This is a genomic window from Dysgonomonas sp. Marseille-P4361 (genome assembly GCF_900343125.1).
In the GTDB taxonomy this organism is placed as follows: Bacteria; Bacteroidota; Bacteroidia; order Bacteroidales; family Dysgonomonadaceae; genus Dysgonomonas.
This window is the reverse complement of record NZ_OPYL01000001.1, coordinates 57,672-115,342: the sequence shown is the minus strand read 5'-3', so window position 1 is coordinate 115,342 and position 57,671 is coordinate 57,672. Positions and strand designations below refer to the sequence as shown.

The window sequence follows — 57,671 nt, the reverse complement described above, 5'->3', positions numbered from 1 at the left end:
AGAGACAGAAAAGTATCTGGATTTTTATAAAATATACTCGGAGCAAATGCTTAAAGAAACTTCAAATAAGGAATAAAAACAAAGAACTAATTATATCTGAATCATGTCTGAGAACAATATGAATCCGGAAGAATCGAAGAAAAGTCTCAATTTCATAGAGGCTATAGTAGAAAACGACCTGAGCGAAGGGAAAAATGATAGCCGCGTCCAGACTCGTTTTCCTCCTGAACCAAATGGATATTTACACATTGGTCATGCTAAAGCTATTTGTATCGATTTTGGTATTGCACAGCAATATGGAGGAACATGTAATCTACGATTCGACGATACGAACCCTGTAAAAGAAGAGGTAGAATATGTAGATTCTATTATGGATGACATCAAATGGTTGGGGTATAATTGGGAGAATGTATATTATGCATCTGACTACTTCCCTCAATTATGGGACTTTGCCGTTCAACTGATAAAAGAGGGGAAAGCTTATATTGATGAGCAATCGGCAGAAGAGATTGCTAAGCAAAAAGGTACACCTACTCAACCAGGACAAAATAGCCCATATCGCGATCGACCAATTGGAGAAAGTCTCGAATTGTTCCAAAAGATGAACGAAGGTGTTTTGGAAGAAGGTAGCATGGTGTTGCGTGCCAAAATAGATATGGCAGCATCGAACATGCACTTCCGTGACCCGATTATTTATCGTATCATTAAGAGACCACACCATAGAACAGGAACTAAATGGAACACTTATCCGATGTATGATTTTGCTCATGGACAATGCGACTACTTCGAAGGGGTGACTCATTCTCTTTGTACATTAGAGTTTGTGCCTCACCGTCCTCTTTACGACTGGTTTATAGAGCAATTGGCGACAGACGATTACCGTCCGCATCAATATGAATTCAATAAACTGCAATTTACGTATACATTGTTAAGTAAACGTAACTTGAGAGCTATGGTTGAAGAAAATATTCTTACGGGATGGGACGACCCACGTATGCCTACATTAAGAGGTCTTCGTAGAAGAGGATATACGCCGGAATCAATCCGTATATTGATGGATAAAATCGGTTATACAAAATATGATGGTGTAAACGACATCGGTTTGTTTGAGTATGCTATTAGAGAAGATCTGAATAAAAAAGCAACTCGTGTGTCTGCAGTGCTTGATCCTGTTAAGTTGGTAATAACAAATTACCCTGAAGGAAAGACAGAGATAATGTCAGCTCAAAATAATCCTGAAGATGAAAATTCTGGAAATCATGATATTGTTTTCTCTCGCGAATTGTATATTGAGAGAGACGACTTTATGGAAGATGCACCTAAGAAATATTTCCGTTTAACTCCGGGACGTGAGGTTCGTCTTAAAAATGCTTATATCGTAAACTGTACCGGATGTAAAAAAGATGCAGAAGGTAATGTAGTTGAGGTTTATGCCGAATATGACCCAATGACCAAAAGCGGTATGCCAGAAAGTGGGCGCAAAGTAAAAGGAACTATTCACTGGGTGTCGACAGAAGGTTGCTTCGATGCTGAAGTTCGCTTGTATGATCGTTTGTTTATGGTCGAAAATCCGGCAGACGATGAGCGAGATTTCAGGGAGCTTTTAAATCCGGATTCGTTGAAAGTGCTTAAAGGTTGTAAAATGGAATCTTATCTGAAAGAAGCTAAAGTAGGAGATAAATTCCAGTTTCAGCGTATTGGTTATTTCTGTGTAGATCAGGATTCTACAGACGACAATATGGTTTTTAATAGAACGGTATCGTTGAAAGACTCGTGGTCGAAAGAAAAAGGTAAATAAATTTTTATTTCATATATATAGTTGCGTTCTTCGCTTTATTGATTTTTGTATCAAAGCGAAGGACGCAATGTGTTTTTATAGATCTTATTCGGATGAAGTTGAGAACTTAAATATAAAGTTCGATTTGTAGACATGAATATTAGCCCGATGGCTGAAGCATTAGTTTTATTTTCTCTAACCATTACTCGATGGGTTGATGATGTTGACTCTTAAAATAGTACCTTTGTAATCTGTTTGTTAAAAGTCATAGATAAATGTCAGAAAAGGATATAACAGTTATTGTAAAAAAATATAGAGAAGCAAAGGAGCAAGGAAGATCGCCCTACTTCGATGCTGATGAATTCTGTGATTTAGCAGACTATTTCGATTCGTTGGATGATCTTGATACAGCGAAAGAAATCATAGATGAGGGTTTAGCTATTCATCCTCACAACTTGCCTTTGGTGGTAAAGAAAGCGAAACTGGCTGTCTATGATGATGACTATGATAGAGCGTTAAGTCTGTTGGCTCCGATCACTGAGTATGACTTCGATTTGTATCTGTTGAAGATCGAATGTCATTTGCAATTAGGAGAGTATCCTGAGGCTTATTCGTTATCTAAAGAGCTTCTCGAAAAAGAAGATCAGGAATCTTTGGATAATTCGCTTGCTGAGTTAGGTTTCTTGCATGTGGAGGCTGATTGCCACAAAGAAGCAATAGCTTTTTTAGAAGAAAGCCTGAAGTACAATGCTGATAATATGGATGTTTTATCTGATTTAGCCTATTCCTACGAAATGGCAGGTAATTTTGATAAAGCAATTGAGACCACAAATAAAATTCTCGATATAGAGCCATATTCTTATGAAGCATGGATTAATCTGGGAAAATTGTATACCCTGCAAGAACAGTACGAAAATGCAATAGATGCTTTTGATTTTGCGCTGACAATTAACGAGTCTGACCCAATTATACTGAAACTGAAAGCTCATTGTATGTCTTTAGTGGGCAGAACTAACGAAGCAATTGAGATATTCAAGGAGTTGATTTGGGTAACTCCGGAGGACACAACAATCTTTTTCTTGTTGGCAGAATGCTATCAGACGTTGGAAATGTATGATGAAGCCTTATCTTATTTAGATAAATACAAAAGGATAGAAGGTGAAACAGAAGAATTCTTGGCAAAAGAGGCTTATCTCTATCTCCGAAAAGGAGATATTCGTAAGGCAGCGTCTATGACCGAAAGCGGATTGTTGGTAGATCCTTATTCTATCGATTTTAATATTATAGCCGGTGAAATAGCTTTTAAGGAGGGCGACTATGATAAATCGGAAGAGCATTTGCTAAATGCCTATTCCGAGAATAAAGATAATTTTCGCCTGATAGACCTCTTGGCTATAATTAGTATTAAAAAAGAAAACTATAGAGAAGCTGCAGCATATACAGAAGAGTTGTTGAGGTTAGATCCTCATAATCTGGAAGTAAAACAGCGTTTGGCTTTGTTGTATTTCGAGGTAGATGATAAAGAACGATATAATGAAATATTAGATCAGTTTTCGGATGAAGAATTACATGCCTTGTTCGAATTGATTTATATTCCCGAATCGCCTAGTTACTTTAATCGTGAAATGCTCGTTTCTTACTTAAATAAAGCAAGAGAAACACGCACCTTGTTTAAAAATTTAAAGTATTAATCAGTAGTAATATTAACAAAGCTACGTCAAACAAAAAAAGAGTATCTTTGTTATACTCTAAAAAAGAACTGAACGAATAGTTTACTCTCTTTTTTTAATTTATTTATAAAGAAACTCTTCAATATAAATCGACTAAAATGAATTATTTCAACTATAAAAGACGATTGTCGTCAGAGACCAGAATCGGAGATATTCCGCTAGGAGGTACGAATCCTATACGTATTCAGTCGATGACTAACACAAATACAAACGATACCGAAGCTAGTGCAGAGCAAGTAATCAGAATAGTTGAGGCAGGTGCGGACTATGTGCGCCTAACGGCTCAAGGTGTTCGCGAAGCTGAAAATCTTAGAAATATAAAAGAGGTGGTTCGTAGCAAAGGTTACAAAACTCCTCTGATTGCAGATATACACTTCAATCCTCGTGCAGCAGAAGCGGCAGCTCGTATTGTAGAGAAAGTGCGAATCAATCCGGGGAACTTTGTTGACCGTGTAAAAACTTTCGAAAATTTTGAATATACCGATGAGGAATATGCTCTGGAAATTGAAAAGATCAGAGCAAAGCTTATCCCATTGCTAAATATATGTAAAGAGCATAAAACAGCTATTCGTATAGGTGTAAATCATGGCTCTCTTTCGGATCGTATTATGAGCAGATATGGCGATACGCCGGAAGGGATGGTAGAATCTTGTATGGAGTTTTTGCGAATTTGTGTTGAGGAAGGTTTTTCCGATATCGTAATATCGATGAAAACTTCCAATACGGTTGTCATGTCTCAGGCTGTTCGTTTGCTCGTACAATGTATGGACAAAGAAGGCTTGAGTTTTCCTCTTCACCTGGGAGTGACAGAGGCTGGAGACGGTGAAGATGGTCGTATAAAATCGGCAGTAGGTATAGGTTCTCTTCTGGCTGATGGACTAGGAGATACAATTCGTGTTTCGTTGAGTGAAGATCCTGAGTATGAAATTCCGGTTGCACGAAAACTAGTTGCTTATATTAAAGAAAGAGAAAATCATCCGGAGATTGTAGCAGAAGCATATGCCGGATATTCTCCATTTGATACAAGTCGCAGAGAAACTTATGCGGTAGAAAACATTGGCGGCGAAAATCAACCGACTGTTATATCTGATCGTTCGAATGGAAATTTTGAACTGAACAGCCATTTCCTACCCGACTATATTTATGTAGGAAAAGAACTTCCTTTAGCTGCTCCAAGAGCGATTCCTTCTATTATAGATGTAGAAGGTTGGAAGAACGGTAAAAACACATATCCTTTATTTACTAGTGTAAATTATAAAGAAATAAAAGGAAATGCTGCTACAATAAAATTCTTAAGACTCTCTTATGCGGAATTGACAGAAGAGGTTCTTTCTTTGCTTAAAGAAGATACTACGATTGTGGTAATTCTTACTACTAGCCACGTGAATGGTGTAGGTGAGCAGCGTGCATTTATACATACCCTGATGAATAACAACTGTAAAACTCCGGTTGTGTTTAACCGTGGATACAAAGAAAATGAAACAGAAGATTTACAGATAAAAGCCGCAGCCGACTTTGGAACATTGTTTCTTGATGGTTTTGGTAATGGTATAATGCTTCAAAACGAAGGAAGTATAGCGTTGAAGAGTATTGACGCTTATATGTTTGGTATCTTGCAGGCATCGCGTGTGAGAACAAGCAAGACCGAATATATTTCTTGTCCTAGCTGCGGACGCACCTTGTTTGATCTTCAGACTACAGTCGCTTTGGTGAAAGAAGCTACTTCGCACTTGAAACACCTTAAGATTGGCGTGATGGGCTGTATTGTCAATGGTCCTGGAGAGATGGCCGATGCAGACTATGGATACGTAGGAGCCGAAAAGGGGAAGATTTCTTTGTATAAAAAGAAAAATCTGATAGAGAAGAATATTCCATCGGGCGAAGCTGTACAAAGGCTGGTTCAATTGATAAAAGATAATGGAGATTGGGTAGAGCCTGATAATAACTAGAAAGAGACGATATTTGATATAATGAAGCAGAGTACAGATAAAACTGTATTCTGCTTCTTTTTTTGAAACGAAAAATCTTATCTTTAACAGATGAGATCTCCTAATGGTAGGTTTTCGGAATAAAAGTAAACGATATGAGAGAAGAAAAAGACTTATTGTTGGCTGTGTTGATTGATGCCGACAATGTACCATATTCGAATATAAAAGGGATGTTGGATGAAATTGCCAAGTTTGGCAATCCAACGATCAAACGTATTTATGGAGACTGGACGAAGCCAACTGTTTCGGGCTGGAAAAAACCTTTGCTTGAACATGCTATAACACCTATTCAACAGTATAGTTATACCACAGGAAAAAATGCGACAGACTCAGCAATGATTATCGATGCCATGGATATTCTTCATGATGGAAAAGTGGGTGGGTTTTGTTTGGTTTCCAGCGATAGTGATTTTACGCGACTAGCCGTTCGCCTGCGAGAGTCAGGGATGTTTGTTATGGGGCTAGGGGAGAAGAAAACGCCCGAACCTTTTATCGTAGCTTGTGATAAGTTTATTTATATAGAAATATTGGAAGCAGAAGATGATAATTCACAAGAACAGGAAGTATCAACATCTGGGGAAAAGAAGAAAAACCCCAATATTGAGACCGTTAATAGAAAACTGATCCGTTTGTTGAAAGCTACTATTGAGGATGTTGCTGATGATGATGGATGGGCGTATCTTGGAGAGGTAGGAAATTTAATTATGAAAAAGCGTCCCGATTTTGATCCTCGTATCTATGGATTTCCTAAACTGACACCATTGATAAAGGCTCAAAAAAAGTTTTTTGAAATAGATGAACGAGATGTAGATAAGAAAGGACATGCTAAGTTAGTTTATGTAAGAGTAAAGGAATAAAAGTGTTTTTACTATATATTACCTTGTTCTTCTCTTTTGGTTTAAAGGGTTGTAGTGAAAGAGTAAATAAATTGTGTCATTTTAACATAAAGTGTTATAATACTGTAAATCTGTTTGGTGAGAGGGATGTCATTCCCTCTTTTTAGCTCATTTTTTGTATCTTAGTGATCTACACAGTTGTAATTCACTAAAATACTAACTAAAAAAGATGAGTAACCATTTAAAATTTTACACTTTACACAATTATCGTACTATCCCTCAAATATCTTCAGTCAGTGATGACTTAATCAGGGATGTAGAGATAGTCGGAAGAGTGCTTCCTTTCAAAACCAATAATTATGTTATAGATGAACTGATCGATTGGAGTAATGTAGAAAATGATCCTATTTTTACATTAAATTTCCCTCGCAAAGGAATGCTGGAGAAAAAGCATTACGGTACGATAGAGAAATTGATTGATAGAGATGCGAGCAAAGAAGAAATAGATGCGAAGGTTCAAGAAATACGCCTTACCTTAAATCCTAATCCTGCGGGACAAGAGCATAATGTCCCTTATCTGGGGGAAATCAAATTAAAAGGGATTCAGCATAAATATCCGGAGACTGTTCTGTTTTTCCCTAGTCAGGGTCAGACATGTCATGCTTATTGTACCTTCTGTTTTAGATGGCCTCAGTTCTCAGGTATGAACGAACTGAAATTTGCTATGAAAGAGACTGATTTGTTGCTCAAATATCTTCGTCTTCATACAGAAGTTACCGATATTCTCTTTACGGGAGGAGATCCTATGGTGATGAGCGCCGCTACTTTAGAAGCATATATCAGACCATTGCTTGCTCCGGAGTTTAGTCATATCCACTCTATTCGTATTGGTACAAAATCATTGGCATATTGGCCATATAGATATCTGACAGATAAAGATAGTGATGATATTATCCGCTTGTTTGAAGATGTAATGAAGGCAGGCAAAAACTTATCAATACAGGCTCACTTCAATCACCCGGTAGAATTGTCTACAAAAGCTGTAGAGCAAGCGATTGGTCGTATTCGTTCGACAGGTGCGCAGATTCGGGTGCAATCGCCGCTACTTCGTCATATAAATGATAAGCCGGAACTATGGGCCGAAAAATGGCGTAAGGAAGTCGATTTAGGGTGTATTCCTTATTATATGTTTATCGCACGCGATACCGGGGCGAAACACTATTTTGAACTCCCTTTGGATAAATGCTGGCAGATATTTCGTCGAGCATATAGCAAAGTGAGTGGTCTTTGTCGTACGGTTAGAGGGCCTAGTATGAGCGACGATGCGGGTAAAATACAAGTGTTGGGAGTGCAGGAAATACGAGGCGAGAAAGTCTATGTTCTTCGATTTATTCAAGGGCGTAATCCTAAATGGGTAGATGTTCCTTTCTTTGCCGAATATGATCCTAAAGCAACTTGGTTTAATCAACTGAAGCCTGCATTTGGAGAAGAAAAATTCTTCTTTGAAGAACAGAAGAGTAAACTGAAAGTAACAAAGCCATTCTTATTTGAGTAGAATAAAGCATTTTTTTAAATAAAAAAGGGTTATCTCCGAAGAGGTAACCCTTTTTAGGTATATAAACTAATTTTAATTTTCCTCCCGAAAATTATTTTTGAGCAAAGAATAATGAGCTTTCTACTGATTGACGGAAGTCAAGAACTCCATCATTGTTAAGTTGAACTTTCTTTTCTTCACCATTAGGAAGATGTACGATAGCATCGTTATTTTCTCCCATTGTGATTAATTTAGTCGTTGTTCCGTTTGCTACAGCACTCCAAGTGTTAGCATCTTTATCATACACAAGGTTAACTTGTTTTCCTTCTTCGTTAAGGATTTTATATCCATCCTCTAAAGTTTCTACAGTGAAAATTCCGTTTTCTCCTTGTACTTTCTTTACGATACCAGCTTGTACAGGGTTGTCTCCAGTCCAGAATTCGATAGAGTTAATAACTAAGATGTCTGCAAGCATACATATTTCGTACACAGGTACTATCCATAGTGCAAGGAATACTACTTCGTTAACAAATTTGCTATCAATAGTTTGGTTCCAGGCTAAAACCTTCTTCGAAAGATTGAATGAACCTATACATGAGCTGAATAACATTGTGCTGGCAAGAGCGATTGCTGCTACTGTGATAAATCTTTTTTTCATAAGTTTTCGTTTGTGACTGATTATACAATTTTTACAAAGATAAAATAAAATTGTAATTACAACTTTCTATCGCGATTTATTTTTGTTTCGAGGATGGTGGGTAATGATTTCTTCTCTCAGATAAGTCATATCCATATGTGTATATATTTCTGTTGTTGTAATTTTTTCGTGTCCGAGCATTAGCTGAATAGCACGTATGTTGGCTCCACCTTCTAGTAGGTGAGTAGCAAACGAATGACGGAAGGTATGAGGACTGATCGTTTTTTTTATCTGAGCCTTTTCTGTATATTCTTTTATAAAATGAAAAACCATGATGCGTGAGATTGCGGTTCCTCTATTGCTCAGGAAGAGTATATCTTCAGAGCCCTTCTTTGCTTTCTGTTGATTGCGGTAATATAAGTAGTTATTTATTTCTTGTATTGCCGTCTCTGAAATAGGAACAAGCCGTTGTTTGCTCCCTTTTCCTTCGACCTTGATAAAACCTTCATCCAAAAATAATCCTGAAAATTTGAGGGATGTCAGCTCTGATATTCTTAGTCCGCAACTATACAGCACTTCTATAATGGTCCTGTTTCGTTGTCCTTCTTTGGTTGATACGTCGATTTGGCTTAAGATACTTTTGATCTCCTCTAATGATAATACTGTAGGTAACTTCAAACCGATCTTCGGAGTTTCGAGCAATTCAGTAGGGTCAGTTTGAATATAGCCGTCTAAAATGAGAAAATTGTAGAATGATTTTATTCCCGATATAATGCGTGCAACCGAGCGAGGGTTTATTCCTAGGTCGTATAGCTGAGCAATGAACTGCTGTAAATGATCTAGAGTAACATTTTCTATGGTCAGCTGTTCTTTTTCCAGAAAGGTCGATAGTTTAGCCAGATCGGTCATGTATGCATCAATCGAATTCTCGGACAATGCCTTCTCTAAGAGTAAATAATTGTTATATTTATGAATGATATTGCTATCTTTTGCCATTTCGAATGTGGTATTATACGTACAAATATATATCTTTGTCAAGTGAGTTAAGTCAAATTATTAGCTTAATATTATTTAAGTTATGAAATTTATCAAGTCCATATTCAGGTATCTGACAACTAGGTATACGAAAATTCAGCTATTGATAATTCTGATAATTATCATGTTTAGCTTTTTTGTGACAGAGAGTAATATCTTTGCTCGCTTTAGTTATGATGCAAAGATAATAGAGCTGAACGGACAGATTGATCACTATCGTAACAAAACGATTGAAGATAAACAAAAGTTAGAAGAATTGCAGTCGGATAAAGATAGAATAGAGAAGTTTGCACGTGAAAACTATCTGATGAAAAAAGAAAACGAAGACGTTTTCATTCTAGAATAATTATACCCCTCAATGAAATTAAGTCCCGAAGTAAAAAATATTTTTTTTCAAATATCAGCAATCTTAATTTTGATTGCTGCAGTTGTCTTTAATTTCGAGCCAGCTATAGCTAAGTATATTATGGTAGCAGGAGTGGCAGGCTTTGGAGCAACTATATTTACGACTCCTTACCCTGGTAAAAGTTTAAGAGGAAAACGACTGTTCAATATTCAGGTGCTTGCCGTTATCCTGATGGCTGTGGCTACTTACCTGATGTTTGTTGATATGAACGGTTGGGTTGTCCTGCTTTTAATCTCAGCTTTGTTAACACTCTATTGTTCTGTAATGCTTCCTCGTATTTATAAAGAGGAGCAGGAAGAAGATAAAAGTTAATTCCCGTTCAAACTATGCAAACAAAGCTGCTTTATGTTCTTCTTTTGTCTTTGGTGTTTTGTTCTATACAAGCACAGGACCTGAATAAGATAGCAGAGGAAATTGAAGCTGAAGGAAAGTCTCTTTTCCGCCTCGAGTTGGCAGCGTGGTATGGTTCCGAAATTTTCAGGGAAAATTATAATGGAGAAAGGACGATTGGAGGTTATTTCTCATATATAGATGCAGATACACCCAAATGCTTGTTTTTTTCAAAAGACGAGAAACCTAAAGTAATAGGAGTAGTTTCTTTTGGCGATATTAAAATAGTAGAAACCGCTACAATTGATTTTAAAGTGCGTGACTTTAAGAAGGAAGAGAAAGCTTTATATACTATTAGGCAAAAAGCTTTGGAGGAAGTGCGCCAAGATACGTTGTTCAAAAATTACACAAACTCAAGTTTAAATCTTATTCCCGTAATAGAAAAAGACATTCGTCGGGTATATGCTCTGACCGCACCTAAAGTTTCAGGAGTGGTTCTTTTTGGGAATGATTATCTGTTGGAGTTTAATAAAGAAGAAGAGTTAGTTAATGTTCGGGAAATTCATAAAAGCTTGATCCCTGTCGATTTTGGGGAAGAAGGGGATTCCATAACTTTTCATAACCATGCCTCTGAAATAGAACCATTCATAACCCCTTCGGATATTTGTACTTTGTTGTTGTATGCTAAGTTTGCTGGATGGAAACGGCACTTCGTAGCTTCAAAAGAGTATGTAAGCATTTGGGATTGTGAGAAAGAGAGTTTACGAATTGTAACAAGAGAACAGTTTGATAATATGAAAGATGAGGAGTTGTAATAGCTTTTCGAGAATAGAGGCTATTGTATGTTGAAAGTTTTCTCTACCTTTGTCTTTGTTAAAATAGAATGCCATGTCAGAAAATCCATCATTCAAAGTTCGTTTTGGAATTATTGGTACAAATTTTATTACTGAGAAAATACTCAATGCTGCAAAGTTAGAGCCGCGCTTTGAGTTGACTGCGGTTTATTCTCGAACTCAAGAAAGAGCAGACTCTTTTGCTCAAAAATTTAATATCCCCTATACTTTTACGTCTTTAGAAGAAATGGCCGCAAGTCCATTGATTGATGCGGTATATATTGCGTCGCCAAATTCTTTGCATGCAGCGCAAAGTATTCTGTTTATGAATCAAGGTAAACATGTCTTGTGTGAAAAGCCTTTCGCTTCCAATGCAAGGGAGGTACATGCTATGATTGATGCAGCGAAGAAAAATAGTGTAACACTGATGGAGGCTATGAAGCCTACTCTGACTCCTAATTTTTTGACAATAAAAAAACATGTCGAAGAGTTTAGTGTTGTTCGCAGGTACTTTTCTTGTTATTGTCAATATTCATCGCGTTACGATAATCTGAAGAATGGAATTGTAGAAAATGCATTTAAATTAGAGCTGTCCAATGGCGCAGCGATGGATTTGGGTGTATATACTATATATCCTATGGTTGTGCTGTTTGGTCGTCCCCAAAAAATAGATGCCTCAGGTATTCTTCTCTCTACGGGTGTTGATGGACAAGGAGCTGTGAATTTTGAGTATGAAGGAATGAATGCAACAGTTCTTTATTCTAAAATTGCAGATTCTGCTTTGCCAACTGAAATTCAAGCAGAGGGGGTTACTTTGATGGCGGACAGAATCAATATAATAAACAAGGTAACGGTTCGTCAGAGAGGAGCTAATGTGGAAATGGATGTTAGTACACCTCATAATTCTGATGAGTATTATTTCGAGATAGAAGAATTTATATCTTTGATTCAAGAAGGAAAAAAGGAATCGGAAATAAATAGTCTTGAAAACTCTCTGATAACAATTGAAATTATAGATGAAATAAGACGACAACTTGGAGTTGTATATCCGGCAGATAGTATTGTTTAATCGATATTATTATGCAGAAAACTTGTCGATTCGTTATTTTTTCTAAAAAAGCATGTAAATGGTCAAAGAAGCATATCTTTCAGATGATTGTTATTTAGCTATTTTTGTTTAAATTTGTTGACTTAGAGTTTCTTTTTTTTACTTTTTAACGATAAACTATTATATATTACTTAAATTATCCTTAGCTTTATGAGCGCTTTAAAGAAGTATTGCTGCCATGGAAGATAAAATTGCTTTTTATTTTATTTTAACTTGTTGATTTCTAGTGGATTCTATGTCTATTGGGAGCTATTCTTTAGTATGGGTAAATGTGAAGTTGTAAAATGAACATCAAGATAAAAATTCACCAATAAATCTAAAAAAAAATTATTAACCAAAAAACAAAAAAAACTTATGGCGTCAGACATTTCTAGAAGAAAGTTTCTTTCGACAGGTGCTAAAGCTGCTATTGGATTAACGATTATCCCAAGTACAGTTTTAGGTAAAAACTTTGGACATGTTGCTCCAAGTGACAAGCTGAATATTGCAGCTGTTGGTATTGGAGGTATGGGACATGCTAACATTAAGCAAGTAGAAAAAACAGAAAACATCGTAGCTCTTTGTGATGTAGACTGGAAATATGCAAAAGGAGTATTCGATCGTTTCCCAAATGCAAAAAAATATTGGGATTATCGTAAGATGTATGAAGAAATGGGTAAAGATATCGATGCTGTTATTGTTGCTACAGCTGACCATACTCATGCTATCATCTCTGCAGATGCAATGACAATGGGTAAACATGTTTACTGTCAAAAACCATTGACTCACTCTGTTTACGAATCTCGTCTACTTACAAAATTAGCTGCAAAACACAAAGTGGCTACTTCTATGGGTAACCAAGGTTCTTCTGGTGAAGGAGTTAATCAAGTTTGCGAATGGATATGGAATGGTGAAATCGGTGAAATTACTAAAGTAGAAGCATTTACTGACCGTCCTATCTGGCCTCAAGGATTGAATGCACCAGAGAAAGTAGAGAAAGTTCCTAAAACATTAAATTGGGACTTGTTTACAGGACCTGCTAAAATGAATGCATATAACTCAATATATCACCCATGGAACTGGCGTGGTTGGTGGGATTATGGTACAGGTGCATTAGGTGATATGGCTTGCCACATCCTTCACCCTGTATTTAAAGGCTTGAAATTAGGTTATCCTACAAAAGTACAAGGTTCTTCTACTTTGTTGTTAGAAGCTTGTGCTCCTCAAGCTCAACATGTAAGATTGATTTTCCCAGCTCGCGAAAATATGCCTAAAGTTGCTATGCCAGAGGTAGAAGTGCATTGGTATGATGGTGGGTTGAAACCTGATTTCCCTGCTGGATGGCCAGAAGGTAAAAATATGAATGATTCGGGTGGTGCTGTGATATTCCACGGAACAAAAGATACTCTTATCTGTGGTTGTTACGGAGTTAACCCATGGTTGCTTTCAGGACGTAAACCAAATGCACCTAAAGTATGCCGTCGTGTAGAAACTTCTCACGAAATGGACTGGGTACGTGCTTGTAAAGAAAGCCCTGCAAACCGTGTAATGACTGCTTCTGACTTTAGTGAAGCTGGTCCATTCAACGAAATGGTTGTTATGGGAGTGCTAGCAGTGCGCCTACAGAATCTTAATAAAGAGCTTCTTTGGGATGGTGAAAATATGAAATTCACTAATATCGGAGCAAGTGAAGAAATTAAGATAATTCAAAAAGACAACTTTAGTATTGTTGATGGTGACCCTAAATTTGAAACAATTTGGTCAGATCCTTACAATGCTCAAGCATTTGCTGACGAATTGATCAAGCATAATTACAGAGCAGGATGGAAACTACCTGATATGCCAAGATAATTTTAGGAATTAATTACATATAAATAATATTTCAAATGAAAAAGTTAATTTATGGACTTAGTTGCTTGATCGCTACAGGGCTTGTTGCTTGTGGAGGTGGAGCTAAAACTTCTGATAATAAAGAAACAGCAGATTCAACTACAACTAAATCAGAATCAAAAGTGCCAGAATATAGAGTAGTAGATAAGCCTCAGGCAGACCTTTCAAAATTTGCTAAAGATAAAGATGGTTATATCGTAATCTTTGATGGTAAAACATTTGAAGGATGGAGAGGTTATGGAAAAGATCAAGTTCCTGGAAAATGGACAATCGATGCAGCTGAAAAAGCTATTAAATTTAATGGTGCTGGAGGCGGAGAAGCTCAAGACGGAGATGGTGGCGATATTATTTTCGCACACAAATTCAAAAACTTTGAGTTGGAAATGGAATGGAAAGTATCTAAAGGAGGTAACTCTGGTATTTTCTATTTAGCTCAAGAAATTGAAGCTAAAGATCCAAATACAGGAGAGTGGAGAATGGAACCTATCTATATTTCAGCTCCTGAGTGCCAAGTTTTGGATAATGAAAATCACCCTGATGCAAAAATGGGAGTAGATGGAAATAGAAAGTCTTCTTCTTTGTATGATATGATTCCTGCTAAACCTCAAAATGCTAAGCCTTTTGGAGAGTGGAATAAAATCAAAATCATGGTGTATAAAGGAACTGTTCTTCATACTCAAAATGATGAGAATGTAGTAGAATATCACTTGTGGACTCAACAATGGACTGATATGCTTCAAGCAAGCAAATTTAGTGCAGAAAAATGGCCTTTGGCGTTCGAATTGTTGAACAACTGTGGTGGTGCTAACAGAGAAGGTGTTATCGGTCTTCAAGATCATGGAGATGATGTTTGGTTCCGTAATATCCGCGTGAAAGTACTAGACTAATTAACTATTAAATAATTACGATGTCAAATCCATATAAGAACTAGTTTCTTTATGGATTTGACTTGTATATAAATCTATTCAATTATGAAAATAACTACATTCTTTGTTACAATGCTATTAGTGTTAGCGTCGTGTACGCCAACTACTAAAACAGAAACTGCAGCACCGGTAAAAAAAGATATCGCCTTGCAGTTATATTCTCTTAGAGATGACATCTCTAAAGATTATGCAGGAGTTATTAAAAAAGTAGGTGAAATGGGCTATACTGCGGTTGAGGCTGCAAACTACGCTGATGGTAAATTTTACGGAAGAACGCCGGAAGAATTTAAAGCAGATGTTGAAGCTGCAGGTATGAGAGTTCTTTCTTCTCATGTAGGAAAAGAACTTACAGAGGCAGAAGTAGCTTCGAAAAACTTTACAGAAGCTTTGAAATGGTGGGACGAATGTATTGCTGCGCACAAGGCTGCTGGAATGGAATACATTGTAACTCCATGGATGAATGTGCCTAAATCTCTTGCAGATCTACAAACATATTGTGAATACTACAATGAGATTGGTAAGAGATGTAAAGAAGCTGGTATGAAATATGGATATCATAACCATGCACACGAATTCCAAAAAGTGGAAGATAAAGTGATGCTGGAATATATGATAGAAAATACTAATCCGGAATATGTTTTCTTCGAACTTGATGTATATTGGGTAGTTAGAGGACAAGAGAGTCCTGTGGATTTCCTAAATAAATATCCAGGTCGCTTCTTATTGTTGCATATCAAAGACAACAAAGAGCTAGGTCAAAGTGGAATGGTTGGTTTTGATGCAATCTTCAAAAATACAGATGTTCCGGGAGTTGAAAACCTAGTAGTTGAAGTTGAAAAATACAACTTTGCTCCAGTTGAAAGTGTACAGAAAAGTTTAGATTATTTACTTGCTTGTCCATTAGTAAAGGAGTCATATAAAAAATAAATATTAAAAAGGTCTTGAGTATTCAAGACCTTTTTTTTCTTCTTATTAGATGTTCATTTAAATTATCTTAAGTAAAAAGATGTGGATTATCTTAGTATCTATTTTCGGAATAGGGATTAATGTAATATCTTTGACAGGTAAATGAACGCTTAAAATAACTGAACAACATGAATACACTATTATTTTTAGGAAATCTTGGTACCGGGGAGATTATTATTATCGCAATAATTGTATTATTACTTTTTGGAGGTCGTAAAATTCCAGAATTGATGAAAGGTCTTGGTAAGGGTATTAAAAACTTCAAAGAAGGCGTTAAAGGAATTGAAGACGACATAGAAGGAAAAGACGACGAAACTAAGAAAGATTGAGATAGGAAAATCTTATGGGGAATGTGAATGAAGAAATGACCTTTTGGGATCATTTAGAGGACTTAAGGTGGACCCTGATAAGGTCCATCATTGCGCTTTTTGTTTTCGCTATAGTAGGGTTTATTTTTATGCCCTATATTTACGATAGTATGATAATGGGGCCTACAAGGGCCGATTTCTTTTTGTATCAATATTTATGTAAGGTGACATCGGCTATACCTTTTATGCCCGATTTTTGTGACGATACATTTCATATAAAGATTATAAATTATAATCTAATGTCACAATTCTTTAGGCATATGACAACCTCGTTTTGGTTGGCTTTGATTTTGACGTTTCCCTACCTTATATTTGAAATCTGGAGATTTGTTAGGCCTGCGCTGTATGATTCTGAGAAGAAAAGTATTCGTTGGGTCTTTCTTTTTGGAACGATCATGTTTTTTATTGGTTGTTCGGTCGGGTACTCGTTGGTGTTCCCAATGACATTTAGGTTCCTTGCTACTTATCAGCTGAGTGAGATGATTGAGAATACGATCTCTCTCGATTCGTACATGGATACATTTTTAACTTTGATATTTATAATGGGGGTTGTATTTGAGTTGCCATTGATATCATGGTTACTTTCCCAATTAGGTATACTAAATAGGTCTTTCTTTAAGAAATTTAGACGTCATGCAATTGTAGGATTGTTAGTTTTGGCTGCCTTTATTACGCCTTCTAGTGATCCATTTACACTTTCGGTTGTCTTTATTCCACTATATCTTCTGTATGAGCTGAGTGCCTTCTTTGTGAAGCCTGCACCGATAGAAGAGGATGAAGAAGACGATGATAGTGAGCCTTTATCGGAAAATGAAGATAATTAAGCATACGCATTTTATATAAATATTAGAAGGGAGGTAACTATTGTTACTTCCCTTTTTTTGTGGATTATCTTTATTTCTTGGAGATTTTCCCTTTCTGTTTTGTACTTAAATGGAGACTTTTATTTTTGTTGAAATCTTGTTAATAACATGTTGAAATCTACCATCAATCAGTTGATAATTGTATGTTATATCATGTTGATAACTTCTTGGAGCTTTTGTTAATAACTTTTTTATTATTTTGGGTGGGGAGAAGTGGGGGAAAGTGTTTTTATTTTATAACTTTACGTCGATAATTGTATATTGTTAAAAAACAAAGTGTTAAAGATGCAATTTCTGGGGAATATAGAAGCTAAAATTGATGCGAAAGCAAGGGTTTTTGTGCCTGCTGCTTTTCGTAAGATTTTACAGCAATCAGCTCAGAGTGCATTGATATTTAGGAAGGATATTTTTCAAGAGTGCTTAGTTCTCTATCCTTTGCAGGTATGGGAAGACGAATTGGCTCGTTTGCGTTCCCGTCTGAATAGATGGGATAAGGAGCAACAAGCTTTATTCCGACAATTTGTTGTTGATGCAGAGCGTTTGGAAATTGATGCCAATGGGCGTATACTGATTCCAAGACGTTATTGTCATATGGTGGGTATTGAATCTGAAGTAGTGTTTCTTGGAGTAGATAATACGATAGAAATATGGGCGAAGGATTCATTGGAGAATACCTTGATTCCGGCAGAAGACTTTAGCGAACGTATACAGTTGTTGATGAATAATGATTTACAAAACGATTGATAATGGATAAAGTGTATCATGTGCCTGTTTTGCTTAAGGAAAGCGTAGACGGAATGGCTATTGCGTCAGATAGTATCTGTGTTGATGTTACCTTTGGGGGAGGAGGGCATTCCAGAGAAATATTATCACGTTTGGGTAAAAAAGGTCATCTCTACTCTTTCGATCAGGATGAAGATGCAATTAATAATATTCAAGAGGATGAGCGTTTTACTTTTGTAAGAAGTAATTTTCGCTATCTGAAGAGTTTTATGAAATATTATGGTGTAGAAGAGGTAGATGCAGTATTGGCTGATTTGGGAGTATCGTCTCATCACTTTGATGATGAAGGGCGAGGGTTCTCTTTTCGCTTCGAAGAAAGTGATCTGGATATGCGAATGAATCAGCAAGGATTGAAAACTGCTGCCAAAATATTAAACACATATACCGAAGAGCGACTTGCAGATGTGTTTTACCTATACGGAGAACTTCGTCAGTCAAGACGTATCGCAGCAGCAATAGTGCAGCAAAGAAAGAATTTGCCTTATAAAAAAGTAAAAGATCTTTTAGATACGCTAGCTCCGTTCGTTAAAGGGGAGAAAGAAAAGAAAGTTTTGGCTCAGGCATTTCAGGCTTTACGCATAGAGGTGAATGAAGAAATGGAGACGTTGAAAGAAATGTTAGAACAGTCTTTGGAGGTTTTGAAGCCCGGAGGACGTCTTTCGGTTATTACATATCATTCATTGGAAGATCGACTGGTTAAGAACTTCTTTAAGACAGGAAACTTTGAGGGGAAAGTCGAGAAAGACTTCTTTGGGAATTTTGAAACTCCTTTCCGTTTGATAAACAATAAAGTAATTGTTCCTTCTCGCGAAGAGGAAGAGGCTAATCCTCGTTCGAGGAGTGCAAAACTGCGAATAGTAGAAAAAAAATAAAAGGCATATAGTGATGAATGCAAAGGATGTAAAAAAGAAGATAATGTATATTCTCGGGGGGACAGTCTTTACAGAAGACTTCTTCTGGAAGAATGCCCGATTCTTTCTTACGGTCTTAGTCATTCTGCTTTTATACATAAGTAATAGATACTCGTGTATTGAAAAAAGAGCAAAAATAGAAAAAATGCAGTGGGAGTTGAAAGATGCAAAATTTGAATCTTTAACTATTGCAGCCGAATTGATGAGCGTTAGTCGCGAAGCAAAAGTGGAGGAATTGGTGAAAAAGAATGGTGTGGAAATTAGTCAGACATCAGAGCCAACTTATAAAATAAAGAAATAATAGAGCTGATAAAGTATGGCGGAGAAATCTGAAAGTAAAATGAAGAATGTGGCGGTCAGTCGTTATGGATGGCTTGTTCTTCTTTTGTCTTTCGTGTTTATAGCAGTCATTGTCAATATATTCAAAATAAAGTATGTAGAGGGAGCTGCCTGGAGAGAATTGGGACGAAAAGAAACTGTGAAAAAAGACAGGGAAGTCCGACCTAACAGGGGGAATATATATGCTGACGACGGACGTTTGCTGGCAACAAGCGAGCCTCTCTACGGTGTTTACATGGACTTCATGTCGGAGGGGATAAAGGAAGATACATTGATGAAATATGTAACGCCCCTTTCTCAGGCATTGGCGAAGAAGTTTCCTGATAGAAATGCTACACAATATAAAAAAGTAATTCTGGATGGATGGGCGCTCAGCCGAAGAGAATTAGCCGAGATTGCAAAAAATAAGGCAAATGGTTCAGATAAAAAAGTGCGTATTCGAAGTCGCTATGTGAGGATTGTTCGACCTGATATAAATTATGTAGAATTAAAAGAGCTTCGCACATTTCCGTTCTTTGATCAAAGAAGTAATCGTAGCGGATTGTTTACCGAAGAGAAAACGATGCGTAAAAAACCTTTTGGTCGTCTAGCAGGGCGAACTGTGGGGTCTATTTATAAAGATATCGATCAAGGTGGATCAAGTGGTATAGAATTAAAATACGATTCATTGTTGAAAGGAGTCCCAGGTCTTAAAACCCGTCAACGTATTCAAGGAAAATGGATAGATGTTATTCTTGAAGAACCGACCGATGGATATGATGTAAAGACAACGTTGAATGTCGATATTCAGGATTTGGCAGAGAAAGCTTTATATGATAAGCTTGTAGAGACAAAAGCAGAATCTGGTGTTGCCATCATTATGGAAGTAGAGACTGGTGAAATTAAGGCAATGACCAATCTCGACAGAGTATCGGAAGGTGTTTATGCAGAAGGAAAACCAAATGCATTCTCTTATATGTCCGAACCCGGATCTACATTCAAGACAGTATCGTTGATGGTTGCTCTCGAAGACGGAGTCGTTACACCTAACGATTCGGTATACGTTGGTAATGGTTTGTTCCAATACAAAGGAAGAGTTGTTCGAGATCACGACTGGAGAAAAGGGCAGAATAGAGGTTATGCTACGATTGCAAGAGGAATGTATTCTTCTTTAAATACGGTAATTGCTCAAATGATTTTGAAGGGTTATGAAAATGATCCGAAAAAATATGTACAACGCATTCATGATTTAGGTTTGACTAAAAAATTGGAATGGGATGTGCCTTTGGAGGGCCGAGAAGGAACTTCATATATCCGATTCCCGGATGATAAATATAATCCGTTTTCAAAGACGACACTTCCTTGGATGTCGTTCGGATACGAGACTCAGGTTCCACCTATATATATGCTCATGTTTTATAATGGCATAGCTAATAATGGAAAGATGATAAAACCTTTCTTGACAAAAGCTATAATGAAGGATGGAAAAATAGAGGAAGAGTTTGAAGCTGAAGTAGTGAATCCTATGCTTTCTTCTGAAAAGACTCTGCATGAAGTAAGGGAAATACTTAGAGGAGTAGTTACTGATGGGACTGGTAAAGCTGTGAATTCGGAGTTATTCCCTATTGCCGGTAAAACAGGAACAGCAATGATAGCAGCAAGAGGTGGATATGAGGGATATTTTGTCTCTTTCTGTGGCTATTTCCCTTCTGATAATCCGAAATATACATGTTTCGTAGGTATTCGCAGACCAGTAGGCTCTCCATCGGGAGGATTAATGCCGGGTGCAGTATTTAAAAGAATAGCAGAGGGAATTTACATGAGAAATCTTGTTGCTACACCGATTAAACCGGTGGCAGATACAATAAATTCTTTAATTCCTGTAGTGAAAAACGGTTCTCTGAAAAATACAGAAATAGTATTGGATGAACTGGATCAAGACTTCACCTTGGCAGGAGGAAAAGCGGACTGGATAAAAACAAGATTAGATACATTGTCTAATGCGATTGTTTTAGAAGCGAACAATGTATCTTCTGAAGGGTTAGTCCCTAATGTTATTGGTATGGGTGCCCGTGATGCAATATTCTTGTTAGAGAATCAGGGTCTGAAAGTTCGTCTTGTAGGTGCAGGTAAAGTGAGAAAACAATCTTTGACTGCGGGTAGCCGTTTGGTAAAAGGTTCGACGATAACAATAGAGTTAAATTAATAAATAAAGATAGGCTTATGAAGTTGCAAGATTTACTTAAAAATATAGATATACTTGATGTAAAGGGAGAGAATAACCCTGATGTGACAGGGATATTTACAGATTCACGTAATGCAATCGACGGGTCTGTTTTTATAGCCCTCAAGGGTGTTCAGGTTGACGGACATCAGTATGTGAATAACGCTTTAGATTTAGGAGCTAAAGTTATAGTTTATCAAGATAATATAGATGTATCTAATTCTGCTATTACTTATGTAAAAGTAAAAGATACAGCTGATGCTGCGGGTAAGATAGCTACCTATTGGTATGGAGATCCATCCAGCAAATTAAAATTAGTAGGAGTTACCGGTACAAACGGTAAAACTACAACGGCAACACTGCTTTACGAAATGTTTCGTAAGCTAGGATACAAAGTCGGTTTATTGTCTACGGTTGCAAATTATGTGGACGAAAAAGCCTTTCATGCAACACATACAACACCCGATCCCATTTCTTTAAATGATATGCTGAATAAAATGGTAGAAGCAGGTTGCGAATATGCTTTTATGGAAGTGAGTTCACATGCTATTCATCAAAAACGCATCAGTGGGTTAAAATTCGAAGGAGCTGTCTTTACCAATCTTACTCAAGACCATTTGGACTATCATAAAACTATGGCAGAATACCTGAAAGCGAAGAAAACCTTCTTCGACGAACTGCCTGAGACTGCTTTTGCTTTGACAAATATTGATGATAAAAACGGATTGGTGATGCTTCAAAATACAAAAGCCAAGAAGCATACTTATTCGGTTCGTTCACTAGCCGATTTTAAAGCGAAAATCATAGAGAAACATTTTGATGGTACTGCAATTGAAATTAACGGAAAAGAAGTACAAGTCCAATTTGTTGGTGTATTTAATGTTTACAATCTGTTAGCTGTATATGGTGCAACAGTGCTACTTGGACAAGATCCTGACGAGGCTCTTCTTGTATTAAGTACATTGAAACCCGTGTCAGGACGCTTCGAGACCTTGCGTTCGCCAGAGAATTATACGGCAATTGTAGACTATGCGCATACGCCTGATGCTTTGACAAATGTATTGGAGGCCATTCATGAAGTTCTTGACGGAAGTGGACGTGTAATAACTGTTGTTGGTTGTGGTGGAAATCGCGACAGGACTAAGCGTCCGATTATGGCGCGCGAAGCTGTCCGTTTGAGCGATCAGGTTATTCTTACATCGGATAACCCTCGTTGGGAAGAGCCTCAGGCCATTATAAACGATATGGCGGATGGTCTTAACAGCCAACAGATGAAAAAAACATTGCTGATAGCAGAGCGTGAACAAGCTATCAGAACTGCTTGCACATTAGCAAAAGAAGGAGATGTTATCCTTATTGCCGGTAAAGGACATGAGGATTACCAAGATGTAAAAGGAGTGAAACATCACTTCGATGACAAAGAAGTTGTTTTAAAATTATTCAACGATTAGTCTTTATTCTGAAAATAGAGAGAGTAAATATTGATCATAAATAAATATTCATAATGTTATATTATCTATTCGAATTTCTAGATAGTTTAGATTTTCCGGGAGCGGGGATGTTTAAATACGTATCGTTCCGTTCAGCGATGGCCCTATTGTTGTCATTGCTGATTTCTACATTGATTGGACGACGTATTATCGATAAACTCCAAAAGTTACAAGTAGGAGAGGTTGTCCGTAATCTTGGATTAGAAGGGCAATTAAATAAAAAAGGAACTCCAACTATGGGGGGAATCATTATTATCATTGCTATATTATTGCCTACCCTTTTGCTCACTCGCTTAGATAATATCTACATTATATTGATGATAATTACTACTGTGTGGCTCGGATCTTTAGGGTTCTTGGATGACTATATAAAAGTATTTAAGAAAGATAAAGAAGGACTGCATGGTAAATTCAAAATTATAGCTCAGGTTGGATTAGGCTTGATTGTAGGATTAGCTCTTTATCTAAGCCCAGATGTAGTTATCCGAGAGAATGTTGAATTTCGCAATCAGGATAATGTTATCGAACGTGTGAGTTATGAGGCGGTAGGGGCAAAGTCTACTCAAACTACAATTCCTTTTGTAAAGAATAATAACCTTGATTACGAAAGTCTGGTTTCATTTATGGGCGATTATGCCGAACCGGCAGCTTGGATTTTGTTCGTTATTGTTGTTATATTTATTGTTACAGCGGTATCCAATGGAGCAAACCTTACAGATGGATTAGACGGATTGGCTGCGGGTAACTCTGCAATCATAGGTGTCACACTGGGAATACTGGCATATGTATCTGGTCACATCGAATTTGCATCCTACCTCAATATAATGTTTATTCCCGGTAGTGAAGAGCTAGTGGTGTTTGCTGCTTCATTTATTGGGGCAACAGTAGGCTTCTTGTGGTATAATGCTTTTCCGGCACAAGTGTTTATGGGTGATACGGGAAGTTTAACGTTAGGGGGGATTATCGGTGTATTTGCCGTAGTAATACATAAAGAATTATTATTACCAGTTCTTTGTGGTGTTTTCTTTGTAGAAAGTATCTCTGTGATGATGCAAGTATTCTATTTCAAATTTACGAAAAAGAAATATGGGGAAGGGCGACGTATATTCAAAATGACTCCTCTGCATCACCATTTCCAAAAGGCAGGAAATTCGGGGATACAAGCAATAATTCAGAAGCCGATAGGTCCTATTCCGGAATCTAAGATAGTAGTACGTTTTTGGCTAATAGGCATTATTCTTGCAGTTGTTACTCTGGCAACCCTTAAAATGCGATAATAAAAAATTATGGATAAGATAGTTATACTTGGTGGCGGCGAAAGTGGAGTAGGATCAGCTATTCTGGCTAAGGCAAAAGGCTTTGAAGTCTTTTTGTCCGATAGTGGAACGTTGCAGGATCGCTATAAGGCAGAGCTTGACCGACATAATATTAAGTACGAAGAAAAAGGTCATACCGAAGAGGTTATTCTATCAGCTACTGAGATAATAAAAAGTCCGGGTATTCCTAACTATGTCTCTCTTGTGAGAAAAGCAAAGGATATGGGAATTCCAATCTTATCCGAAATGGAGTTCGCAAAGCGCTATACATCGGCTAAAATGATTTGTATAACAGGTAGTAATGGTAAGACAACTACAACCAGCCTGATATATCATATACTGAAATCTGCCGGATTGAATGTCGGGCTAGGAGGAAATATAGGACGTAGCTTTGCTCGTCAGGTTGCTGAAGAGAATTACGATTATTACGTATTGGAGTTGAGCAGCTTTCAGCTTGAAAATATGTACTCATTCAAAGCCGATATAGCTATTTTGTTAAACATAACTCCTGACCATCTCGATCGTTACGATCATGATATGCAAAAGTATGTTGATGCAAAAATGCGTATCGTACAGAATCAAACAGAGGAAGATGCATTTATCTTCTGGGAAGATGATCCTATCGTAAGTAAGGAATTGGATAAACTGGTTTCGTCGGGTAAGCAATACTCGTTTGCGGAATATAAGGAGGATAATACTTCTGCATATCTGGAAGATAATGAGATAATTATAAACACTCCTAAATCTGTATTTGTTATGGAGCAAGATCTATTAGCATTAGAAGGTACTCACAACTTGTACAATTCGCTGGCATCCGGTATTGCTGCTAAGTTGCTAGATATAACAGATGATAATCTGCGTCAATCGTTGAGCGATTTTCAGGGAGTAGAACACCGTCTGGAGAAGGTAGCACGAGTAAGAGGAATACAATTCGTGAATGATTCTAAAGCTACGAATGTAAATTCTTGCTGGTATGCCCTTAAGAGTATGAAAACGAAAATTGTTCTCATACTAGGAGGAACAGATAAAGGGAATGATTATACCGAGATAGAGTCCTTAGTGCTCGAGAAAGTAAGAGCATTGGTTTTTCTTGGTGTAGATAATAGTAAATTACATCAGTTCTTTGATGGGAAGGTTGAAAAAATAGAAGATACTTCTTCCATGAAAGATGCTGTAGAGAAAGCTTATGCCTTGGCAGAAGAAGGAGATACCGTTTTGCTATCCCCATGTTGTGCCAGTTTCGACCTCTTCAAGAATTATGAAGACAGAGGTGATCAATTTAAAGAATGCGTTAGAAAATTATAGATAGCATGGAATTTAATTTTTTAGGCAGGGCATTTAAAGGCGACAAGGTGATATGGTGTATATTCATAGCACTTTGCGTTGTTTCGTTGCTTGAGGTGTTTAGTGCCACAAGTACGATCGCATATCGCCAGCAAAACCACTGGGCACCAATATTACGTCATGCAGCCTTTTTGCTGATAGGCTCTGCTGTAGTAATGTTCTTGCAACGTGTGCCAAGTCGCTTCTTTTCTATACTATTGTTGGGTTTACCTGTTTCGGCCATATTACTGATTGTTACAATGTTTATGGGTGAAGACGTCAATGGAGCTCAGCGATGGCTGGGGATAGGTGCTTTTACCATACAGCCTTCCGAATTTGCCAAGATATCAGCAATCGGTTTTGTTGCCTTCTTCCTGAGTAAGATGAAGCCCGGAAATGAAGATTGGATATTCAAAACATTGATTATTGGTGTAGGTGTGCTATGCTTGCTTATTGCTCCCGAAAACTTATCAACAGCATGCTTATTGTTTGGTGTGTGCTTTTTGATGATGTTTATTGGGCAAGTCAGTTTAAAGAAGTTGGGAATGATCGCTCTGGTTGGTATAGGAGCAGGAGTTATCCTTATTGGTAGCCTTACCTTATTACCCGATTCTTTTGCAAAAGATTATTTACCCGATCGTCTTGCAACATGGAAAGCTCGTATAGAGCGACATTCCAGTGAGAATGAGATCTCGATACATGACAAATTGGAGGATGGTTCGGTAGCTTATAAGATTACAGATGAAAATTATCAGGTATCTCATGCTAAAATAGCCATTGCAAATGGTGGCATTATAGGTTTACCTGGTAGTGGAGTAGAGCGGGATTTCCTTCCTCAGGCCTATTCCGACTTTATATATGCAATCATTCTGGAAGAGATGGGATTGCTTGGGGGAATATTTGTTTTGATGCTCTACGTCGTCTTGATGATACGGTGTGGAGTTTTGGCATCCAAGTGCGAAAAGAAATTTCCTCGTTACCTGATATTAGGAGCCAGTATAATGCTGACCATACAAGCTCTGGCGAATATGGCTGTGGCTGTAAACCTGATACCTGTAACAGGACAACCTCTACCCTTGATAAGTAGAGGAGGAACTTCTACGATTATTACATGTGCATACTTTGGTATTATTTTGGCTTGTTCTTCTAAGTTGAATAACTCAGAACATGAAGATGTAGACGAGAGTATTGCAAATATTGATTTTGAAACATTTGACAGTATACCTGTAGAACAAAACAATGGATAAATTGAAAGTTATTATAAGTGGAGGTGGTACCGGAGGACATATTTTTCCGGCAATAGCCATTGCCAATACAATAAAGAAACGTTACCCCGATAGTAAAATTCTTTTTGTAGGAGCAGAAGGACGTATGGAGATGGAAAAGGTTCCGGCTGCAGGCTATGAGATTATTGGAATAAAGGTGTCCGGCTTCAATCGTAAAAATTTACTTAAAGCATTTTCTACTATTTGGCAATTTAGGAAAAGCTTGAAGAAAGCGAAAGAAGTAATAAAGGATTTTCAGCCTGATATAGCTATTGGTGTTGGAGGATATGCAAGTGCCCCAACTTTGTATAAAGCGAGTTCATTGGGAATTCCGACATTGATACAAGAACAGAATTCCTACGCGGGTATTACAAATAAATTTTTAGGGAAGAAAGCTTCGAAAATATGTGTAGCCTATGACGGGATGGACAAATTCTTCCCGAAGGATAGGATCGTTATGACGGGTAATCCTATCAGAGAAGAGCTAATGTCTGCTGCAATAACAAAAGAAGAGGCTTGTAAAGAATTTAATCTAGATCCGTCAAAGAAGACAATCTTGCTGATTGGAGGAAGTCTAGGTTCAAGAACGTTGAATAAAAGCTTACTGGCTGCTATAGATAAGCTGGCTGCATCGGATGTGCAAGTCTTGTGGCAATGTGGCAAGTTGTATTCTTTTGAACTGAATATGGATATTGAAGGTCGTGGTAACCCTTCCAATATTCACCTGCATGAGTTTATCACTCGTATGGATCTGGCTTACAAGGCCGCTGATCTTGTGATATCCAGAGCAGGAGCAAGTTCAATATCAGAATTGTGCTTGCTGGGTAAGCCTACTATATTAGTGCCATCGCCAAATGTGTCGGAAGATCATCAGACAAAAAATGCAATGGCCTTAGTTGATAAAGAAGCTGCTGTACTCATTACAGACATGGAAGCAATGAATGTTCTGGTAGATAAAGCCCTTGAAATGGTAAATGACGAGGATCAACTAAAAAAGTTGGCTGAGAATATTCAGCAACTGGCACAGCCAGACTCTGCTAATCGTATAGTAGATGAAGCAATAAAATTAATTAAAAGATAGAATGGATATACAGTCAATATATTTTATTGGTATAGGAGGAATAGGGATGAGTAATCTGGCTCGCTATTTTATTTCTAAAGGAAAAAAAGTAGGCGGTTATGATCGTACAGAAACCCTTCTGACCAAGACATTGGTAAGTGAAGGAGCTGAGGTACATTACGAGGATAATGTAAATCTTATTCCTGATTATTGTAAGGATAAAACGACAACTTTGGTTGTATTTACTCCGGCAGTACCCTCCGATAATGAAGAAGTAAAATATTTTGAAAAAGAAGGATTCGTTATGCAAAAAAGGGCTCAGGTATTGGGTACTATTACTCAGTATAGTAAGGCTCTATGTTGTGCAGGTACTCATGGCAAAACGACTACTTCGAGTATGTTGGCTCATATATTGAAACAATCGCATCTGGATACAAATGCATTCCTTGGCGGCATTTTGAAGAATTACAGCAGTAACCTGATGCTTTCCGAAGAGAGTGAATTCACAGTGATCGAAGCTGATGAATATGATCGTTCGTTCCATTGGTTGCATCCGTATATGGCACTGATTACATCTGTTGATCCCGATCATCTTGATATATACGGAACAGAAGAAGAGTATCTGAAAAGTTTTGAAAAATTTACAAGCTTAATATCTTCGGATGGAGCTTTGGTATTAAAGCATAATACGAAGTTGTCTCCTAAGGTGAAAGAAGGAGTATGCGTATATACTTATTCTATCGATAAGGGAGACTTCCATGCTAAAAATATAAGAATAGGGAATGGCGAAATCTATTTCGATTTTGTAACACCTACGGAGGTTGTGAAAAATGTACAACTAGGTGTTCCCGTTAAAATAAATATAGAAAATGGCGTAGGAGCTATGGCTATCGCTTGGTTGAATGGTGCTACTGCCGACGAGCTGCGGCATGGTATGGCTACTTTTCAGGGAGCAAAACGTCGTTTCGATTTCCTGCTGAAAACTGATAATATAGTGATGATAGACGACTATGCACATCATCCTCAGGAATTGGCTGCAAGTATTTCATCAGTAAAGACTTTGTACCCGGATCGGAAGGTAACCGGGGTGTTTCAGCCGCATTTGTATTCACGAACAAAAGATTTTGCAGATGATTTTGCTCATAGCTTGTCATTACTTGACGAACTTATATTGTTAGATATTTACCCAGCTCGGGAAAAACCAATAGAAGGTGTGACTTCTAAGATAATATTTGATAAGGTTACATGTCCTAAAGTATTGTGTAACAAGGAAGAATTATTACCTTTATTGGAACAAAAAAGCGATATAGAGGTATTGTTGACTATTGGAGCCGGAGATATTGATCGGTTGTTAGAGCCAATTAAGGAAATATTGGAACAAAAAATATGAAGAAAGTTCTCGTTATCATAGGTCTATGTGCGCTAGTTGGTTACTTGGTGTTTGTAGCTTTCTACTTTCAGGAAAAGCCGAAAGAAGGCGTATGTTCCAAATTTGAAGTAGAGGTTAGTAATATTCAGGAAGGAGAACAATTCGTAGATACAGATGATATCGCTAAATATCTGAAAGAAAAAGATCTTGACCCTACAGGTAAACAACTGAAAGATATTAACACGAATGTAATAGAGGAAGCAATCTTGTCAAACCAGTTGGTAAAGAAAGCAGATGTTTTTGTTACTAACAGTGGAGGTATCAGAGCCGTGATAGAGGAGAGGAGACCTATACTGAGGATTATTAGTGATAACGGAGAAAACTATTATATAGACGACGAGGGGAGGAAAATGCCTCTGTCGAAACGCTTCACCGCATATCTTCCGGTAGCCACAGGATCAATAAAAGAAGAATTTGCAAAAGCAGACTTACATAAATTTGCATTATTTTTGCATCAGGATAAATTCTGGAATGCGCAGATTGAACAAATTGTAGTACTTCCCAATAATGAAGTGAAACTTATCCCTCGTGTGGGCGATCATCAAATCATTTTAGGAAGTCTGCATGGATATAAAGAACGCTTGGATAAATTACTGACATTTTATGAAAATGGTCTGAATGCAGCAGGCTGGAATAAATATTCTGTTATTAATTTGAAATACGACAAACAAGTTGTTTGTACTAAGCGTTAATAAGTGAAATTTCTTACTGAGCTGTTTTTGGCCAGTCAAAAAGATATATAAGTATGGAACAATCAGGTTTTATTGTTGGTATAGACCTAGGCACATCTAAAATAGTTGGAGTTTTGGGTCGCAAAAATGAACAAGGAGTAATTTCAATCCTGGCATCGGAAAGTATCCCTTCGGATGCTAGTGTAAGGTATGGAGTTATTTATAATATAGATGAAGTTGCTGGAAAGATAAAAAAACTAATCAGTCTTCTTGAAAACAAGGTTGGCAAAAAGATTGGTAAAGCATATGTTTCTATAGCCGGTAAATCTCTTCGTGCAGTAGAGCATATCGAAACTAAATACTTAGACGGAGTTACGCCTATTACATTTGCTATGTTGGATAGTATGGAGCAACAGGCAAAACTGAATAAACCGGATTTTTATACAAATTATAGTGTTTTGGCTCCCGAATATTATTTGGATGGCAAATACGAAGAAGATCCTATCGAGAAGACCGCTTCTACGATCGAAGGGCATTACAGGCTGGTGATAGGTCGCCCTAATATAAAAGCGAATCTGATAAAGAGTATTTCAGAAAAAGCAAAAATAGAGATAGCAGGGTTTATCGTTGGCCCCGTATCTTCCGGTGCATTAGTGTTGGACGAAGAAGATCGTCAAAAAGGGTGTGCTTTGGTCGACTTTGGAGCAGGTACAACAACGCTTTCTATTTACAAGGGAGGATTACTACGCTACATGACAGTAATTCCATTTGGAGGTCGTACAGTGACTAAAGATGTTCAAGAATTAGGCTTTGTGTTCGATTCAGCCGAAACTTATAAGAAACGTTATGGCAAGCTAGGTAAAGATAAGAATAAGCCAACAGCGGATGTCGCTCCTGAAGTTGACTTACGAGAACTAAATAAAGTTATTCAACTTCGCGAAGACGAAATTATTCTGAATGTATTACACCAGATAAAAGAGTCAGGTTTTGCAGAAGAACTGGAAGCCGGTATTATCATCATGGGAGGAGCCTCTCAGATGAATGGACTTCCGGAATATCTGTTCGAAAAATCTCAGATGCCTGTGAAAAAGGCAGTAGCTAAGCGTGTATATATTAATAATGCTGCGGAGTTGCTTCAAAACCCTTCTTACACGCAAGTATTGAGTCTGTTGCTATTTGCAAGCGAAAATTGCGAAAAGAAAGAAGTGATTATCCCTCAGGAAGAAGTAAAACCCGTAGTAACCCCTATTTCTACTCCTCATGTTGAAGAAGAAATCGAGGAAGAGGAAATTCATGAAGAAGAGCATCCTAAGAAACATAAGAAAGAAAAGAAATCAAAGGATGGTAAACAAACTTCTCTTTTCGGCTTCTTCGAAAAGATTCAGAATTTTGGAGGAACAATGTTTAACGACGAGGAATAATACATTCGTTATCTAATAAAAAACAAAACAACTTAAGATATGGATGAAAAGATACTAGACTTCCAATTCCCACGAAAAACTCAAACAATAATAAAGGTTATTGGAGTTGGTGGTGGTGGCGGAAACGCAGTAAATCATATGTATAACGAAGGTATCCACGATGTGTCTTTCGCTCTATGTAATACCGATAATCAGGCGTTATGCGAGTCGCCGGTTGATACGCGCATCCAATTGGGACGTAAAACAACTGAAGGATTAGGGGCAGGTAATCGTCCCGAAGTAGCGAAAGAAGCAGCCGAAGAAAGCCGAGAGGACATAGAAGCGCTGTTGAATGATGGAACCAGAATGGTATTCATCACTGCCGGTATGGGAGGTGGTACAGGTACCGGAGCAGCTCCGGTTGTTGCCCGCATAGCAAAAGATCTTGGAATCCTGACAGTTGGCATTGTGACTATTCCTTTCGTTTTCGAAGGACGTAAGAAAATTATACAAGCCCTGAAAGGTGTAGAAAATATAGCCCGCAATGTTGATGCCCTTTTGGTAATCAATAATGAGCGACTGATTGATATATATGCCGATCTGACTATTCCTAATGCATTTGCAAAGGCTGATGATACACTGACTATTGCCGCAAAAGGAATCGCAGAGATAATTACTGTACATGGTCATATTAATCTCGACTTTGCCGATGTTAAAACTATTCTGAAAGATGGTGGTGTAGCCATTATGAGTAGTGGATACGGAGAAGGAGAAAATAGGGTAGAAGATGCTATTGTTAATGCCCTTCACTCTCCACTGTTGAATAATAATGATGTATTTGATGCTAAGAAAATATTATTCAATATATACTCTAGTGCTGAGACTCCTCTTATTGTAGAAGAGATGGAGGCTGTTTCAAATTTCATGAAACGATTTGGACCAGAAATAGAGGTTATCTGGGGAACAGCAACAGATGATAAGCTAGGTAATAAAGTTAAAATTACACTTCTGGCAACAGGATTTGGTATGTCTAGTATTCCGGGTATTGACGAGCATTATCGTGAATTGTCGGAAGAAGAAGAGTTGGCTGAAGAAGAGCGCATCAAAAAAGAAGAAGAGGAAAAACGTCGTATCAATGAAATGATTGAGAAACACTATGGTAAAGATGGTGTGCAGACAATGGCGGTGAGATCTTCTGTTTTCGGTCAAAAACCGGTAGTCTTATCTACTGAAGAATTGGATGACGACAAGATTATCGATGCTTTGGAGAATACTCCGGTATTTAAACGCGACGAGAAATTTAATCCTAGTGAATACAAACCTGAAGCACATAAGCAGCAAGGTGGTTTGTTTAATGACTAATAACTAAATACAATAAATATATGAGCCTATTTGATAAAGTTAGCGAAGATATTAAAGATGCAATGCGTGCAAAAGATAAAGTGCGGTTAGAAGCATTGCGTGGAATGAAAAAAGAATTTATAGAGGCTAAAACGGCTAAAGGGGCAGAAGATGAATTGTCAGATGAAGCAGCCATCCAAATAATTCAGAAGATGGCTAAGCAGCGCCGTGACAGTGCAGAAATATATAATGGACAAAGTCGTCCCGATCTGGCGGAGAAAGAACTTGCGGAACTTGCTGTTCTTGAAGCTTATCTGCCAAAACAGCTTACGCAAGAAGAGCTGGATGTAAAAGTTGCTGAAATTATCGCTCAGGTTGGCGCTAGTTCACCTGCCGATATGGGTAAGGTGATGGGAGTGGCAACTAAAGCACTTGCCGGTGTTACTTCGGGGAGAGCTATTTCCGATACTGTGAAGAAATTACTGAGCAAGTAAGATTTCTTATATATTAGTTAAGGTATAAAAAAAGCAGGAATTTGAAAAATTCCTGCTTTTTTGTTTATGATATAGGGATTAGTTAGTAATTCCTAGTTTAGCTTTTACTAGAGCATTAGCATTGATTGCGTTTGCTCCAATATGTAGAAGAGAAGCTTCATCTAAGATGTATGTATAGTTGTTTTCATTACCTACATCTTTAATTGCTTTGACCATTTTTTGTTGAACTGGCTCAAGTAATTGTTGTCTTTTTTTCTCAAATTCTTGAGAGCTTGTTTGTACGTATGATCTGTATCTTTGTTCTAAAGCAGCTAACTGAGCTTGTCTGTCTTGGATAAGGCTTTCAGTTAATTCTGTCGTGTCTTTTTGAAATTTTTCTGCTAATGCAGTATATTCAGCTTCAATTTCAGCAGATCTTTTTTGTATTGTTTCTCCCTCAGTGTTCAATTGAGTTTCAATATCTTTTAGCTCAGGCATTTTAGAGAAAATCTCCTGAGAGTTGATGTAAGCAATTTTGTCTTGCGCGAAGATAGTTATTGGTGCTACGATAAAAAGTAGCAGGATTAGTTTTTTGAACATAATTATAATTTTCTTTTAGTGGTTAATTCTATATTAATATTGAGAACAAATTTAAATAATTATTTCGAATATCCTAGTTTAGCAAGTACTTCATTACTTATATCTATCTTAGGGGATGCAAAAATAACGCTTTCGGCAGAGGCTCTGTCCAAAATTAGCTGATAGCCTTTCGATTCGGATAGCTCTTTTACTGCGTTATAAATATCATCCTGAATTGGCTTAATCAAGGCTTCTCTTTGTTTAAATAATTCACCTTCGGGACCAAAGTATTTACGATTTAGTTCTTGTAGATTTTTCTCTTTTTCTACAATCTCATTCTCTCTTTTAGTTTTTTGTTCAGCAGAAAGAAAAACAAGATCTGATTGATAAGACTTGTACATATTCTTTACCTCTTGCTGCTGTTTTTCTACCTCTCCTTGCCATTTTTTAGACATAACCTCAAGTTGCTCTTGAGCGGTTTCGTAGCTACTTATATTGCTAAGAATGTACTCCATATCTATTAAGGCGAATTTTTGAGCATAACTGCTGGCAGTTATACCTACAAATAATGCGAATAATATTAAAAGCTTTTTCATATACTCCCAAATTTAGTTTTTAAACTTTGTGTAATTATTTCATCTTTAATATAAAGATATACTATTAGACACTCAGTTCTTCCAATTGTTTATTCTATGCAATATAAATAATGTTAATTTGCTCAATATTAAAATTCTTGACCAATAACAAAGTGGAATTGACTACCACTACTTGAACGGGAACCATTGATAGGGTCAAATCCATATGCCCAGTCTATACCCATAAGTCCAATCATCGGTAAGAAGATTCTAACACCTGCTCCGGCAGAACGTTTCAACTCGAATGGGTTGAATCTCTTCAGTTCGTTCCATGCATTACCGGCTTCAACAAAACCTAGTGCATAGATCGTAGATGATGGTTCCAGAATAAGAGGATATCTTAACTCAAGAGCTAGACGAGTATAGGCGCTTGCCTGCATGCCTAAAGATCCGTTTTCGTATCCACGAAGTCCAATTGTTTCTGTTGCATAAGTGCTTGAATATCCTGACATTCCGTCTCCTCCTACATAGAAAGTACCGAAAGGAGATTTTTTGTTTTTATTATAATATCCCAAAAGACCATATTCTGCACGTGTCATAAGGACGGGTGTTCTTTTATGTTTATCCGGATCTAAGAGAGGAATAAATATTTTAGATTTGAATTTCCATTTATGATACTCTATCCATTTGTATTTATCACTTGATTCGTAGCCTTGCTCATCCGGTTTCATGCTCGCATAATCTTTATTGTCGAAAGCTGAGAATGGAGGAGTAAATTGCACACTTAAAGAGAACTCTGATCCTCTACGTGTATATAGTGGGTTGTCGACACTATTTCTGTTCAATGATAGATTTACGCTTAGGTCATTTGCTGATCCGTCTTTAACTATGAAGTAAGCCCAATCTTTCATCTTATACATTTGGTATCCTAATTCAGCTTGAACAAAGAAGTATTGGTCTGGCCAAGATAGACGTTTTCCGTATCCAATAGAGGCTCCTATAATCTGGATAGATTTGCTTGCATCTGTAGCCATACTGTAGTCTCCGTAACCACTGCCATAACCATTCCCATATCCACCATACCCACCGTATCCTCCATATCCGTATCCTCCATATCCATATCCTCCATATCCCCCATAGGAATTGCTTAGATAGCGACTGTTGATATCACTCTGGCGTGAATAGTATGCACCTACCGATAGAGAGTTTGGACGTTTGCCTCCAAACCAAGGATCCATAAATGAAATGGAATATGATTGGTAATATTTAGCATTTGTTTGCGCACTCAACATTAACGTTTGTCCTTCTCCTTGCGGAATAATCCCTTTATAAGATTTAGGATTTAGAAGATTCTTGAGTGAGAAGTTTGTAAACTTCAAACTAAGTCGACCTATGATACCTGTTTGTCCCCAACCTGCAGAAACTTCTACCTGGTCATTTGCTTTAGATACAAGGGGAAGGTTGATATCTACAGTTCCTGATTCTGGATCCGGCACTGGTTCCGGAGCCAGAGATTCTGGATCGAAGTGGCCCGATTGAGCAATCTCTCTTACTGACTGAATGATATCTTCTCGACTGTAAAGAGCTCCCGGTTTGATTCTAAGGTCGCGTCGTACAATGTCTTCATAAACTCTGTCATTACCAGAAATAACAACTTTTCTGATTGTTGCTTTCGATCCTTCTTGTATACGTATTTCAAGGTCTATCGAGTCATTGCTTATATTTACCTCAACAGGGTCGGCATATGAGAAAAGATATCCGGCATTTTGGTAAAATACATTCATAACAGCGTCTTCGTCCACAGATAGACGATCGGTTAATTTCTTCTGGTTATATACATCACCGGCTTTCATATTCAAAACACGGTCGAGTCTCCAACTTGGTTGTATTGTGTTACCTACCCAATTTATGTTTTTCAGGAAATATTGTTTCCCTTCATCAACCTTAATATGAATATTAACTTTATTTGGATTTTCTGTGTCATTATATACAGTATCCCATACTATTTGAGCATCACGATAACCTAGTTCGTTATATTTAGCAATAAAGTTATCTTTGTCTTCTTTGTAGCTTTCTGTTACATATTTTGTTGAACGAAGGAAGTTTCTTAACCAAGCATTGAAATTACTCTTGTGGCGAGTTTTTTTCATCGCCTTTTCAAGTGTGCTGGCTTTAACCTCTTCATTACCTTCAATGACGATTGTATTAACTTTGGTCTTGTTCTTCTTAACCACATCGATGTGTAGAATAACATGGTTCTCCTTCGATACGTCAGGTTTTTCTGTCAATTTTATCTCTGCACTACCAAATCCTTTTTCAGAGAAATACTTTTGGATTATAGTATGAGCTCTATCCATTTGGTTTGGTGTAATCTGTAGATTCTTTACCATCCCGATTTTCGACTCAATATCTTGTTGCTCTCCTTTTTTCATTCCCGAATATACGATGTCCGAAATACGAGGACGTTCTTTCAATTTTATTTCAAGCCAAATTTTATTGCCTTCTATTTTCGTTTGTAGTATCTCGATGTGGGAGAACAGACCCATTTTCCAAAGACGTTTTACGCCATTTGTTATTTCTGCACCCGGAATTTCTACTTTATCTCCTACCGCCAATTGAGCAAATCCAAGGATAGTGTAATCCTCGTACATCGGATTTGTAACCCCTGTTATTTTTATGTCAGCTATCTCATACACTCTTGGGTTTTCGTATGAAATAGGAGGAATCTTTGTCTCATCTGAACTTGCGATCACTTGAGCATTGATGCTCATAGATATTGAGCAGAAGATGCTGAATAGAATAAATAAGGCTTTCTTGAACATATTTGGTAAATCGTTACTTACAGTTGTTGTTAAAAAGTTTTTGTCTCGTTTAGCTTGGAGATCATTCATTCGAAACTTGCTCACTTGTTTTACCAAAGCGTCTTTCACGACTTTGAAAATCCACAATGGCTTTATAGAATGATTCTTCATTAAAATCAGGCCATAATTCATCAGTGAAGTATAGTTCCGAGTATGCAATTTGCCATAAAAGGAAATTGCTTATACGTAGCTCACCCCCTGTTCTGACTAGAATGTCAGGATTAGGGATTTCTTTGGTTTCCAGGTATGAGTCTATTAAGGTCTCATTTATATCGTCTATATTTATTGCTTTAGAGTTTACGTCTTTAGCAATATTCTTTATCGCTTCTGTTATTTCCCATTTGGAAGAATAGCTTAGCGCTAATATTACAGTAACCCCTGTGCATGGAGCGGTCGTTTCCAGACAATATTGTAGGGCTTCTTTCGTGTCTTCGGGAAGGCGGGAAACGTCACCTATAACTTTTACTCTTACATTATTCTTTACCAGATCCGGCGTCTCTTTTGCTACGGCTTGTATCATCAAGGACATCAGGGCTTTTACTTCTTCTTCCGGTCTGTTCCAGTTCTCGGTAGAGAAAGTATATAGAGTAATGTATGAAACTTGCGCTATGGATGCTGCTTCAATAATTCTTCTTACAGCTGATACTCCTTCCTTATGACCAAAAGTACGGTCAAGATTACGTTGTTTAGCCCAACGTCCATTACCATCCATGATGACAGCAATGTGTTGAGGTATACGGATTTTATCTATTTGATCTAGATATGACATCTATATAGTTTTTTATTAATCAATATTTAAACAAGGGCATATTCTGGCTCCAAAGTCCCATGTAAGGGTTATCATTGTAAGGGAGTACCAGTCTGTATTTTTAAATATTCCACCCTTTATGTTATAAGGCGCATCTAAATTGAAATCAACCCCTTTCTTGGTGACATCAAATGAGTCACTGAATAAACGTCTGAAAGAGAATTCAAATCCTAAATTAAGACGATCCTTAATCTTATATTTTACTCCTATCCCAATAGGAATATTTGCATCGAAAAACTTTTTCTCACCCGATCCTGCTGTTAATCCCAGTCCGGTGAAAAGGTATGGCGATATGCGTTTTGCTCCTAAATAACCAAATTGGTCACTATAGTTGAAAAAGTTAAACTCTATCTGACTTCCTAACTCGTAAAACATCCTGCTAAAAGATGTATTCTGATCTAGAGGAAATTTATTACCAGAGTTTCGTGTATCACCTGATACTTTTCCTATAACAAAATTACTTTTAACGGCCCATCTCAAGTCCACGTTGTATCTGAAGACTGCGCCAACAGACAATCCCGGATCTTGATAAAGCTTGGTCTTGTTTGCATCTCCCATATAAAAAGATGTTCCAAGCATTCCTCCGATCTCATATTTGTAATTATCCTGAGCTTTGAGTTCGTCCGATAGACTTACAAAACAGATAATCGAAAATATGATAAATAGCGTATTTCTTTTAGTCATTATTTTATTCACATACAGTTCTATCAACCTTAACGTAAAATGTTAAGCTAAAAGTATATGAGGAATAAAAGTATATTTTATTTTTTCGGATTTAGTTTGTTTAATCTTCCTCTCCATACCTCATGTACAAGAGTGTTGTTATCTTGTATTCCGCCGAATACCCAGATATAATTATCTTCGTCTACTACTACAGACTGATTGGAAGCTTTAGGCATCTTAGGATCTAAAAACTCTAAGTCAGTAGGAGCAGGAGTCCATTTTATACCGAAACTAACAGATCTGTATAATTTGTTAGACACTAATGCATATAGGTAATTGTCGTACATAAAAGTTGGTATTCCCTGTTTAGATGTAAATACCTTATGCTCATCAGTAAGCATTAGTTGTAGCTCTTGATTACTTGATATTTGAACAAGCCATGTTTGATTTGACACCTTGTTGTTGGAATTTACCCCACCAGTAATCATCAGTAGATTTAAGTCTTTATTTGCTCTGTTATAGTTTGTAACTGAACTAAAGCCAGAAAGTGGTAATGCTCCTTTTTCTGTATTATTCAAAACTCTTATCTTCTCAAGAGTATTTGATTTAGATATTTTCGATAGATAGTTATCTTGAGTGACTGCTAGAAGATAATCATTGGACTCTTCCATTGCCGGAACCACTCCTAGTATAGTCTCTACACCACTGAATTTTTCTTGCCAGCTGACACCATCTGTAGATGTGTAAACTTTCTTGTCTGTATCTGTTGCGTAGAATGAATTGTTGAATAAAACTATGCTTTCCAAATTGAATTTATTAGCAGCAGGTAGTCCGCTTAATGCTTCTCTAGCAGCATAGGATGAGCCTTTTTGAGCTTCGTGTAGATATAAATTATTATCGGTGTCTACCGAGAATGTATAAAATACAGATCCTTTTAACAATGTCTTTTGATTAGCTACAGTAGATGGAAGAGTGATTTGTTTAGTATTGCTAACATTCTCCCATACCAATGTGTCAGGGTTCACTTTGTGAACACGGATATCTATAGTGTATGTTTTTTTAGTTATCCCATCAGGAGCTGTTAGTAGAAACTTAGGATAGGACGGTGTTGAAAAATCTATTGAGTCAGAGTTTCCTCCCCAGTCTGCAACAGAATCATTCGCATATAATAAGCTTACTTTACCAACACCGGCAGAATTGAAAGCAATTGTAGCTGCTAATTTCTTCTTTAAATCTGTCCTGTATGGCAATGAGTCCGGATTGTAGATGTGTTGTCTGAACTGATCAATCGCAAACTTAGTCTTGGCCATAACCGGATAATTGATACTGTCAATGGCATTGGCTGGTGTACCCACTATTTTTAAGCCATATATTTGCGCATCTGACGATGGATAAGTTGTTGTATAGTCATCGGAGCCGACACATGAAGCTAGTGCTATGGACAGCAGAGAGATGAATGAAAATTTAATTGCTCGTAGTAAATTCATTTGTTTAAACAGATTATTCAGTATCAATGTGCAAAAATAGAAAGAATTTCGGCTTACACGTCAATAAATCTAATATTTATAATATTTTATACTTATCTAAAGTTTCTGTAGACAGCATGTTCCGATGTTTTCCAGAACTCTTTTTTGTAAGGCAAACTTCTTATGCAGGGAGCCTTTACTCCTTTAATAAAGTGTATGGAAGCTGTTTCTACATATGCTTCGTCCCACAGGTTCTTGTCTATGAGGCTTTGTAGCAGCATGCTGCCCCCTTCTACCATCACAGAATTGATTTTTTGATCTTTTAAGATTCGGAACACATTATCTAATAACTTATCATCGAAAGAGAGTGTAATAAACTGACAGCTTTCTGTTGATTTATCATTGCTATTTTCGGTGAAAACTATAGTCTTAATCTTGTCGTCAAAGATGTTATAATTTTCGGGTATTCGTCCGTGTCTGTCTATTACAATACGAATAGGGTTTTTGCCATACCAGTAACGGGTAGTCAAAGAGGGATTGTCGTTGACAGCCGTATTGGTTCCTATCATAATAGCATCTATCTCAGCTCTCTTTTTATGTACCAATATTCGAGAGAAATCGTTTGAAATAGGTGTCGGTTGTGGTGATTCGTGTTCACCTCTTATTTTGTCTATAAACCCATCTTGAGTTTGCGCCCATTTTAGATAAATATATGGACGATTGGATAGCTGAACTGTGAAAAACTCTTTGTTTAATTCGAGAGCCTCTTTTTCCAAGACTCCGGTAGTTACTTTTATGCCTGCACTCTCCAGCATTTTAATTCCTCTTCCCGATACTTCGGGGTAGGGGTCTAGGCATGCAACTACAACCCGGGGAATTTGATGATCGATAATGAGCTGAGAGCAAGGTGGTGTTTTTCCGTGATGTGAACATGGCTCTAGCGAAACATATATGGTAGACTCTTTGAGCAGAGATTTATTTTTTACGCTATTGATGGCGTTAACTTCTGCATGAGCTTTTCCGTATTGTCTGTGGTAACCTTCTCCGATGATACGATCGTTGTGAACGACAACAGCCCCAACCATAGGGTTGGGACTGGCATGTTCTTTACCATTCAGAGCCAATTGAAGGCTACGGGACATATATTTTTCGTCAATTGTCATTCATTCGGGTTTCTACATGGAGAAACGTATTTGTATTGGCAATATTTTATTTTAAATGTTTTTTTTGGAAAATATTATCTTGCTGCTATTACTTCTATCTCTACTAAAGCCCCTTTTGGTAAATCTTTCACCGCAAAAGCAGAGCGAGCAGGGAAGCTTCCTGTGAAAACAGAAGCATATACTTCGTTCATATCTGCAAAGTCTTTCATGTCGGCAAGAAGTACAGTCGTTTTTACAATATTATCCATTGTTAATCCTGCTTCGGTAAGTATGGCTCTGATGTTTTTGAACGACTGGAATGTTTGTTTTTTTATGCCTCCTTCTACTAGCTGACCAGTAGCAGGATCGATCGGGATTTGTCCCGAAACGAATAACATGTTATTTACTTCTATGGCTTGACTATATGGTCCGATTGCTGCAGGAGCATTGCTTGTAGAAATTACTTTTTTCATATCTGTTTCCTTTTTTATTTTAATCCTTTTTGGCGAATAACTTCATAAATGAGAACTCCGGCTGCAACGGAAACGTTCAACGATCCGATAGTTCCGAATTGAGGAATTTTCACAAGATTATCAGCTATTCGCAAGTTGTCGTTCGAAACTCCAGTATCTTCTGCTCCCATAACGATGGCAATAGGGCCATTGTAATCTACATCGGTATAGTTTTCAGCACCTCGTTCGCTTGCAGCAACAACCTTGATTCCACTGTTTTTTAAAAATTGAATTGCACTGGTTAAACTAGCTTCTTTACAAACCGGAATTTTCAGTAAGGCTCCGGCTGAAGTTTTAACAGCATCAGCATTGACGGTTACACTCCCTTTGGCCGGAATAACAATAGCATCTACACCTGCCACCTCGCAAGTACGAGCAATTGCTCCGAAGTTGCGAACGTCGGTAAGTCCATCAAGAACAAGAATGAAAGGATCCTTTCCGTTTTCATACAAGAAAGGTACAATGTCTTCAATATGTTCGTAGGTTATAGCTGAAAGAAAAGCGATTACACCTTGGTGATTCTTACGGGTAAATCTGTCCAGACGTTCTGCCGGTACTCTTTGTACGGCGACATTATGGGTTTTTAGTATTGCGAAGAGTTCTTTGGATAGATCACCTTGCAGTTCTCTTCTTACTATTACTTTATCTATTTCTTTTCCGGCTTCAATGGCTTCTATAACAGCTCTTATACCGAAAATCATTTCTTTTTCTTTCATTCTTTGAATGTAATATTATTGTTTTTTTTGAGAAAGGAACATCTTTTTTATCAATGTTCTGTTTATCTGTCGGTTTTGACGCTTGACGTTGTACACCGATTTAATCTGACAAAGATACTTTAAGTGTGGGTAATATGAAAGTGATATTCAGTTCATTTATCCTTCAAATCTTAAAAATACGTTGGTCGTGATTTCTTCTTTTATTTAAGGGTGTTAATTATAAATCTATAGTATAGGTGTCGTAGACTGTAGCTCTAGCTCCAAATCCTTCTTTCTGATAGATTAAAGATTCGTTCAAATAATAGCCATTGTCTTCGGTAGAAATACCGTAATCGAATATTTTTTTGTTGCTACATGCTATATTTATTATGTGATCTATCACTAAATCTATAGCACCTTGATTTTTACCTTCCTCTGTAGCTGCTGTATATTGTGCATGAACAACCTTGTCTGTCTCAAAAGTAAGACATCCCCCAAGTATGCTATCGTCTTTGTCGACAGCGGTGTATAGCTTGATGTTGTCAGGAAATTTTTCTTGGAGATAGGTTATTTCTTCTAAAGAATGTACCGGTTTCTTGTTATATTGGTTTTTTAAATTTTTATCTACTATATTCCAAAAGTTTACTAAGTTGCTGTTTATTAATATTTTAATGTTGTTTTTGTTCGCTTTTTTAAGGCCATTTTTTCTTGAATCGGAGTAAGTTACTCTGTCCCAATTGTATACAGTAGAGGATATGCCTCTGGACGATAAGTAAGCCTTGTAGCGAAACAATGCATATAGGTCTTCTTCGGCAGGTTGACGATGATAAATATGTGGAATTGACTTGTAAATAATCTTCCTGATGCCCTGATGGCGGAAAGTGACGGTCAGATATTCAAAGATCATCAATACTTGGCTTGCCGTTGTGTCTTGACTCATGATCAGTCCACCATAAGTTAAGCCCATATGAGAATAATAAACCTTATCTACTATATGTCCGGGCAATATAGCAACAAGTTTGTTGTCTATGTAGAACAGGAGCGAATAGTCTTTGAATCTGTCTCTGTGATACTCAATGAAATCTCGATAGAGTAAGAAGGTCGCATTCTTAGAGCTGCGGACGAACGTATCCCACGTGTCTTTATCTTCAGTGGTATATAATTTAATTTTGACTTTTCCTGTATTTTTTAAATTCAGCATAGGTGTTGATATAGTCATTAGAGTCATAGATTTCAGAAGCCAGAGCTAGGCAAATAGCCCCAGAAGAATATTCTTTCTCGGTAGCCCATACTCCGGGGGGGATATGCAATCCGTACATCGGGCGGTTGAGCAATACAGTTTTCTTATTTGTTCCATCATCAAGCTCTACCTCAAAGCTACCACTTGTAGCGATCAGTATTTCATGACAATGCTTATGGGCATGCATACCTCGTTTTTCTCCTGAAGGAATGTCGTATATGTAGAATATACGTTCTATATCGAATGGTACATTCTTTAGGCTATGTACTGGGGTTATATTTCCTGCCCTATTTTTGATGACCGGAAGCTCTATCAAAGAGCAGTCGAAAACTGTGCTGAACTCAGGCTTTTGTTCTGTCAACTTTTTCTTGTGTATGTCGGGGTGTTTTACTGATGGATAATTTGAAACGTATTTTTGAAAATCTTTGTAGTTTCTTATATAATCATTCTCGTCGTAATCGTCTGAAGCTATGACAAGGCACAGTGCATTTGTGGAAAAGTTCTCCATACTTCGCCACTGCATGTTCGGGATATATAGAGCCTGATAGGAGCGATTGAGGGAATATTTTTCTCTCTCTTTCCCATTGTCGAGGAAAACGTCAAAGCTGCCTGATAGGGCAATGATAATCTCGTGTTGTGTTTTGAAAGCATGACTTCCTCTCTTTTGTCCTCCGGGAATATCGTATATCCAATAGACACGGGCAATCTTGAACGGGATATGTTGTCCTGCTTCGATAAAGGAAAGATTACCTCTTCGATCAACTATTTTGGGTAAGTCGATAAGCTTTTCTTTTATCATATAGCTAGTTTTTATCTTCTCAACCAAGGTTCTGGGTTCAGTTTGTTTGTTCCCCTCCAAAGTTGAAAATGCATTTGAGAATATCCAGTGTCCGGATCGGTATAAACCTTCCCTAAAGATTGACCGGTTTTTACTTTGTCTCCTTGTTTGACATATATCGTTTGTATGTTCCCGTAGAAAGTATAGTAGTTCCCATGGCGTATGATGATACATGTATTGTATCCCGGAATAGCAGCTACATACGAAACTTCCCCGTTGAATACCGATTTTGCTTCTGCGCCGGCTTGAGACCGAATATCTATACCGCTGCTTGAAGTTGTAACCCATTTGCTGTGTTGGTGTGTTCCAAATCGGGTTGTTATAGTGTAATTGCCTGTAATAGGGTAAGGCAGTTTTCCTTGATTTGCAGAGAAGTTATTTGAGAGTTTAATATTCTCTTCAGTAATAACAGCAGGGGCTGAGCTTCCTTTGCTTTCGGCGGTTTTCCCTTGAGCAGCAGCTCTTCGCTTAGCTTCACGCTCTTGTCTTGCTACTTCTTCGGCAATCAGCTTTGCTATTTGTTTATCGAGATCGTTCGCTTGCTTTCTTTTCTGAGTAAGTACTTTTTCCAAGTCCTTTTGTTTTTTCTTGGCTTCGTTTACCCCAATCTGAAAAGTAGATTCTTCTTTTTTAAGGTTCTCTTGTTCTGAAGTGCGTTGACCTAATAGAACAGTTTTCTCAGCCTTTGTTTTCTCTAAAGCGAGTTTCCTTTCCTTTAGTTTTTCGTTTTGACTTTTTATGTCTTCCGCCTGCTTGCTTCTCCATTCAGAGTATTCTTGAAGGTATCTGAGCCTTCTGTATGACTCGGTCAAGGATTTGCCAGAGAGAATGAATAGTAGTTTGTTTTCACTCTGTCTATTGCTAAGCATTCCTTCTATTGCTTTAGCATAGTTCTTCTGTTTCTCTTTTAGTTCCTCTTCTAGTTCTATGATTTCAGCCTCTATACGCTTTTGCTCTGTGTTGATCTCTCCTATTTCCGATTCTAAAAGAGAAAGTACTTTCTGGCGTGAAAATATTTGATTGGATATTAGTTTTATTCTGTCTAATAATGTTTCTGTACTCTTTTTGGTCTCCTTTAATAGTTTATCGGTATTGCTGATTTCGCGCAGCGTCTCTGTTCTCTGCCGTTCAAGATCTTTGATCTTGGTATTGCTTTGGGCAAAGCTAGCTGTACTAAAGAGTAAGACTATAAAAAGAATATAAAATCTCATTTCTTTTTAATGTAAGTTCCTATAAAATCAGAGAAGTCTACCTTTGTATATTTAGCCGGGACTGAGGTGTCAATACTCAAGTCTTTATCTATATCTAGCTTGTTGTATGTAATGCCAATATCCAATCGCTTTTTTGCAATGTCAACCTGGGCATTCATTGTAGTAGGGTACATGGCAGAGCCTTCTTTTATGAATTCTCCGTATGACCATTGAAGTGTAACATTCTTTTTGTCGTTGTATATCAACGTAGATATTATTCTATTAGAAGCATCTATCGCAAAATTATACAGTAGGTTTCCTTTGTCCTTAGTTTGTAACATATATACATCATCTGTTGCAGAGATATTGTATTTCTCATAGTCGGATTTAGAAACATTCTGCTTGCCCGGGGTAAATAGCTGATTGGTAAAGAGTGCTTGCAGATTATAGTAATTGAAGTCAAAATTTGCCATCAACTTAGAATCTTTGATGCTTTCAGCAATATATTGTTTTTTTAAGCGATCTAAAACGATAATACTGTCAGGAGTAAAGCTTATTCTAAAAGCCTCCATACCTAGCATAGGTCTTACGGATGCCTGCATAATACTATCTTTGATGATTTTGAAGACAGTAGTTGATTTCTTTGAAGAATCTCCAATCTTGAATTCAATACTTCCTTTAGTTGTTAATGTCGAGTATTTTAGCTCAGAGTGTAGAGCGTCATTTATTATTTTGGTAGACGACTTTTTTTCTAATACACCACCAGTTGTGACAGTTTTCTTTGAACCACAGCTGCTAACTGTGAAGATCAAGAATATAATTGAAAACAATGTAATTATATTGCGAGGAGTTAATGTCTTCATTATTCAGATATATAAGTTTTTGTTTCTATTTTTCTGTCTAGCGTTTTAGAATCGCTGTCTCCTTTTTCTTTAGCTTTGATCCAATATTCTAACGCTTTTTCAGGTTCGTTTGTTTTGAACAAAACGTCTCCATAATGTTCCAATACTTCACTGCTAAGTTCTTCCCCTTTCTCTTTACTGTATTTTATAGCATCTTCTAAATATATTTTAGAAATAGTATAAGCTCCTTGTACGAATAGCACCCAACCGTAGGTGTCTAAATAAGTAGGGTTGGTAGGGTCTGCTTTCACGGCTCTGCTACTCATGAGTTCAGCTTTGCTCAGGTCTTTTTTTGCTAGAGATAGGAAGTAGCTATAATTGTTGAGTACACCAACGTTATTAGGGTCAAATTTTAAAGCCTTTTCGTAAGTAGCAAAAGCACTGTCATGTTTTCCTAAGTGATAGTAAAGATCGCCAATCTGTCCGTGAAAGTCGGCAAGAAGTCTGGGGTTATTCTCATCCACATATACGATACCTTCTTTTAAGGTTGTAAGTGCAGCTTTGTGGTCATCCAACATATACTCAGAAACACCTTTGTAGAAATAAAATTGAGGTTGGTCTTTGATATGGCTAATAGCTTCGTCGCAGATTTTTATGGTGAGCTGAAGGCTATCAGGGAATGTAGTAAATAACATCTGTTCCCATCCAAAAGGGTTTGTAGGATTGGCTTCAGTGAAAATTCTATATTGATCTCTAGCCCCGCTTTTGTCTTTTTGGATCATTAAAAGATTTCCATACATTAAGTTTAGTTTGGGCTCTTGAGGATGTTGTATCATCAAAGTATCGAAAAGCGCATTAGCGGCAGTTGTCTCCTGTTGGTTTTGTTGAAGGGATCCGACACGTTGAGCTAGGATAGCCAACTTTGTATCAATATCCATCTTTGAACTCATTAGAGCAATTTGCATTTCTCGTTCGGCAGCTTCTTTATTGTTGGTCTGTTCGTAGTATTCAGCCATTGACGTGATAAGGTAAGGGTCATCAGGATCAATTGCTTTTGCTTTGCTATAAACTAAAAAAGCCTCTTTTTTTCTGCCAGTCTGAAGATATAAATCGCCAAGGAGAATTTGATATTTCAGCTGATTCGGATATTTGTCTATATGTTTCTGTATTTCGGCAAAAGCTTTGTCTTCTTGTTTTAAGGCTGTGTATAATTGATATTTGTGTAGACTTATTTTTTCATTTAACCCTACGATTTTTTCGAGCTTATCCAAAGTCTTTATTGCATTTGCCAAATCTCCATCCAATCTGTATGCTTCCGAAAGGAGTACATAGAGTTCCGTGTTATCAGGATCTTTTAAAACCAGCTTACTAAACTGATCTATGGCGTCACTATATTGTTTGAACTCGATGCACATAGAGCCATATGCGTAACTGTAATAGTAATTGTTTTGATCTAAGAGAGAAGCTTTCCTGTAATGATCGAGGGCCTTATTCTTATCTCCGAATGTATTATAGAAGTTTGCCAACTCGTATGTAACATTTGCATTCGTAGAGTCTATTGCATTACAGTACCTAAAGAAGTCGTAAGCAGCTTCATATTTATTTAGAGCCTTAGCATTCATCGCTTCGTAGAAGAAATAGTCAAATCTCCTTTTCTCGTCAGAAAGATCTTCTGAGAAAGCTAAAGCTGCCTTGGGTGAATTCTGAGCAGATAAACAGCAAACGCCTATAAAGAACAAAAGTACTGTATATATTTTATGCATGCATTGTATTTAAATAATTGAGGGTAGATATTATTTGCCAGTATGTCCAAATCCTCCACTTCCTCGTTCTGTTTCATTCAGAGATTCTGCAACCTCCCAAACAACTTGAGCATGAGCGGCAATAACCATCTGGCAAATACGCTCTCCATCATTAATGGTAAAATCTTCGTTCGATAAATTTACAAGAATTACCCGTATTTCTCCTCTGTAGTCAGCATCGATAGTACCAGGGGTATTAAGTACAGTTAATCCATGCTTTATAGCCAATCCGCTACGAGGACGTATCTGAGCTTCATATCCTTGAGGTAATTCTAAATATAATCCGGTAGGGATAAGTGCTCTTTCTAGAGGTTTTAATACAATAGGCTCTGGGATATATGCTCTTAAATCTACACCGGCAGAATATGGAGTCGCATATTCAGGTAGAGGGTGGTGTGATTTATTAATGATTTTTACATTCATCTTATTTAGTAATAATTGTTTTTGCGAAATTAATTAATTCTTTGCAATGTGGGATCTAAATTGATAAAATTTAAGAATATATAGTCAATATGAGGATATGTCGCTTTAGATGAAAATCTTGTCTATAACTCTTTTATGAAAAATATTTTATTGATATGTTTAGACGAAAGTTTCTTTTTATAATTTATGATTTTGTCCAAAAAGACCAGATTGTGTTCATAATGGTTTTATTGTTAACATAATATCTGTGTTGTGCGTGATCTATTGATCATAGATAATAGTTAACAGAGGGAACATTATTAAGTATAGACTGTTTGATATTTGAAAGTAATTAAGCATATAAGCTTTCATATTGGAACTTAAACACTTAAATTTGCATATCAAAACAATACATTTAAAGAATGATGTCAGTTATACATGAGGAATTTGTCACATCTATAAGAAGATCTATTTTGGATAAGGATATGGCTGTTCTGAAATTAGAAAAGCATAAGGTCGTATCAATTATTTCGGATATTCTATGCCTAGGACGCGAAGCAGTATATAGACGCTTGAGGGGAGAAGTTAAATTTTCTTTAGAAGAAATTGCTCAGATAGCTATTAAGTTGGATATTTCAATAGATTCTTTAATCGGTTTGAAGAATAAAGAAAAATCTTTAATTGGGCTGAATTTAGTTGATGTTAAAGATGACTTTAAACAAGAATACTTAGAGAAACTGATAGAGCAGATCGCTTTTTTTGAATCAGTTTTAACGAAATATAACAATACTCAAATTCTAGCAGCATTCGATAGGTTACCGTATACGCTCTATTTACACTATGATAAAATAGCTAAATTTCGATTGTTTAAATGGGCTTATCAAATGAATCTCATTAAAGATATATCTTTTAAAGAATTAATACTTCCTAAAGAGGTTGTGCAGGCTCAATCGAAATTAGTATCAGTAGTTCGACAGTTAAAAGAAACAAGCTTAATATTAAGCCCAGATGTTCTTGGAGCACTAATGGCAGATATACAATATTTTCATGATATGCACTTATTAGATGAAGATGATGTGATATCTTTAAAAGAACAACTTAATGATTTATTGTTTGAAATGGAGGGCTTTGCTATTTCAGGAGAGCTTGGATCAAACGCTATGATCCGACTTTATATTTCTGATTTAGGGTTGAACTTTTCAAATATGGTATTTAGATACGGGAAACATTCTTATACATATATTAATCTCTACGAAATAGGTGGTATAGAATCTCAAAATGAAAGATTATGTGAGTATCAAGCCCTTTGGATCAAATCACAGAAGCGATACAGTAAATTAATAACGCAGAGTAATGAAATTGAACGTCGTCGTTTTTTTCGGCAGCAAAGAGAGTATATTAATGGAATATAAATTAAAGGAAAAGTTTTTTTCATTATTTATAAAAATCCGAATCTTTAGGTTCGGATTTTTTATTTTTCAAACTTTTATTGCACAATTCATTATCATATTTTAACATTATTGTCATATAGACACTATGCTGTTTGTTTAAAGCAAAAAAAGAAATTTTTTCATGTGATTTTTTTGATTTTTATCGCGTGTGTAAAGGGAAAAGAACATACATTTGTATCAGTAAAAAGATAAAGCGTATCGGATATGTGGAGATGATAAATTGATACGCAAAATTAGATAAAAAGAATAAATATTCATAAGTAGTCAATGTGATATTTACATGGCTATTGAATAAAAATATATTGTGTAGTTTTGTAAAGTTTGTGTTAAGGGGAGCCATATGAGCTGGGAAGCTCGTATGGTTCTAAATTTTTAAGGGGTAGGAGAACTGAAAGAATTAACTAAGATAAAATAAAGAAAAGGCCTGATAATTTTATTATCAGGCCTTTTCTTTATTATTTCTAACTTATTATTTATTAGGATCGTAGACTGCAACAGCTACACGAGAGTCAGCACACCCATAGTATAGGAACCATTTGTTTTGATGAAAAACCAGACCTTCTATAAAAACAGTACCAGCAGGGTATTGCCCACTTTTCTCGAAGCTTGCTTCAGTGGATAATATCTGAAATGATAATTTGCTATTTGCGTGTGCGCCAACAGTTAAGCTTAGTTTGGATAAATTTGTTAATCTATTTTTCTGTTTTTTATTGTTTATTATGAATATATTCTTTAATATTGCTTCGAATTTAGCCCTGTGAAATAAAATAATACTAATAGAAAAACACATCACATAGTATCTTTTTTTAGACCTTTTTCTGTCTGATTTATAGTTGATATAATCAAATTTAATTGTTCTGTCAAAAGATATTCACCTTTATTTTTATTACTCTTATTTTTATGAATACAGTCTAGATTCGCTTTGTTCTTATTATTGAAATAATAGCAGAGCAATATATTTTAATCATTAATCATTAATTATTAATCTAAATCTGTATGAGAAAAATGTTCTTATTTAGAAAGATTGCTGTATGTCTTGGTTTGTATCTACTAAGTACAGGAACTTTCTTTGCTATGGGTGATAATCCATCGGCTAAGATACAAAACACAGGTGTTGTTCAACAGAGCAAAACTGTGACTTGTATTGTCAAAGATCATTTAGGCCCTGTGATAGGCGCCTCCGTGATAGTTGATAATTCAACAAATGGTAGTGTAACAGATATTGATGGTCGTGTGACTATTAATAATGTTCCAGAAGGTGCAACTTTAGTTATATCATTCGTCGGGTATCAGACGCAACGTATCAAAGTTGGGGCTCAAAGTTCGATAGAAGTTACATTGGTAGAGGATACAAAAATATTGGAAGAAGTTGTTGTTGTTGGTTATGGTACGCAAGCGAAGAAAGATATAACAGGATCCGTTTCTGTTGTTAGTGCAGATGTTTTGGCGGAAACTCCAGTTGCTACATTTGCTGAAGCTTTGCAGGGGAAAGCATCAGGGGTGCATATTTTATCTTCTGGGGCTCCCGGAGCTGATACGACTATTCGTATTCGTGGAGTTGGTTCATTGAATAACTCAGGGCCACTTATTATTGTGGATGGAGTATCTGATGTAGATATCAACTCTGTTAATCCAAATGATATCGAATCATTTCAAGTATTGAAAGATGCTGCAGCAACTGCTATCTATGGAGCAAAAGCGGCAAATGGAGTTATCATTGTTACAACAAAACAAGGTAGTAAAGAAGAAAAAGTCTCTATAACCTATGACGGTTATTTAGGATGGGCTACAATGGCAAATGATGGATTTGATTTGCTTAATGCATGGGAGGCAATGGAATTCCAGGCTACAGGTATGGTTAACAATAGAGATATCAGAGGTGTACAAGGTCAAACTCATCCTCAGTTCGGATCTCTTAATGCTCAGGATCAGCTAACAATGCCATATGCAATAAAACCTTCAGGTATGTCAAAAGACCAAATTGTAAATAAGTATGGAAGTGTTGATGCATGGGTATCTTCATACAAACCAAATGGATCTGACTCTTGGGCTCGTTCAGCCTATTATCAGATGTTAGAAGATGGTTATTCAGAGGCAGAAGCCAGAAAAGGATCTGATTGGTATGATATGATTACTCAGACCGGGTTTATCAATAGTCATCAGCTATCTTTGATAGGAGGAAGCAAAAAGGCTAGTTATACTGTTGGCTTGGGTTATGAAGATAGAGAAGGAACTATTAAAGGTTCTGGATTTGAACGTTTTTCTTTCCGGGCTAATACGACATTCAATCCTACTAAATATTTTAGTATAGGACAAAACACTAATGCTTCATTGATGGAGTTTAGTGGAGAGCGCGGAGGTCAAGGTGACTCACATGCTTTTGCTAAAGTTTATCAGGCTCAGCCATGGGTGCCGGTTTATAATGTAGGAGGCGACTTCGCCGGATCGCAGGCAACAGAAGGAGGACGAGAGCAAACAGCAATACATCAAATATCGAGATCAGAAAATAACTGGAATCGTCGTTTCTTTGCACAAAATGCATTGTTTGCAGAAATAACACCACTTGAAGGATTGAGAGTTCGTACACAATTTAGTACACGCTTGGGTGGAAGATGGAATAGAGAATTTTGGTCAAAAGATATTTTTGCCAATAAAGAGGGACAATCTTATAACCATTATGCAGAAGGTGCTGCCTACTGGCTAGATTGGCAGTGGACGAATATTGCTGAGTATAAAACAACTATAAAAGAGCATCACAATATACAAGCTCTAGTAGGTTTGGAAGCTATGAAAAATGGTTTAGGTAGAGAAATATGGGGTAAACGTAAAAACTATATTTTCGAGAACGACTTAAATACTTGGACTCTTAACAATGGAGATGCTGGAACTGTTGAAAATAGTGGAACTCCTCAATCTACAATTACTACATTAGGTTATTTTGGCCGTTTAGATTATTCATATCAAAGTAAATATTTATTGACCGCTACAGTTCGTAGAGATGGAGTTTCTCGTTTCGCTAAGAATAATCGTTGGGGTACATTCCCTTCTGTGTCAGTAGGATGGCGTATGTCGGACGAATTGTTTATGGAGAATTCAAGAACTTGGCTTGATGACCTTAAATTCCGTATTGGATATGGTACTACAGGTAATGCACAAGTTGGTAGATCTATCAATTATGCTTTCTTGTATGGAACAGGTACAGGCTATGGATACGATTTTGCCGGAACAGATTCTGGTCAATATACAGGATATGTAGTAACAGACCTGGGTGACCCGAACGCAAAATGGGAGACAACAAAAATGTTAAACGTTGGTTTAGACGGAACTTTACTAAATAATAGATTGACTTTCAACGCGGACTATTATATAAAGAAAACATCAGACCTATTAGTTCCTGCAAACTGGTCGGCACTAGCCGGTAATGCTAGCAAACCTCAAATCAATATCGGTGATATGGAAAATAAAGGATTTGATTTTAGTATTGGGTGGCGCGATAAAGCTGGAGATTTTGGTTACAATATCACAGCTAATCTCTCTTCTTATAAAAACAAAGTTACAAAATTAGGTTCATCTAATTTGTTTGAAGGTGACCGTTTGAAGAACACTTCTATAACAACAGTAGGTCAGCCGATTGGTCAATTCTATGGCTATCAGGTAGAGGGTATCTATAAGAGCGTAGATGACGTAATGAATAATAAGGATAAAAATGGAAATACAATTCTTCCATTTGCTGTAGCAGATGCTAAATCTTTAGTAGCTGAAGATTGGGTAGGTCGTTATAAATTCAAAGATGTAGATGGAGATGGAAAAATAGATGCAGATGACCGCACTATTATAGGAAATCCGCATCCGGATTTCACTGGAGGATTAAATCTAAGTCTTACGTATAAAGGATTCGATTTAGGTACATATCTTTATTTCTCAGTAGGTAATGACATAATGAAAGCATATCAATATTTTACACATTATGGGGCATTGCAAAGTAATTATTCGAAAGATAGACGTGATAACTCATGGCACCCTACAGACAATCCGGATGGTAAATATCCATTGTGGGCTACTTTGAATGGAGATGGTTCAGAAGCAACAGCAGAATCTCATTCAATGTATATAGAAGATGGTTCATATTTGAGAATGCAGACTTTGACTTTAGGTTATACATTGCCTAAAAAACTTACAGAAAAAGTATCATTGTCGAGAGTTCGTTTTTATGGTCAGTTAACCAATGTGTTTACTATTACAGGATATGATGGGCTAGATCCGGAAGTACTGAGCAGTAATGATAAACGTATGGGATATGATTATGGTTCTTATGGAATGCCTCGTTCATATATTTTAGGGGTAAATCTTAGTTTCTAATGGATTGATAAACAATCGTTATAAATAAATAAATAAATATGAAAAAGATATTATATTCAATTATTATACTTAGCCTCTTTAGCTTCATTTCATGTAGCGACTTTTTAGAGCAACGATCAAGTGGTTCTATTGGTAAAGAGCAGTTAGCAGATGAAGATGGTATAAACATGTTGTTGGCAGGAATGTATGCTTCTTTATTAAATGATAGCTATTTTGAGGCACCCCTGACAAATTATGTTTATGGGGATGTTATAGCTGGTGATGCAAATAAAGGAAGTACTTATGGAGACCAGCCTGATTTTACAAGTCTAGAACTATACACTATGACTGTAGACAATGGATATTTAGGTACTAAATGGGTGAGAGTTTATGATGGCGTTTTTAGAGCAAATGAGTTGATTAGTGATGTAGAATCTAATAAAGATGCCTTGTCTGCAATAAATGGGCGTGAAAAAGACTTTTACACAGAAACTGTAGCTCAAGGACGTTTTATGCGCGGATTCTTTCATTTCGAAGGTGTTAAAACTTTCGGAGCAGCAATACCATATATCGGTTCTGAGGAATTTGCTTCAAATGTTAACCCTAAAGTTTCAAATGTAGATGAATCTAATAATTATATCTATATCTGGGATAGAATATATGAAGACTTACAATATGCATATGATAACTTGCCTGATGCATGGCCAGAAGAACCTGGTCGAGTAAATAAATGGGCTGCCGCAGCTCTTCTTGCAAAAGTTAAGATGTATCAATCATCTCCATACAATGGAACGAATAATACTGTAAATCGTTGGGGAGAAGTAAAAGATTTACTTAAAACAGTGATTGATAATGGTAAAGACTCTAAAGGCACAAAATATCGTCTAGCTGATTCTTATGAAGCACTTTGGACTGCTGGAGAAAGTGATTGGACAGGAGAGTCTATCTTTGATATTCAGATGACCATTGTCGGAACAAATGAAATGATAAGTTGTGTGAATGGAGGATGGCATACAGCACCTCCAGGAGGTATGGGAAATAGTGGATGGGGCTTTTATCAACCGTCGAATGACCTTGTAAATGCATATATCGTAGATGAGGCAGGTCTTCCGTATGTAGATAAATCTTACAGAAGTAAACCTGCATTAACAAAAGCAGGGGTAGACCAAGATGGTAAGCCTGCACCAAACTTTCCGGAAACAGATCTTACTGTTTATACAGACCCTCGTTTAGATATTTCGGTAGGTCGTTTCCACCTTCCTTTCTGGGATTGGACTGTACCTACTTCTATAGATGGTTGGGTGAGAGACTTGACTAATGGCGGGTATTATATGAACAAGAAATTAATGCCGAAGAAATCAGATAAAGGAAGTTTGAGTAACGGTACACAAACTTGTTCTTCTGCTAAAAATATACACCTTATTCGTTACGCCGATGTACTCCTTTGGTATGCAGAAGCTTTAATCGAAACAGGGCAGCATGCAGATGCACTTAAGTATGTAAATATGGTGAGGGAACGAGCTGCAAAATCCTATGTTAAGGCCGTTGACCCAGCAACAATGCTTGAATCTACCTCTAATTATGTTTTAGATGATAAAATAAACAATGTGACCGGTAAAGATGCCGCTTCTAACTATCGTATTGGGTTATATACACCGGCTCAATTTAGTACAAAAGAAAAGGCGCTAGCAGCTTTGAAGTTTGAAAGACGCTTAGAACTTGCTTTAGAAGGACATCGTTGGTATGATCTAGCACGTTGGGGTAATATTGAGAACGATTTGAATGAATATGTTGCATATGAGAAACAGTATCTGAATAAATTTGCTAAGTCAAACTATAATTCAAAATGGGTGACCTTGCCTATCCCAGATGCTCAAATTGTAACTATGGAAGGATTATTAGTTCAGAACCCAAATTGGAAATAATAAGCATTCCTGAAGAGATTAAAAATTAGAATAATTAACCCCCGATTAATATATCATGTATTAATCGGGGTTGTTTTATACGATAGTTGTGGATAGCCTACATTTTTATGTAAGGAGCAAAATAACAATGAAATAGGTTGCTACTATCCTTTATTTCAACTTTCTGTTCTTTCTATAACCAAAAATGCACTTGGAAATATGACACAAAACTGCGTGATGGAAACGTGCACATAAGTCATAAATATCAATATATCAAATCAGTGTGGCTAGTTGATTCGACAAGTGTGAGTGTCATTTTTCAAAGAAATTATATCTCTATTCAAAGAGATTTTAAACACTTTACCACTACTTTTATATTAAATATACAATATAACTGACTTTCGTAACTCAACGACGAGAGGAGCCTAAGATCGAAAAGATTGACACTCAGTAGAAAAATAAAAGAGTTTTATTCTGCAACTATAACTTTCGAAAAATAAGCGCGGTGTTCGCAGCGTATAAGATAAACCAATTAATGCAGAAAATCAGGCTCTGGATTTCGAAGAAGCAAAAGAAAAGGAAGAGAAAAAAGAAGAATTTAACCTAATCCAACGCACGTCATCAAACAAAAGATGATTTACTGAAAGTTTCGATAAACGACCATTCACTCAAGTACCGAAACTTAGATAATGCCCATTTCATACACTGATTGGCTACGGACCAACTTGTATATGTACTGAATGGAGTATTAATAAAAGAAAATATTAATACTCATCTTAAAGGAGGTAAAACCCGCTCCTATTGTCACTACTATATCGTTTACCTCAAAGATTGAGAATAAATAGATATTCTATAACCTGTATAATAATTCGTATGAAAAACAACAAGAAGACACTAGACATGAATGCTATTTTCAGAAAACTGAGGATATCATTTCCTATGTTTCTCTTGCTCCTTGTTTTACCATTATTAACGATGGCACAACAAGAGTCTGCTTCTACAAAACAGATACAGCAAGATAAGATTCAAGTTACTGGTGTCGTCAAAGACCAAAATGGCGAACTCTTGATAGGAGTAACCATAAAAGAGGCGAGTACCACACAAACAAGCCTTACTGATATAGATGGAAAATTCAGTATTTCAGTAAGTAGTC

The 57,671-nt window shown here is 36.9% G+C and carries 51 protein-coding genes (2 of these 51 cut by a window edge); 33 read left to right on the top strand and 18 right to left on the bottom strand.

Features of this window, described 5'->3' with window-relative positions; all coding sequences use genetic code 11:
• The 6 genes from DHU68_RS00470 to DHU68_RS00445 all read left to right on the top strand — a co-directional run.
• Positions 1-76 carry the 3' end of a hypothetical protein gene (locus DHU68_RS00470; protein ID WP_108821011.1) on the top strand. 188 nt of this gene lie to the left of the window's left edge, so 76 of the gene's 264 nt are visible here — the last part of the coding sequence; the start codon falls outside the window, past its left edge; it ends in the stop codon at positions 74-76.
• Between the two features lie 27 nt (positions 77-103).
• On the top strand, positions 104-1,798 hold the full coding sequence (locus DHU68_RS00465; RefSeq protein ID WP_108821010.1) for a glutamine--tRNA ligase/YqeY domain fusion protein: 1,695 nt from the start codon (positions 104-106) through the stop codon (positions 1,796-1,798).
• Positions 1,799-2,052: 254 nt separating this feature from the next.
• Positions 2,053-3,468 (top strand): tetratricopeptide repeat protein, encoded by a 1,416-nt coding sequence (locus DHU68_RS00460; protein ID WP_108821009.1) that lies wholly within the window; start codon positions 2,053-2,055, stop codon positions 3,466-3,468.
• A 137-nt stretch (positions 3,469-3,605) separates the two neighbouring features.
• A complete protein-coding gene (locus DHU68_RS00455; RefSeq protein ID WP_108821008.1) occupies positions 3,606-5,456 on the top strand; it encodes a 4-hydroxy-3-methylbut-2-en-1-yl diphosphate synthase in 1,851 nt (616 codons plus the stop codon).
• Between the two features lie 134 nt (positions 5,457-5,590).
• A complete protein-coding gene (locus DHU68_RS00450; RefSeq protein ID WP_108821007.1) occupies positions 5,591-6,352 on the top strand; it encodes an NYN domain-containing protein in 762 nt (253 codons plus the stop codon).
• A 208-nt stretch (positions 6,353-6,560) separates the two neighbouring features.
• Positions 6,561-7,886, top strand: a complete 1,326-nt coding sequence (locus DHU68_RS00445) for a KamA family radical SAM protein (protein WP_108821006.1) — start codon at positions 6,561-6,563, stop codon at positions 7,884-7,886.
• A 91-nt stretch (positions 7,887-7,977) separates the two neighbouring features.
• Here DHU68_RS00445 and DHU68_RS00440 read toward each other — a convergent pair whose 3' ends face one another.
• Positions 7,978-8,523 carry a DUF3332 domain-containing protein gene (locus tag DHU68_RS00440; RefSeq protein ID WP_108821005.1) on the bottom strand — a complete coding sequence of 182 codons (546 nt, stop codon included), beginning with the start codon at positions 8,521-8,523 and terminating at the stop codon, positions 7,978-7,980.
• Between the two features lie 66 nt (positions 8,524-8,589).
• On the bottom strand, positions 8,590-9,498 hold the full coding sequence (gene xerD, locus DHU68_RS00435; RefSeq protein ID WP_108821004.1) for a site-specific tyrosine recombinase XerD: 909 nt from the start codon (positions 9,496-9,498) through the stop codon (positions 8,590-8,592).
• Between the two features lie 82 nt (positions 9,499-9,580).
• Between xerD and DHU68_RS00430 the strand changes: the two genes are divergently transcribed.
• From DHU68_RS00430 to DHU68_RS00320, 23 genes are all read left to right on the top strand, one after another.
• Positions 9,581-9,883 carry a septum formation initiator family protein gene (locus DHU68_RS00430; RefSeq protein ID WP_108821003.1) on the top strand — a complete coding sequence of 101 codons (303 nt, stop codon included), beginning with the start codon at positions 9,581-9,583 and terminating at the stop codon, positions 9,881-9,883.
• A 12-nt stretch (positions 9,884-9,895) separates the two neighbouring features.
• Positions 9,896-10,255: a hypothetical protein gene (locus DHU68_RS00425; RefSeq protein WP_108821002.1), complete on the top strand. Its 360-nt coding sequence runs from the start codon at positions 9,896-9,898 to the stop codon at positions 10,253-10,255.
• Positions 10,256-10,269: 14 nt separating this feature from the next.
• Entirely contained in the window at positions 10,270-11,088 is an 819-nt protein-coding gene (locus DHU68_RS00420; RefSeq protein WP_108821001.1) for a hypothetical protein, read from the top strand.
• 73 nt (positions 11,089-11,161) lie between these two features.
• Positions 11,162-12,175 carry a Gfo/Idh/MocA family protein gene (locus DHU68_RS00415; protein ID WP_108821000.1) on the top strand — a complete coding sequence of 338 codons (1,014 nt, stop codon included), beginning with the start codon at positions 11,162-11,164 and terminating at the stop codon, positions 12,173-12,175.
• Positions 12,176-12,568: 393 nt separating this feature from the next.
• Positions 12,569-14,044 (top strand): Gfo/Idh/MocA family protein, encoded by a 1,476-nt coding sequence (locus DHU68_RS00410; protein WP_108820999.1) that lies wholly within the window; start codon positions 12,569-12,571, stop codon positions 14,042-14,044.
• 35 nt (positions 14,045-14,079) lie between these two features.
• Entirely contained in the window at positions 14,080-14,970 is an 891-nt protein-coding gene (locus DHU68_RS00405) for a DUF1080 domain-containing protein (protein WP_108820998.1), read from the top strand.
• An 84-nt stretch (positions 14,971-15,054) separates the two neighbouring features.
• Positions 15,055-15,936, top strand: coding sequence for a sugar phosphate isomerase/epimerase (locus tag DHU68_RS00400; RefSeq protein ID WP_108820997.1), 882 nt, complete (start codon positions 15,055-15,057; stop codon positions 15,934-15,936).
• A 167-nt stretch (positions 15,937-16,103) separates the two neighbouring features.
• Complete coding sequence (locus tag DHU68_RS00395) at positions 16,104-16,304, top strand: twin-arginine translocase TatA/TatE family subunit (protein ID WP_108820996.1); 201 nt, start codon at positions 16,104-16,106, stop codon at positions 16,302-16,304.
• A gap of 14 nt (positions 16,305-16,318) precedes the next feature.
• On the top strand, positions 16,319-17,167 hold the full coding sequence (gene tatC / locus DHU68_RS00390) for a twin-arginine translocase subunit TatC (RefSeq protein ID WP_108820995.1): 849 nt from the start codon (positions 16,319-16,321) through the stop codon (positions 17,165-17,167).
• Positions 17,168-17,491: 324 nt separating this feature from the next.
• A complete protein-coding gene (locus DHU68_RS00385) occupies positions 17,492-17,950 on the top strand; it encodes a division/cell wall cluster transcriptional repressor MraZ (protein WP_108821610.1) in 459 nt (152 codons plus the stop codon).
• 2 nt (positions 17,951-17,952) lie between these two features.
• On the top strand, positions 17,953-18,861 hold the full coding sequence (gene rsmH, locus DHU68_RS00380) for a 16S rRNA (cytosine(1402)-N(4))-methyltransferase RsmH (protein WP_108820994.1): 909 nt from the start codon (positions 17,953-17,955) through the stop codon (positions 18,859-18,861).
• 13 nt (positions 18,862-18,874) lie between these two features.
• A complete protein-coding gene (locus tag DHU68_RS00375) occupies positions 18,875-19,201 on the top strand; it encodes an FtsL-like putative cell division protein (RefSeq protein WP_108820993.1) in 327 nt (108 codons plus the stop codon).
• A 15-nt stretch (positions 19,202-19,216) separates the two neighbouring features.
• The gene (locus DHU68_RS00370) at positions 19,217-21,424 is read left to right on the top strand and encodes a penicillin-binding protein (RefSeq protein ID WP_108820992.1); all 2,208 of its coding nucleotides are present in this window, start codon (positions 19,217-19,219) and stop codon (positions 21,422-21,424) included.
• A gap of 17 nt (positions 21,425-21,441) precedes the next feature.
• Positions 21,442-22,893 (top strand): UDP-N-acetylmuramoyl-L-alanyl-D-glutamate--2,6-diaminopimelate ligase, encoded by a 1,452-nt coding sequence (locus tag DHU68_RS00365; RefSeq protein ID WP_108820991.1) that lies wholly within the window; start codon positions 21,442-21,444, stop codon positions 22,891-22,893.
• Between the two features lie 53 nt (positions 22,894-22,946).
• Positions 22,947-24,209 carry a phospho-N-acetylmuramoyl-pentapeptide-transferase gene (gene mraY, locus DHU68_RS00360; protein ID WP_108820990.1) on the top strand — a complete coding sequence of 421 codons (1,263 nt, stop codon included), beginning with the start codon at positions 22,947-22,949 and terminating at the stop codon, positions 24,207-24,209.
• 9 nt (positions 24,210-24,218) lie between these two features.
• The gene (gene murD / locus DHU68_RS00355; RefSeq protein WP_108820989.1) at positions 24,219-25,553 is read left to right on the top strand and encodes a UDP-N-acetylmuramoyl-L-alanine--D-glutamate ligase; all 1,335 of its coding nucleotides are present in this window, start codon (positions 24,219-24,221) and stop codon (positions 25,551-25,553) included.
• A 5-nt stretch (positions 25,554-25,558) separates the two neighbouring features.
• A complete protein-coding gene (locus DHU68_RS00350; protein ID WP_108820988.1) occupies positions 25,559-26,818 on the top strand; it encodes an FtsW/RodA/SpoVE family cell cycle protein in 1,260 nt (419 codons plus the stop codon).
• A complete protein-coding gene (murG, locus tag DHU68_RS00345) occupies positions 26,811-27,917 on the top strand; it encodes an undecaprenyldiphospho-muramoylpentapeptide beta-N-acetylglucosaminyltransferase (RefSeq protein WP_108820987.1) in 1,107 nt (368 codons plus the stop codon). The genes DHU68_RS00350 and murG overlap by 8 nt, the downstream gene beginning before the upstream one ends.
• 1 nt (position 27,918) lies before the next feature.
• Complete coding sequence (gene murC, locus DHU68_RS00340) at positions 27,919-29,286, top strand: UDP-N-acetylmuramate--L-alanine ligase (RefSeq protein ID WP_108820986.1); 1,368 nt, start codon at positions 27,919-27,921, stop codon at positions 29,284-29,286.
• Complete coding sequence (locus DHU68_RS00335) at positions 29,283-30,017, top strand: cell division protein FtsQ/DivIB (RefSeq protein ID WP_108820985.1); 735 nt, start codon at positions 29,283-29,285, stop codon at positions 30,015-30,017. The genes murC and DHU68_RS00335 overlap by 4 nt, the downstream gene beginning before the upstream one ends.
• 53 nt (positions 30,018-30,070) lie before the next feature.
• Complete coding sequence (gene ftsA, locus DHU68_RS00330) at positions 30,071-31,417, top strand: cell division protein FtsA (protein WP_108820984.1); 1,347 nt, start codon at positions 30,071-30,073, stop codon at positions 31,415-31,417.
• 39 nt (positions 31,418-31,456) lie between these two features.
• Positions 31,457-32,758: a cell division protein FtsZ gene (gene ftsZ, locus DHU68_RS00325; protein ID WP_108820983.1), complete on the top strand. Its 1,302-nt coding sequence runs from the start codon at positions 31,457-31,459 to the stop codon at positions 32,756-32,758.
• A 20-nt stretch (positions 32,759-32,778) separates the two neighbouring features.
• Entirely contained in the window at positions 32,779-33,231 is a 453-nt protein-coding gene (locus DHU68_RS00320; protein WP_108820982.1) for a GatB/YqeY domain-containing protein, read from the top strand.
• 78 nt (positions 33,232-33,309) lie between these two features.
• On the opposite strand, the gene DHU68_RS00315 is transcribed toward DHU68_RS00320, so the two are convergent.
• The 15 genes from DHU68_RS00315 to dut form a co-directional block, all read right to left on the bottom strand.
• Positions 33,310-33,810 carry an OmpH family outer membrane protein gene (locus tag DHU68_RS00315; protein ID WP_108820981.1) on the bottom strand — a complete coding sequence of 167 codons (501 nt, stop codon included), beginning with the start codon at positions 33,808-33,810 and terminating at the stop codon, positions 33,310-33,312.
• A gap of 59 nt (positions 33,811-33,869) precedes the next feature.
• On the bottom strand, positions 33,870-34,385 hold the full coding sequence (locus DHU68_RS00310) for an OmpH family outer membrane protein (protein WP_108820980.1): 516 nt from the start codon (positions 34,383-34,385) through the stop codon (positions 33,870-33,872).
• A gap of 128 nt (positions 34,386-34,513) precedes the next feature.
• Positions 34,514-37,186, bottom strand: coding sequence for an outer membrane protein assembly factor (locus tag DHU68_RS00305; RefSeq protein WP_108821609.1), 2,673 nt, complete (start codon positions 37,184-37,186; stop codon positions 34,514-34,516).
• A gap of 61 nt (positions 37,187-37,247) precedes the next feature.
• Positions 37,248-37,994: an isoprenyl transferase gene (locus tag DHU68_RS00300; RefSeq protein WP_108820979.1), complete on the bottom strand. Its 747-nt coding sequence runs from the start codon at positions 37,992-37,994 to the stop codon at positions 37,248-37,250.
• Positions 37,995-38,009: 15 nt separating this feature from the next.
• Positions 38,010-38,717 carry a DUF6089 family protein gene (locus tag DHU68_RS00295; protein WP_108820978.1) on the bottom strand — a complete coding sequence of 236 codons (708 nt, stop codon included), beginning with the start codon at positions 38,715-38,717 and terminating at the stop codon, positions 38,010-38,012.
• 77 nt (positions 38,718-38,794) lie between these two features.
• Entirely contained in the window at positions 38,795-40,183 is a 1,389-nt protein-coding gene (locus DHU68_RS00290; RefSeq protein ID WP_108820977.1) for a DUF6242 domain-containing protein, read from the bottom strand.
• A gap of 92 nt (positions 40,184-40,275) precedes the next feature.
• Complete coding sequence (gene ribD / locus DHU68_RS00285; RefSeq protein ID WP_108820976.1) at positions 40,276-41,325, bottom strand: bifunctional diaminohydroxyphosphoribosylaminopyrimidine deaminase/5-amino-6-(5-phosphoribosylamino)uracil reductase RibD; 1,050 nt, start codon at positions 41,323-41,325, stop codon at positions 40,276-40,278.
• Between the two features lie 74 nt (positions 41,326-41,399).
• Positions 41,400-41,777, bottom strand: a complete 378-nt coding sequence (locus DHU68_RS00280; RefSeq protein ID WP_108820975.1) for a RidA family protein — start codon at positions 41,775-41,777, stop codon at positions 41,400-41,402.
• A gap of 14 nt (positions 41,778-41,791) precedes the next feature.
• Positions 41,792-42,532 (bottom strand): 23S rRNA (guanosine(2251)-2'-O)-methyltransferase RlmB, encoded by a 741-nt coding sequence (gene rlmB / locus DHU68_RS00275; protein ID WP_108820974.1) that lies wholly within the window; start codon positions 42,530-42,532, stop codon positions 41,792-41,794.
• Between the two features lie 217 nt (positions 42,533-42,749).
• On the bottom strand, positions 42,750-43,730 hold the full coding sequence (locus DHU68_RS00270) for a GNAT family N-acetyltransferase (RefSeq protein ID WP_255412388.1): 981 nt from the start codon (positions 43,728-43,730) through the stop codon (positions 42,750-42,752).
• The gene (locus DHU68_RS00265; RefSeq protein WP_108821607.1) at positions 43,675-44,550 is read right to left on the bottom strand and encodes an FdtA/QdtA family cupin domain-containing protein; all 876 of its coding nucleotides are present in this window, start codon (positions 44,548-44,550) and stop codon (positions 43,675-43,677) included. The genes DHU68_RS00270 and DHU68_RS00265 overlap by 56 nt, the downstream gene beginning before the upstream one ends.
• 11 nt (positions 44,551-44,561) lie before the next feature.
• Positions 44,562-45,800 (bottom strand): murein hydrolase activator EnvC, encoded by a 1,239-nt coding sequence (locus DHU68_RS00260; RefSeq protein ID WP_108820973.1) that lies wholly within the window; start codon positions 45,798-45,800, stop codon positions 44,562-44,564.
• Positions 45,797-46,642, bottom strand: a complete 846-nt coding sequence (locus DHU68_RS00255) for a DUF4292 domain-containing protein (protein ID WP_108820972.1) — start codon at positions 46,640-46,642, stop codon at positions 45,797-45,799. The genes DHU68_RS00260 and DHU68_RS00255 overlap by 4 nt, the downstream gene beginning before the upstream one ends.
• Entirely contained in the window at positions 46,642-48,384 is a 1,743-nt protein-coding gene (locus DHU68_RS00250; protein ID WP_108820971.1) for a tetratricopeptide repeat protein, read from the bottom strand. The genes DHU68_RS00255 and DHU68_RS00250 overlap by 1 nt, the downstream gene beginning before the upstream one ends.
• A 30-nt stretch (positions 48,385-48,414) precedes the next feature.
• Positions 48,415-48,846 (bottom strand): dUTP diphosphatase, encoded by a 432-nt coding sequence (gene dut, locus DHU68_RS00245; RefSeq protein WP_108820970.1) that lies wholly within the window; start codon positions 48,844-48,846, stop codon positions 48,415-48,417.
• 401 nt (positions 48,847-49,247) lie between these two features.
• On the opposite strand from dut, the gene DHU68_RS00240 reads away from it, so the two are divergent.
• Positions 49,248-50,237, top strand: a complete 990-nt coding sequence (locus DHU68_RS00240; RefSeq protein ID WP_108820969.1) for a helix-turn-helix domain-containing protein — start codon at positions 49,248-49,250, stop codon at positions 50,235-50,237.
• A 508-nt stretch (positions 50,238-50,745) separates the two neighbouring features.
• On the opposite strand, the gene DHU68_RS14095 is transcribed toward DHU68_RS00240, so the two are convergent.
• On the bottom strand, positions 50,746-51,066 hold the full coding sequence (locus DHU68_RS14095; RefSeq protein WP_160111027.1) for a hypothetical protein: 321 nt from the start codon (positions 51,064-51,066) through the stop codon (positions 50,746-50,748).
• 206 nt (positions 51,067-51,272) lie between these two features.
• Here DHU68_RS14095 and DHU68_RS00230 point away from each other — a divergent pair, with 206 nt between their 5' ends.
• The 3 genes from DHU68_RS00230 to DHU68_RS00220 form a co-directional block, all read left to right on the top strand.
• The gene (locus DHU68_RS00230) at positions 51,273-54,635 is read left to right on the top strand and encodes a TonB-dependent receptor (protein ID WP_185117480.1); all 3,363 of its coding nucleotides are present in this window, start codon (positions 51,273-51,275) and stop codon (positions 54,633-54,635) included.
• 38 nt (positions 54,636-54,673) lie between these two features.
• A complete protein-coding gene (locus DHU68_RS00225) occupies positions 54,674-56,539 on the top strand; it encodes a RagB/SusD family nutrient uptake outer membrane protein (protein ID WP_108820968.1) in 1,866 nt (621 codons plus the stop codon).
• Between the two features lie 852 nt (positions 56,540-57,391).
• Positions 57,392-57,671, top strand: partial view of a TonB-dependent receptor gene (locus DHU68_RS00220; protein WP_108820967.1) — the start only. The gene runs 2,948 nt beyond the window's last position; only the first 280 of its 3,228 coding nucleotides appear in the window; its start codon is at positions 57,392-57,394; its stop codon lies beyond the right edge, outside the window.

Bases quoted from the DNA above. Each gene is read 5' to 3' on its own strand.
- DHU68_RS00415 (WP_108821000.1), top strand. From the start codon at position 11,162: ATGTCAGAAAATCCATCATTCAAAGTTCGTTTTGGAATTATTGGTACA.
- ftsA (WP_108820984.1), top strand. From the start codon at position 30,071: ATGGAACAATCAGGTTTTATTGTTGGTATAGACCTAGGCACATCTAAA.
- DHU68_RS00385 (WP_108821610.1), top strand. From the start codon at position 17,492: ATGCAATTTCTGGGGAATATAGAAGCTAAAATTGATGCGAAAGCAAGG.
- DHU68_RS00320 (WP_108820982.1), top strand. From the start codon at position 32,779: ATGAGCCTATTTGATAAAGTTAGCGAAGATATTAAAGATGCAATGCGT.
- DHU68_RS14095 (WP_160111027.1), bottom strand. From the start codon at position 51,066: ATGTGTTTTTCTATTAGTATTATTTTATTTCACAGGGCTAAATTCGAA.
- DHU68_RS00270 (WP_255412388.1), bottom strand. From the start codon at position 43,730: ATGACTATATCAACACCTATGCTGAATTTAAAAAATACAGGAAAAGTC.
- DHU68_RS00250 (WP_108820971.1), bottom strand. From the start codon at position 48,384: ATGCATAAAATATATACAGTACTTTTGTTCTTTATAGGCGTTTGCTGT.
- murC (WP_108820986.1), top strand. From the start codon at position 27,919: ATGGATATACAGTCAATATATTTTATTGGTATAGGAGGAATAGGGATG.
- rlmB (WP_108820974.1), bottom strand. From the start codon at position 42,532: ATGAAAGAAAAAGAAATGATTTTCGGTATAAGAGCTGTTATAGAAGCC.
- DHU68_RS00315 (WP_108820981.1), bottom strand. From the start codon at position 33,810: ATGTTCAAAAAACTAATCCTGCTACTTTTTATCGTAGCACCAATAACT.
- DHU68_RS00280 (WP_108820975.1), bottom strand. From the start codon at position 41,777: ATGAAAAAAGTAATTTCTACAAGCAATGCTCCTGCAGCAATCGGACCA.
- DHU68_RS00255 (WP_108820972.1), bottom strand. From the start codon at position 46,642: ATGAAGACATTAACTCCTCGCAATATAATTACATTGTTTTCAATTATA.
- DHU68_RS00405 (WP_108820998.1), top strand. From the start codon at position 14,080: ATGAAAAAGTTAATTTATGGACTTAGTTGCTTGATCGCTACAGGGCTT.
- DHU68_RS00295 (WP_108820978.1), bottom strand. From the start codon at position 38,717: ATGACTAAAAGAAATACGCTATTTATCATATTTTCGATTATCTGTTTT.
- DHU68_RS00265 (WP_108821607.1), bottom strand. From the start codon at position 44,550: ATGATAAAAGAAAAGCTTATCGACTTACCCAAAATAGTTGATCGAAGA.
- xerD (WP_108821004.1), bottom strand. From the start codon at position 9,498: ATGGCAAAAGATAGCAATATCATTCATAAATATAACAATTATTTACTC.
- DHU68_RS00400 (WP_108820997.1), top strand. From the start codon at position 15,055: ATGAAAATAACTACATTCTTTGTTACAATGCTATTAGTGTTAGCGTCG.
- murD (WP_108820989.1), top strand. From the start codon at position 24,219: ATGGATAAGATAGTTATACTTGGTGGCGGCGAAAGTGGAGTAGGATCA.
- DHU68_RS00460 (WP_108821009.1), top strand. From the start codon at position 2,053: ATGTCAGAAAAGGATATAACAGTTATTGTAAAAAAATATAGAGAAGCA.
- DHU68_RS00305 (WP_108821609.1), bottom strand. From the start codon at position 37,186: ATGTTCAAGAAAGCCTTATTTATTCTATTCAGCATCTTCTGCTCAATA.
- DHU68_RS00365 (WP_108820991.1), top strand. From the start codon at position 21,442: ATGAAGTTGCAAGATTTACTTAAAAATATAGATATACTTGATGTAAAG.
- DHU68_RS00300 (WP_108820979.1), bottom strand. From the start codon at position 37,994: ATGTCATATCTAGATCAAATAGATAAAATCCGTATACCTCAACACATT.
- DHU68_RS00455 (WP_108821008.1), top strand. From the start codon at position 3,606: ATGAATTATTTCAACTATAAAAGACGATTGTCGTCAGAGACCAGAATC.
- dut (WP_108820970.1), bottom strand. From the start codon at position 48,846: ATGAATGTAAAAATCATTAATAAATCACACCACCCTCTACCTGAATAT.
- murG (WP_108820987.1), top strand. From the start codon at position 26,811: ATGGATAAATTGAAAGTTATTATAAGTGGAGGTGGTACCGGAGGACAT.
- DHU68_RS00420 (WP_108821001.1), top strand. From the start codon at position 10,270: ATGCAAACAAAGCTGCTTTATGTTCTTCTTTTGTCTTTGGTGTTTTGT.
- DHU68_RS00430 (WP_108821003.1), top strand. From the start codon at position 9,581: ATGAAATTTATCAAGTCCATATTCAGGTATCTGACAACTAGGTATACG.
- DHU68_RS00310 (WP_108820980.1), bottom strand. From the start codon at position 34,385: ATGAAAAAGCTTTTAATATTATTCGCATTATTTGTAGGTATAACTGCC.
- tatC (WP_108820995.1), top strand. From the start codon at position 16,319: ATGGGGAATGTGAATGAAGAAATGACCTTTTGGGATCATTTAGAGGAC.
- DHU68_RS00395 (WP_108820996.1), top strand. From the start codon at position 16,104: ATGAATACACTATTATTTTTAGGAAATCTTGGTACCGGGGAGATTATT.
- DHU68_RS00370 (WP_108820992.1), top strand. From the start codon at position 19,217: ATGGCGGAGAAATCTGAAAGTAAAATGAAGAATGTGGCGGTCAGTCGT.
- DHU68_RS00240 (WP_108820969.1), top strand. From the start codon at position 49,248: ATGATGTCAGTTATACATGAGGAATTTGTCACATCTATAAGAAGATCT.
- DHU68_RS00260 (WP_108820973.1), bottom strand. From the start codon at position 45,800: ATGAGATTTTATATTCTTTTTATAGTCTTACTCTTTAGTACAGCTAGC.
- DHU68_RS00465 (WP_108821010.1), top strand. From the start codon at position 104: ATGTCTGAGAACAATATGAATCCGGAAGAATCGAAGAAAAGTCTCAAT.
- rsmH (WP_108820994.1), top strand. From the start codon at position 17,953: ATGGATAAAGTGTATCATGTGCCTGTTTTGCTTAAGGAAAGCGTAGAC.
- DHU68_RS00375 (WP_108820993.1), top strand. From the start codon at position 18,875: ATGAATGCAAAGGATGTAAAAAAGAAGATAATGTATATTCTCGGGGGG.
- DHU68_RS00350 (WP_108820988.1), top strand. From the start codon at position 25,559: ATGGAATTTAATTTTTTAGGCAGGGCATTTAAAGGCGACAAGGTGATA.
- DHU68_RS00225 (WP_108820968.1), top strand. From the start codon at position 54,674: ATGAAAAAGATATTATATTCAATTATTATACTTAGCCTCTTTAGCTTC.
- mraY (WP_108820990.1), top strand. From the start codon at position 22,947: ATGTTATATTATCTATTCGAATTTCTAGATAGTTTAGATTTTCCGGGA.
- DHU68_RS00425 (WP_108821002.1), top strand. From the start codon at position 9,896: ATGAAATTAAGTCCCGAAGTAAAAAATATTTTTTTTCAAATATCAGCA.
- DHU68_RS00445 (WP_108821006.1), top strand. From the start codon at position 6,561: ATGAGTAACCATTTAAAATTTTACACTTTACACAATTATCGTACTATC.
- DHU68_RS00335 (WP_108820985.1), top strand. From the start codon at position 29,283: ATGAAGAAAGTTCTCGTTATCATAGGTCTATGTGCGCTAGTTGGTTAC.
- DHU68_RS00410 (WP_108820999.1), top strand. From the start codon at position 12,569: ATGGCGTCAGACATTTCTAGAAGAAAGTTTCTTTCGACAGGTGCTAAA.
- DHU68_RS00440 (WP_108821005.1), bottom strand. From the start codon at position 8,523: ATGAAAAAAAGATTTATCACAGTAGCAGCAATCGCTCTTGCCAGCACA.
- ftsZ (WP_108820983.1), top strand. From the start codon at position 31,457: ATGGATGAAAAGATACTAGACTTCCAATTCCCACGAAAAACTCAAACA.
- DHU68_RS00450 (WP_108821007.1), top strand. From the start codon at position 5,591: ATGAGAGAAGAAAAAGACTTATTGTTGGCTGTGTTGATTGATGCCGAC.
- ribD (WP_108820976.1), bottom strand. From the start codon at position 41,325: ATGACAATTGACGAAAAATATATGTCCCGTAGCCTTCAATTGGCTCTG.
- DHU68_RS00230 (WP_185117480.1), top strand. From the start codon at position 51,273: ATGAGAAAAATGTTCTTATTTAGAAAGATTGCTGTATGTCTTGGTTTG.
- DHU68_RS00290 (WP_108820977.1), bottom strand. From the start codon at position 40,183: ATGAATTTACTACGAGCAATTAAATTTTCATTCATCTCTCTGCTGTCC.